Below are 57,487 nucleotides of genomic sequence, written 5' to 3' on the forward strand. Positions count from 1 at the left end.
ATGAGCCCGGTTTCCCTTCCCCTTTCTTTCAAGTCTCAACTACAGTATTTCGGTTATATCCCCTGATTCATAAACAAATAGTGCGGGCCTCAACACTTGAGGTCAACAAGGAACTATCGCTGGTGTACATCATGAAGGAGCATCTCAACCATCTCTGGCGGTTCGACGATCACATTGCCGCCCGTGCGTGGTGGCATCAGTGGTATCGCATGGCGCTCGAGAGCAACATCGATGCCTTGATTAAGTTCGCCAGAAACTTATCCATTCACATGGAGGGCTTGCTGGCACACACAAGATGCCGGCTGAATACCGGTGTTCTCGAAGGTATGAACAACAAGATCAAGGTGATCAAACGGGTCACCTATGGCTTCCGGGACGACGAATATTTCTTCCTTCGCATCCGTCACGCATTCCCCGGAATTCGACGATGAACCTTTTTGGACTTCCCGCTCCATACGGGCTTCGTTCAACTCCTTGCGAAGGCGCTGATTCTCAGCGGCAAGCTCAGCTACCGACGGATCGCCTGAGCGGGACCGCCCTTTCCCCGATTTCGCGGCGACTACCCAACTCGCGATGGTTCCCTTCGGTATCGATAACCGCAGCCCAACCTCGCTCTGAGAGAGCCCCTGTTCATTTACCATTTTGACGGCTTCACTCTTGAGCTCGTCACTATACGATCGTTTTTTCTCGTGCATTGATTCCTTGTTCCGCATCTGGATCGTTCAAGTATACGTGTCTACTGAAGTCAGTATAGGCCATCTCGTTTGCGTTTGTTTGCTGATCCGGAAGAGCGCTTGCACGTCCGCGTCTTGGAAGATGATCGCACATCAGATGGGCGAAACTGGTTAGAGTACGTGCAAGACTATATGCGTAGCTAAAGAGTTGCTTCTCGGACTTGAAGACGGGAGCCGTGATTGGGTATAGTTTTTCCGCTTGACTACCAGAAAGATTGTGGGAGTATAAGTGATGTGTTAGAGGTATTATCTATATCAATGATCAATGAAAAATCAAACAGTATTATGAACCGCAACTATCGCCTCCCCCAGCGCGTTCTATTGACCGGTAGGGTAGCTTTGCGTTTTCAGCGAGATGTATTACCATGGCTTCTGTTTTTCATGGGGTTCGTGGCGATGACTCCAATACTCCACGCGATCGGGTGGCGAGGGGTCTATTCGGTCGCCTTTGTGCTCGCTATCACCCTTGGGTTCATGTATATCGAGCGTTTAGAGCTTCACCCGTGGTTCATTTATCTTACTCTATCCATCGTGTGTTTATCGAGTATCTCCGCTGTGTATTGGCAAGATCCTCGGTATATTGCTTCGTCGGTTTTCTTGATCGTAGCTACGTTTTTGATTCAATTTGCTGATACAGCTTCAGTAGAACGAACAATCTCGATCGCAAGTAAATTTATGTTACTCGTTCTGATACTGAGTTGCTTTGGCTTTTTGCTATCGCTATTTGGCGTCCCGCCTTTGACTAGTTTCCCAAATCCTGATGGTCGCCCCAATTTTGTCTTCTATACGACCTTCTCTAACTCATATATCGGTGGTCTTGTTATTCGGCCCGCAGGAATCTATGACGAACCCGGCGCGTTGAGTCTTTACGTCTGTGCCATCGCTTGTTTGCGTCAGCTGCTAAACAGAGATAATCGTCTAACTTGGATCTTACTCGTTCTAGGGTTCGTTACTTTCAGTTTGGCCCACTTAATCTATGTCGTTGCTCATCTGTTCTCAGAACGTCTGGATCGTACCAACCGACGCCGGTTAATATTAGGAACTCTATTGATAGTTGTTGTTCTATTATCTACCAATCTGAGTGCCATTTTTGATCAAGCTCTGTTTATGCGCTTGCAGCTTTCAGAAACCGGTACCGTGGAAGGGGACAATCGATCATGGAGAATGATAAACGCGTATGAGTTGAGCAGGGATGAGCCGCACGTCGCGTTGTTCGGGGCAGATCCAGTGTGCCGTTTCGACTATGATGAATGTAAGAGAATCTTTCCACCGATGGGTGAAAACCCCTTGTCGCCGCTCGTCTTTAACGGGTTTCTTCTTTCGTGGCCTTACTATTTGAGCCTATTGTTCTTTTTATCTTCCCCAGTATTTGGCAAAAAGTACTTGGCTAGTTTTGGTTTTGGGCTCCTGCTACTTCAGCGACCCGGCATTGAGGGGATTACGAAGTCCGTGCTCGCTTCGATCGTTGTTTTTGCTGTCGTTTCGGAAATTTTTCGTTCGTCGTCCCATCGAATTATTCTGCGTTACTTGCTAAAAAATGTCTTTGTAGAACGGAAAGAATAAAGTGGACCCCGAAAACTGGACAACGCATGAAAATTGCGTCCTAACCACCCTGTAGTAGTTATACCTACGATCATCTGACCGGTTGAATGCGGGTTAAAGTAACCGACAAATGGACCCCACCTGCCACGGTGGGGTGACACAGCCAATAATCGGGCTCTCAAGGAGGCCCGAATAACCAGAACAGTTATTGCATTCTGTTGCGTGTTGAAGGCACGACCAAGGAGTAAAACATAAAACCTACGCTGAGCATTGTGACGATTTGTTTTGAGAACCCGAGTGAACTAAAGTCTACTTTGCAGAGTGTCTCTTCTATCTATAACGCATCCTTTATGGAACAGATTGTTATCGATGGTTCGAAGTCAGGCTCGTGTGATGCCGTCATAGACGAAAACCAGTGGATTGATATAGTTGTGCGTGAATTAGATGCTGGAAAATTCGATGCCATGAATAAAGGAGTGCGCGTTGCGACTGGGCGCTATATACTTTTCTTGAATAGTGGTGACACGCTGGTAGAATGTGCACGGGAACAGTTTCGAGGAATAATGGATCGCTTGGATGCTGAGACTAAGCCGGTGCTATTCTACGGGGGGGTCGTCTTCCAAGTGGGTACAAGGCTCTTTTTATCAGTTCCGCCAGACCCATATTTTCTTAAAAGAGGACGATCTCGTCACCTTCCCTCGCATCAGGCTACTTTTTATCCAAAAGAATTTCTTCTGGAATATCAGTACGAACCAACCTATACCAGCGCTGCAGACACCGCAGTGGCTATTGAGGCAATTCGCTTGCTGCCAGTTATATCGTTGTGTGTCCCAATTGCAATATTTAGGTTGGGAGGGATTTCTAATGTACAGCCACACTTTCATGATCTGTTTAAACATCAAGAAGAATGGTGCCGAGCTAGGAAAGTCCGCGGTATCCGTAGGATCCGGTACATAGGGAAGTCCGTGGCTAAGTTCTTCATAATGAAGGTTATTGGTTGGCAACGATATTACTATTTCTCCTTGAGAGTGAAGCCTTGGCGGTTCCGGCTTTTGCAGGAAGTTTTAAAGGTGAAAGATGATAGATGAAAAGAATCTAAAGTGTATAGAATCAAAATCAACCGTATACGAGTTATTCGGGATTCCTGGAAGTGGGAAAACTTTCCTCGCGAATCGGCTTATCAAAGCACTTGATCCACAGGTCAAATTTGGCGCGACTTCGATGAAAGTAGGGCTTGAGCCACGGGTGCTCCGAGTCTTCAAGAAAATACTATTAGTACTGCTTGGTGTGGTGACTAGACCAGCAATCGTAATTCAATTATACCACATCTTGCGCTTGTACCCTCAGACAGGGCCTTTTTCAATGGCTAAGGTCGCGTTCAACTGGCTCTATATAGCCGGTGCGATCGTTCGCGATGATCGGTCTTCTAGTATTGTGGTGCTTGATCAAGGTCTTGCGCAGGCATGCTGGGCAACGGCTTTCTCGGGAAAGCGATGGCCGAATCCCCGTTCCACAGCACGCGTGTTGCGGCGTTTGGTGCGTTGTCTTTCCTTAGACCACCTGTTTATTGTTTCCGTCGAAACCACAAATAGAATCCCCCCTTGGGCAGTTTGTCTCTATGGCAAAAGGGGCTCCACGAGCCCCTTGGACCGAAAACCAATTGGCAATCTATCGTTAGCCATTGAGACTACAAAGCATATCCGATCAGTTGTTGATATAGCAGCGAATCAAAGTGCTCATATCAGTGTGTTACCGATTCACAATATGGGCTCGGGATTAACAAGTCCATGTATAAAGGATCTAATATCCAGCTGTTCTCATTGAACAGGATAAAAGCGGCTTAGGCCGCAAGATTGGGGGAATTCCATTGTGCGTCAGATCACCGTAGCTTTTTTCATAGTGGCTAGGCCCCGGCTGACCGGGGCTCAGAGAGTAATCAGCAATCTCCTCCAGGAACTGGCAAATAGACCTGAGTTGCGAGTCATCCTAATATGTACGGATGGTAACACGCCCATAGCCGAACGCGCAAAACGAAGTGATATAGAGCACATTGAGATGCCTTATCCCAAACGGCTAGACACTTTTGGGGGAAGACTTCTGGCATTGCGGAACTCACTTATCGCTTTTCCTGATTTTGTCCGCTATCGGTCGCAGATGCGTGACGTGGTGAAATCGCTGAGGCCGGATCTTATCTTTGCTGGCAATACTCGTGCTCTTCTTCCACTCGTCTTGCAGCCAGCAGTTCGGTGCCCCTTAGTATGGAACATATTTCTGGGGCGGCGGTCACGAGGAGTATGGTGGTTGCTGAACGAAATTACGCTAAGAGCCGCAGACGCAATAGTTACGGAGTATACGAATCAGGCGAGTGATAACCTGACCCGGCGGCAATTTCAGCGGTTCCGACACAAAATTCACACAATAGTCACGGCGATAGAGCTTCCTGCTAATACTCAGTTGCCAAGTAATATTACGCCGAAGTCCGCTTCTTGGACGGTCGGGTTTGCTGGAACGCTTTGTCACCGAAAGGGGCTTGATCTATTTCTTAACGCGGCCGTCGAAATGGATAGACTAGATCGCAAGCATCCTGTCCGGTTTTTTATCGCAGGGGAAACTTCTACAACTGACCAGGGCCAGTATTTGGAAACCCAAAAGCGTCATATTTCGGTCTCTGGCGCTGAAGTTCATTTTCTCGGTTGGGTCGATCAAATGGAGTGGTTTTATTCGAATATCGATATTTTCGTCCTCTCCTCACGGGAGGAAGGTATGCCGGGCGTCGTTAGAGAGGCTATGGCGCGTGGGATTCCAGTAGTCGCCACAAATGTAGGAGGCGTTCGAGATGCATTAGGTGACGATAGCCAAGCTGCTGGTATTGTTGTGAAAAGTGAAGATTCAAACGAAATCGCCAATGCACTACTTTCCCTAATGAACGATCCCCAGACCTATCAGCAACTCGCACGACGAGGCCGCAACCGAGCGTCGAGTCTGTTTGCGATTCAGCGTTATGCGGACGACATTTGCGCCTTATTTCTTTCACTGGCGTCCCGCTGAGTGTTTTGTGCAACACTGCTCTTTCGGGGGGGGGGCCGTTTCCAACAGTTGACTCCTCATAGAGTCCGTTGTTCAGGAAGCCCTAACTGGTGCCGTCTCAACTATTCTCTTGTCAAGATAGGAGCTCTAAACGAAATGATTGTTCAAATCGGAAAATACTATTTACCTGAGATCGGAGGGATAGAGAACAACGTTCGACAGGTTGCTCATGCAGCGAGCCATTTTTGCGATAGTGCTGTGCTTTGTATGCGAAAGGGTCACGGTGAACGCATATCGTTTAACGATGTAAGTGTGCAAGTGATTAAATTGCGAAGCTTCGGCTGCTTTTGGCGTCAGGAGATAACCGAAAGCCCAATCCCGTTTCTTAATGGCCTGGAACCTGACATTCTGCAATTTCACTCGCCTAATCCTTTATTGGCATACCCGGTGTGGCTTTATTTGCGGAAAAACCCGCACGTGAGACTTGTGATCTCCCATCATGCTGATTTGCAAAGGCCTGGACCGGTTCGATCTGTCGCAAATCTTGCTTTCCTTCGGTTGTTGGAACGAGCTGATACCATAATTAGTTACACGCGCATTTTCGCGGAACAGTCGCGCGAAATCAGTAGATATGTTGATAAAGTCACGGTACTGCCGCATGGGGTGGCGTTCCCTTCAAAGGAAGACTACGTCCGCGATGAGATTGACATAAGTCGTGCAAAAGGGTTGCGCGTTGGGTTTCTTGGCAGGCTTGAGGCTTGGAAAGGTGTCCAGATTTTGTTCAAAGCGCTTAAGATGTGTCGACCGGAAACCCAGGTCATAGTGGCTGGCGATGGCACGTTTCACACAGCACTAAAAAAACTGGCGGAGCAATTACAGATTCTTGGCCAGGTCGAGTTTATGGGTCATGTTAGCGGTGCGGATAAGGAACAATTCTTCAGCAAAATTGATGTCTTGGCGCTTCCGAGTTTGAACTGCGGTGAATCGTACGGTCAAGCGCTTGTCGAAGCACAACTACGCCAGGTGCCAGTTATCGCGTCCGACCTGCCAACAGGCGTGCGCGAAATATGTGATTACGGTCGCACTGGTCTTTTGTTTCCGCCGGGTAACGCGGGGGCTTTGGCGGGCGCATTGAAGCAGCTCGAGAATACATCGACCTACCGTGATCTTGCTGGCTCTGCGTACCGGCGGGCCGTTTCAAATTATTCTGAGCAAGCAGTCAAGGATCGTCTCAAGGAGTTCTATTTAGAACTAATAGAGCCTCTTGCAAAAATCCCGGACTGACAGCCTATAATGAGCCCAAGAAATCAGACAGTCTGACGGGGCGGTTTATCGAATATCCTTACCACCCAAAGACAAAGGCGATAGGATACAGATATGCGCAAAAGCTACGATACAGCATTCAAAGTGAAGGTAGCGATCGAGGCAGCGAAAGAGCAGGAAACACTACAGGAGCTTTCTGCCCGATTCGAGGTCAGTCCCGGACAGATCTCGCAGTGGAAGCGGCAGCTCCTTGAGGGAGCTGGAGAACTGTTTGAAAGTCCCAACAAAAAGCACAAGCGAGAGCGGGACACAGAGGCCGACCGGGAGCGGTTACTCCAGACGGTAGGGAAGCTCACAGTAGAGAACGAATTCCTAAAAAAGTACAAGGAACTGTACGGGAGCGAGTTCTGATGATCGAGGCTGACCACAAAAAACTCTCGATAGCAGAGCAATGCCGCGTGCTGGACTTCAATCGCTCGGCGTACTATTACGAATGCTCAGACCGGCGTAGTGACGCCGATCTTGAGGATCTGAAGCTCATTCTGACAGTGCTTGGTGAGAAAGCATTCTACGGCTACCGCAAGATTGCCAGGGAGCTGAAGAGTACATATCGGCATATGACCAGCAAGCGGGTGCGGCGAATCATTCATCAGTTTGGACTGCGGGCAATCTACCCCAAGCTCAACCTGAGCAAGCCGCGTAAAGGCCATAACCCGTCTTCAAGTCCGCGAGGTGGAGCTTCTGGAGCGCAAGCTCTCCGAGGTGGAGCAGGAGATCGCCTTCTACGAGGAGGAGATCAAGGCCTTTCAGCGCCGCTATGGCACCATCAGCCCCGAGGCCTACGCCACCGAGCAGGTCCGTATCCTGGCCGAGATGCGCGCCCGCCTGATCAACAAGGAGATCGAGCTTCAGACCTACGGCGAGTTCACCCGCATAGACGATCCCGTGGCGGCCCGCCTGCGGGCCGAGCGGGATCAGCTCCGCCAGGCCATTAACGAGATGGAACGGCGCTACTTCGGCGGGGGCGCTCCCTCGTCGGCCCAGGGGGTCCTGGACGGCATAGACCCCCAGGATATCCCCGAGCTCTCGGTTCGCTTTGGCCGCCTGGAGCGGGAGCTCCGGGTTCAGGCCCGCATTTTTGAGGTCCTCACCCAGCAGTACGAGGTTGCCCGCCTCTCCGCCGACGGCGAGGCCCTGCGGATGCAGATTCTGGAGCTCTCCGAGCCGCCCCAGCTCAAGGCCGGTCCCAGCCGTGCCATCATGGTGATTGTGGCCACCTTCGCCGCAGGCTTTTTTGCGGTCTTTCTGGCCTTTTTCCTGGAGTTCATACAAAACCTCCGGAAAGACCCGGAAGTCACCGCCAAGTTCCGCACATCGGGAAAACCTGCCCGCTCCAACCGGTAACAGGTCGTCGGTGAAGAATAATTTTGGGCAGATGTGCTATACTATATCTATACTGGCACGAGGACTGACACGATGACTGACGCGAGGTTAGCTACATGAAGACATTTACTGCGATCATTGAGCGGGATCGTGATACTGGGTATTATGTTGGTTACGTACCGGAGTTTCCTGGGGCACACAGCCAGGGAGAGACCATCGAGGAGCTTCGGGATAACCTTGTGGAAGTGCTCACTATGCTCATGGAAGATGAGGACCTCCCAAACGAGGTTGAGTTCATCGGTACTCAGCAGATTGTGGTTGCATAACCTGTGGGAAACATACCCGTCCTGAAAGCAACAGAGGTCGTCCGGTTGCTGGAGAAACACGGTTTTCGCGAGGTTCGTCAGAGAGGCTCCCACAAGCAGTTTCGTCGCGATGATGGCAGATCCACAACAGTGCCGGTGCATAAAGGCCGGGATATCTCTCCCACGATACTTCGCAAGATCTGCGCCGACATAGATATGACCATTCACGCCTTCCTGGCGCCTCGATAGCGTGTAGGACAAACAAGCAATTGCCCCTGTACACGCGAGGGATCAGAGGGACTGATCGCGACAGGAAATGCGCTTTCAGTCTGGCGATGCAAAAAAGATCAGAATGAACATTTACACCCCCTAAAACAGGATACCCACAATGCTACGAGATAACACCACCCGCACCACCCGATCCACCATCCTGGCCGCGCTCATGTTCCTGCTCTGTGTTGGCCTCTGTGTATCCCAGGATGCATCGGGCGCCGCCCCCGGCGCAGACAGCCAGGATGCCTCCCAGTTGCGCCGGGTCACCCTGGCCACCACAGACCCCGCCTATCCGGCAACCCCCGGCGATATCTACCGGGTCCGCTTTATGCCCGGCAGCCAGACCGTCTCGCTGGACGTGGTGGTCCAGAGCGATCTCACCGTGGAGCTGGGCGTGGTGGGGAGCTTCTCAGCCCGGAACATGCTCTATAGCGAGCTGCGCGCCGAGATTCGCCGCCGCATCAACGCCGCCTATCCCGGAAGCCAGCCCACGGTGCAAATCCACGCCACGGGGCTCTTTCAGGTGCCCGTAACAGGCGAGGTCTCCGGAGCCTACCGCTACGAAGCCTGGGGCCTCTCCCGCCTGAGCCAGGTGATCTCGGGACGCACCACCGATCGGGCCAGCCTGCGTGCCGTGGAGGTGATCTCCTCCGACGGCAGCTCCAGCCGCTACGATCTCTTCCGGGCCCAACGCTTTGGCGAGCAGGACCAGGACCCCCTGATCCGCCCCGGCGATCAGGTGGTGCTCCACCGGGCCGAGCGGATTGTAACCCTGGGGGGCGAGGTGCAACGCAGCGGTCGCTACGAGCTCCTGGCCGGCGAAGATTTGGAGGAGCTGATCCACCGCTACGGCGACGGCCCCACCCCGGCAGCCGATCTGGAGCAGACTCGCATCATCCGCACCGATCCCCAGCCGGGAGAACCCTCGCGGACCCTCCAGGCCGATCTGAAAGACCTGGCCCGCCGGGACCAGCCCTTTCCGCTGGAAGACGGAGACCAGGTCACGCTCTTTGCCAAGGACGCCTTCCTGCCCGTGGCCTTCTTTGAAGGAGCAGTTCAGGGAACCCAGGAATCAGACCCGGGAACCCAGCCGGGCTACGCCCGGTATCCCCACCGGTTTCGGCCGGGGACGCTCCTCTCCCAGGCTGTGCGTGCCACGGCAGACCGCTTTCTGCCCTCGGCCGATCTCTCCCGGGCCTACGTGATGCGCACCATGGCCCAGGGAGGCGAGGTGATCACCGTGAACCTGGAGGAGCTTCTCTACCAGCGCACGCCCGCAGCCGATATGGAGCTCAAAACAGGAGACCGGATCGTCCTGCCCTTTCGGCAGAACTTTGTCATTGTCAGCGGGGCCGTCCACGCCCCCGGGCGCTATCCCTACGTGCCGGGCCGAACCTACGAGTATTACATGGCCCAGGCTGGCGGCACCGATCGCAACCGTCACATGGGAGATCGCCCCAAGATTCGCACCGTCGATGGCAGCCGCCGCAACAAGAGTGACGAGATCCAGCCCGAGGATACCATCCACTTTTCCACCAACAGCGTGTTTTTCTTTGTGGGGCCCATCGCCACCATTGTGAGCACCGCTACCAGCATTGTGCTGCTCTACCTGAACCTGAGTGATTGATTCTGCGGCAATCTGCAGAAGAACCGTTGCAACTGGTTGACAGGGGGGGAGCCATCTCGGATGATTAATATACACAAGGGGTGTCTGCATGGACTTGATATTTGCCGCTGCCGGAGCAACGCTGTTTTCGGCGGTTCTGGTTCGTTTTTTGATAGGCTTGGCGCGCAATCGCGCTTGGTACGATTGGACCGACGAGCGCAAGGCCCACGATGGAAACATCCCCTTTCTGGGTGGCATCGGCATCTCGGTGAGTTTTTTCACCGTTGGTCTGAGCGCGTTCTTTCTCTTTCATTATACCGCCCAGGGTCGGGCCTTCTCCTTCTGGTACATGGCCGCAATTCTGGCGGGGTTGCTCCTGATCCACGCCACGGGTGTCTTTGACGACTTCCGGAACATCCCCGCCCTCAAGAAGCTTTCTCTCCAGATCCTGGCGGCGGGCATTATCGTTGCCGGGGGGCCTGTTATCCGCACCATCCAGTTTTTTGGCCCTGCCACGCAGATCTCCTTGGGGATCTTCGCCGTGCCCTTTACCGTGGCCTGGATTGTGGGCATGGGCAACGCCGTGAACCTGATCGATGGCATGGACGGCCTTGCCGGCGGGGTTGTCTTTATCGCCTCCCTGGTGCTGGGGGTTCTGGCTGTTGCCGAGGGAAACGCCCTCACGGCGCTTTTGGCCTTCACCCTCTGCGGGGCCATAGCGGGGTTTCTGGTCTTTAACCTGCCTCCGGCAAAAATCTTCATGGGCGATGGCGGCGCGCTCTTTCTGGGCTACGCCGTGGCGGTGTTGCCCATCCTCTCCCGGGGGGGGGAGGTTCTCCCCGTGCCGGTGCTGGTGCCGATCTCGCTGCTTCTGGTTCCCATTGCCGATATCGTGGCCGCCGTGATCCGGCGCAAATCCCGTGGGTTGCCCTTCCACAGCGCCGATCGGGAGCACATTCATCACAAATTGCAGGATGCGGGCCTCTCCGTTCCCCAGGCCCTGGCCGTCATCTACGGCTTTTGCGGTCTCATGGCCTTCTCGGTCCTGGCCTTCAAGCTGCTTCACAACGGGTTCCGCCTGGCCATTCTCTCGGGAGCCTGGACCGCTGTCGCCCTGGCGGTGATCATGCTCTATCGGTATCAGGCCGCAGACTCCCGCCACCAGCCCGACGAGGTCGCCCGAACCTCCTGATGGATCTGCGAGGGAAAAGATGGAGCAAAACTGCTTGTTTATTTACCACATTTGTGGTAAATTGATGGTGAGGTAGCGCTTCAATGAGTACTGTTTCCGTTCGCATCGATGAGGAGCTTGTGCAGGCAGCCCGTGTTGCATCAAAGGCGGAGTTTCGCACGGTGCAGGCACAGGTTGAGTTCTGGGCCAAGGTGGGCCGCTCCGCCTTGGACAACCCGGATCTGCCGGCTTCGTTTATTGCAGAGAGTCTCATGAGTATGGCCGAGCCCAAAGACGATAGCACGGTCTTTGTTCCCCGCGCTGAATAATCTGGCGGACCAATGAACTGGGAAGTGCGGCAGACACGTCGTTTTGTTCGAGTGTACAAAAAGCTTCACAAGTCTCTTTGTGCCGATGTAAATCAGGCAATTTCCGATATTTCGGCAAACCCTGATATAGGTGTTCAGAAAAAAGGAGACCTCTCGGACCTGTGGGTCCACAGATTCCGGAGTTCAGGCCAGGTTTATTTGCTTGCCTATACCCGTGAAGATTGCCTGCGATTGATTTACCTTGAGGCACTCGGGCCCCACGAGAACTTCTACCGCGATATGAAACGATAAAGCTTCACACCAAAACACACTATGCCACGAATAATATACCAAACAACGGGCCCCTCGCCTTCGAGGGTGGCCTGTGAGTAACCTCCAGAGCGCAAGTAGCGCTTGAGGAGATCTCCCCCACCTTGGAGTATAACAATGGACCGATTTCTCTCTTGCCCGGGACGGCCCTTCGGGGTCGTGGCTGTTTTCTGCATCCTGCTCGCGGGCAATCTGGGTGCCACGGAACCTCTGACAACCCTGGGGCACCCCCGGGACGACCAGCCCGAGGGATTTTCCCTTTCCGTGGCCGCACATCTTGCCGGAGGAACAGGCCGCACGCCCTTCTGGGTGCAATCCCGGCAGTGGGGGCTCTACACCGATTCTGCTCTGCAGGCCTCCCAGAGTCTGGAGGGGATCTATCGCCACCAATTCGGGGAGCACGGCGAACTCACGGCGCTTCTTGATCTTGATCTCTTTACCGATGACGACGGCCTGGAACCGCGGTTGCGCTTTGGTTACGCTGCGCTGCAATGGCGCGAGCTCATCCTCAAAGCCGGTGTGTTCCCGGAGCTTCTGGGGATAACACCCCACCCGGATCTCTCGTCGGGGTCCATGGCTGTGAGTGGGAACGCCCGGCCCTTGCCGAAAGTTCAGATATCAACCGACGGCTTTGTCAGTGTGCCCGGCACGCAGGAGGCGCTTCAGGTAAAACTGGGGCTGAACCACGGCTGGTACACGGGGGAGCGCTACCAGGGTCGGGAGCTGCTCCACGAGAAGTGGGCCTACGCGCGGCTGGGGTTGCCCCAGGAGTTCGGCTTCTACGCCGGGCTCATCCACCACGGCACCTGGGGCGGCGATGCAACCAGCGTTGATCTGGACAGCTATCTGCGGATTCTCCGCGCCTCCGGCGGCGGCAGCGACGATCTTGCGACCTTTCAGAAAGGAAACTTCGGGAACAACCGGGGAATCTGGGATATTGGCGTCCAGGCTCCCTTCGAGGACTTTCGGGTCGATCTGTATCATCACAACTTTTTTGAGCAAAACCGGGATTACAAGTTCCGGAACGGCCGCGACGGTCTCTGGGGTGTGGCGCTTCGGCTGGATCGCCCGGGATGGTGGCCCACCACCTTTGTGGTGGAACACGTCCGGACAAGTTACCAGAGTGGTTCCTATCATACCTTCCGGGAGCTGTACAGGGATAACGAAGAGCACTTTAAAGGCGATGGTATTGATGATGTTACCGATGATCCCGGAGCAATTGATGTGCACCGTGGAAGAAGCAGCTACTACTCCCACGGCATCTACCGAAACGGCTGGTCCCATCAGGATCGGATAATCGGCAATCCCTTCATAATGGGAACGGGGTCGGGGGAGGATTTCAGAATAGCCAGTAACCGTGTCAGAGCGGGCCACTACGGTCTGGGGGGCGCGATAGACCGGCACGTTCAGTACCACCTGCTTTTTTCCTATGTGGAGCACCTCTCTACCGAAGTGAGCGGATCGCCCCGCTACGCACCCCGCACCATCGTGCCCGAAGGGGAAACCTGGGTGCAGACCCACAGCTATCTTGGTCTCACTATGGCCCGGGCCTTCGGGAAGGATTCCCTGACCGTCTCGGCCGGTCTGGGTCTTGATGTGGGAGACGTATACGACGATGCCCTGGGAATGAGCCTCTCCCTGCGGTGGTTCTTTCGCTAGTTTTTCTGGCGAATCACGCACAGCCCTCTGCCGACAGAGATAAAAATACCGGGAAAATTGGAATGAACATGACCTCATCAGATACACAGGACACCCCCGATCTGCGCGAGCTCGATCTGCTTGCGCACATTCACCAGGGATCTCGCCTGGAGCAGGGCCACAGCCAGCGCAGTCTGGCCGCTGCCCTGGGCCTCTCCCTGGGCATGACCAACGTTATTTTGAAACGTATGGTCACCCGGGGCTTTGTGCTGGTGCGCCGCACCGAGGGGCACCGCTCCCAGTACCTGCTCACACCTCGGGGGATGGAACAGCTGGGCAAGCGAAGCTACCGCTATCTGCGGCGTACCGTGGGCCACGTGGTGCGCTACAAGGAGCTGATCCGCCAGGAACTGCGGAATCACCGCAAGGAGGGCGGCCGCAGGGTGGTGCTGGTTGGCACAAGCGATCTTGAGTTTATCCTGGAATGGTGCGCTTGCAAGGAAGGCCTCCTTCTGGAACGGTGCCCCACCGCGAGCGAGCCCGAAGAGCCAGGCCCGTCAGAGAGTGATACGCTCCTGCTCTGGTCCGAGAAAGCCCCGAACCCCCGGGGAAAAACCCTGACAGACCTGCTTGAACCGCCTGCGTTACCGCGCTCGGCCAACGGGCAGAATGAAACAATATAACCCGACAGGAGTCTTTATGAACGTATTGGTAACCGGCGCGGCCGGATTTATCGGCTATCACCTGACACAGCGCCTCCTGAGCGAGGACCACCAGGTGGTGGGCCTGGATAATGTCAACGACTATTACGATGTAACCCTCAAGGAAGGGCGCCTGCGGCAGCTGGGGATATCCCTCTGTGACGGAGCCGGCCCTCTGGCAGGACAGGAAAACTTCACCTTCCACCGGATGGACCTGGAAGACAGCGCGGCGGTTCGGGACCTCTTTTTGGCCGAGCGCTTCGACGTGGTTGTGAATCTGGCCGCCCAGGCGGGGGTTCGCTACTCCCTGACCAACCCCGGGGCGTATATTTCCAGCAACATCCAGGGGTTTTTGAGCATTCTGGAAGCCGCCCGGGCCCAGGCCGATGCAGGAACCCCCGTGAAACACCTGGTCTATGCCTCGTCCAGCTCGGTCTACGGAATAGATCCCCACAAACCCTTTGCGGAGCAAACCGCCGCAGACCACCCCGCCAGCCTCTACGCCGCCAGCAAACGTTCCAACGAGCTTATGGCTCACACCTATTCGCACCTCTATGGCCTGCCCGCCACGGGGTTGCGCTTCTTTACCGTCTATGGCCCCTGGGGCCGCCCCGATATGGCGCTCTTCCTCTTTACCAAGGCAATTCTGGAGGGAAAGGCGATCGATGTCTTTAACCACGGCAAGATGGAGCGGGATTTTACCTACGTTGATGATATAGTAGAGGGAATCCGCCGGGTGATGGATCGTGTTCCTGCGGGAGACCCCGCCTGGGACGGCCACCAAAGCGGGGTGAGCCCGGCACCCTGCCGGGTCTACAACATAGGCCGGGGAGCACCGGTGCGACTCATGGATTTTATCGAGGCCCTGGAGGAAGAGCTTGGCCAAAAGGCCCGCAAGAACATGATGCCCCTCCAGGCCGGCGACGTGACCGCCACCTTTGCCGATTGCACCGCCCTGGAGCAGGACACGGGCTACCGCCCCGTTACGGAAGTGCGCCAGGGGATCGCCGCCTTTGTGGCCTGGTACCGTGAGTTTTATGGGATATCACGGCCCCGTCTTCAAGTCTGAGAATCGCCCCCATACCAACCTCTCTGCGGAAGTGAGTGGCGATTCGAGTTATGCACCGTGTACGGTCGTTCCGGAGGGAAATCCGTGGGTTCCGCCGCATGCCTTGGTTGGTGCAACCTTCACTCAGGCATTCGGCCGGGATGAACCTCAGTCTGCAGTGGAGCTTCATGTGAAACACGAAACGGTAGCGGTTTCAGTCGTTATTCCCGTTTTCAACGATGCAGAGGCCCTCGAACGGTGCCTCCGGCAATTACAGATGCAAACGCACGACCACCGTCGTTTTGAGGTGATTGTCGTGGACAACGGGTCAACGGATCATACTCGGGAGGTGGCTACGTCGTTCCCCGGGGTGAAGCTCTTGGTTGAGTCGACGTATCGAAATAGTCCGTACTCCGCACGAAACCGTGCGATCGAGATCGCACGGGGCGCCGTGATTGCGCTCATCGACGCTAATTGTTATCCGGATCCGGAATGGCTCTCGGAGGCCGTATCCGCGATGGAGGGGGAGTCGGCGGACCTGGTGGCCGGGAATGTTCTCTTCGATATCACTGAACCGTTCCGGGCGGCACACATCGTCGATGGAATGACAAATATCCGCATGCGCGAGTCCGTCGAGAAGAAAAGTGTTGCCAAGACGGCGAATCTGATCGTGAAGAAGGACGTGTTTAACCAGCTGGGTTTGTTTCCGGAAGGCTTGCGGTCCGGCGGAGACGTCCGGTGGACGGGAGAGGCGGTCTCCATCGGGTTGAAACTGGTATTCGCGGAGAACGCGGTTGTAAGAAAGGCGCCTCGGGATTGGGCGGAACTGCTCAAGAAACAGTGGCGGGTCGCGCGGGGACAACCGGCTATCTGGAAAGAACCAGAGAAGCATCTGCGTGTTTCCGAATTGCTCGGCAAGATGTTGATACCGCCGAGAATACGAACCACAAAGAGAAAGGCGGAGAACGTTCTCCTCGAGACGGTGGGGCGTACCGGTTTGCTCACCATTCCGCTCCTCCTGAAAATCTGGTTCTTACGTTTGGCGGTACAGATTGTGATGGGTTTCGCGCATATCGTGTTCGTTCTGAAGCAGCGGTAATCGACATTTCTTCCCACTCCCCTGCATTGGCTGGTTTCGGGTGGCGCGGTCCAGTCTCTTCCGGAACAGCCGGTTGCGTCGAAGCAGATCGACCAGAGACTCCAGGCTCTCCGGGTGGGACACCGTCGATGACGGGGAGCCAATCCCGATTCGTTACACGAATCTTTTCGACCAGTGCGATCCCGTCTGTGCTATGAACCCGATTCCCGCACCACCTGATCATCCCGATCTGCAGAATATCCTTGCAGGGAAGCCTGCACCCATGTAGAAAGAATAGATTATGACTCAAATCTACACATCCGTCGGAGGATCCTACAAGACAGGATCGTCGGCGGTGGTTGCGCTCCTGCGCGAATACCGGAACACACAGACCTTTCCCGGTGAGTTCAAGCTCCTGGAAGGGCAGACCCGACAGATCCTGATCCGCTTGGCCCAGGGAAGCGTTGACGGCGACGCCTTGGGGCTACTGGAGCGGGAGCTCCTGGGCTATGCCAGAAGATCTTCCGACCTGGCGCGCCTTCGGGCTCAAGGTCTCCGAAGGCTTCAGGGCAAGCTGCCCGAGAACAGCAAGTTCTCAAAAATGCTTGCTCCCCACCTCAGAACCGCATCGTTTCCGGTGAAGCGTGTTTTTCCCGATTATCCCGACGCTGTTCGATCCCTTGTGGCCGACCTTCGCGCTGCACATCGGGAGAATCGCCTCTCTCCCGGGTCTGCAAGCTTGGCCCTGGAGAGCTTTCTCCTCCGGCTCTTTGCAATCTCCCCCTCTTCTCCACAGATCCCTGTGCTTGACCAGTTTCTCAAGCCGGGGAACCTGCCCCTGGCTCCTCTCTTTCCTTCGGGCCGGTTTATTCTGGTTACCCGGGATCCCCGCGATCAGTTCTGTGATATCCTCTCTCGAAAAACTCCCAAACCCAAATATCTCCGTCCGGAAAGGGCTGCCACCTTTGCCTGGGACTACGCCCGTCGCTACCGGCACGAAGACGAACTCCTGGCGAATGCCCCAGATAACGTTTTGGCCGTGGCCTTTGAGGATCTGGTCTATCGCTACACCGAAACAAAAAGTCGTGTTGAAGCGTTCCTTGGCCTCGATCCAGCTATGTGGCAAGGCCCCCGGTTCTTTCTTCCTGATCAGGCGCGGGCAAACACAAGACTCTATCCCGCTCATCCCCGACAGGAGGAGATCGATCTGATTGAATCGCAGGTGGCCTTTCGCCTGTACCCCTTCGATGAGGTGTGTCCATGAACTCCCAAAAGATCTCTCTGAAGAAAAACGATCTCCTGCTGCAAGTAGCCGAGCGGTATTTTGCCGACCGTGATCTGTCCCGTCTTGCCCTGGAGGGGCTGCCCCCGGGCCACAATGGACCCTACCGGCACCCCGAGACGCCCCTGCGTGTTGTCTCTCACTGGGCTCTGGTAACGGCCTTTTTGTACCGTCTCTCGGGAGAAACCCGCTGGCATCAGGTCTGCTGTGCCCTGCGGGATTACATCCTCTCCGATGCCGCTCGCCCCCAGGGGGGGAACGTCTACCATCGGGAGATCGAGGGAAAAGACCGCTGTAACGGTCTGATTGGCCCCGCCTGGACCATGGAGGCGCTCACGGCATTGGGAGATGCGCTCCAGGATCAGGCCTGCCACGATCTGGCCCGGAAACTCGCAGATCTGCACCCCTTTGACGAATCCTGGGGGCTATGGCGTGTGGTTGATCTTGATGGAACAGTCCTGGGGTTTGATAACACCTTTAATCATCAGCTCTGGTTTGCCTCGGCGGCGGCTTTTGTTGCGGATGATAATGATAGCTCCTCGCCGGTTCTTCGTCAGGTGAGACGGTTTCTGGATGCCACAGAACAGAACCTGCATATTTACCCCGATGGTCTGATATACCATTTTACCGCCCGCCGTCTGCCCAAGGCGGGACCGGGGGATCCCTTGCCCGAACGTTTTCGCCAGGCCCTCAAGAATATCCTCAAGCCTGATCCAGGGCCTCCCCGGGAAGTCACGGCCCCGCAGCGCATGAAATGGACAGGGTATCATCAGTTCAATCTCTATGCCTTTGCGCGTCTGCACGAGCGGTTTCCTGGCCATCCCCTCTGGACACGCGGTGATTTCCGCCGGGCCGTGGCGCTTCTTTTGGCACCTTCGTACCGGGAAGAGCTGGCGGAGCCGGAGAATATCTACAGCTTCGGCTACAATCCCCCGGGTTTTGAGATCCCCTACGCTCTGGAACGTCTGGGAGACCTCACTCCGGAAGAGCTGGAAGAGGAACGGTCCTTCTGGCTGGAGCAGCAAATTTCAGCTACCTTTGATCCCCGGACGGGGCAATTTAGCAGGGGAACCGCCGATCCGGCTACTCTCACGGCGAGAATCTGCGAGCTGACCCGCTGGTCAGAACGGTAAGGATTGGGGCCATTTTTCTGTTTCGCGGAGACAGGACCGCCAGGGATTCCAGAAGGCCCGTCAGAAGCAGCGCGGTTACCTGCAGGGGCCGGTCCCTTCTCAGGCCACGGAGTCCTGGTGTCGCCAGTTCGGCATAATCCACGGAGGTGCCGGTGGCCACTTTTTCCCAGTATTCTGCGGCCTGAGGGCGCTGGTCCTTCTCGTGGCAGTAATGAAGCGTCTGACGCTCCAGTTCCACCAGAAGGGCTCCTTCGGTGTGGCGGTAGGCGGATGCCCAGTCGATTACGGTAATCTTCGGTGGTGTATTGTTTCGGGAGCGGGCTCTGAGCAGGTTATGTCGAGCCAGGTCGTGGTGGACAAGGGTGGTGGTGGTCATCCGGGAGAGCTCACCGGTGATCGCGGTGTCGTGTGTTATCCGGTGAAGGGCTTCAAGAAGTTCCGGAGACCATCCCCTGGCGATGGCCCTTCTGTGACATCGGGCCAGGTGTTCCGATATTCCTTCGTCAAGGGGGGCCTGGAGGTTCCGGGCGATATCGAACACAACGGGGATTACCCGGGTTGTTGTAAAGTCGGACCATTCCTTTCGGGGACAGGGAGATCCCGGAGCAAGGGTTTGCGTAATGAATCCCAGAGTTCCGTCCAGGCCCGTGCCTGCCCTCAAGAGCAGGGGAACTCCGTCCTGCCTCTTGTCTGCCAGGGCCTGAAGGTTCTCGCTCTCCCGCCGAAACTCAGCGCTCTTTTGGGGAAGAGGCAGAATTTTTGTGATTTCCCGACGTTCCCGGTCCAGAAGAACACAGACGTTGGATGAGCCCTGGGTATACACGAAGGGTGCCGCTCCCGGGGGTGCGGCGATATGCCCGGCGCAGTAGACAATCTTCCGGGGAATCTCTCCCCGCCCCAAGCTTTGGCAGGCGATCTTCAGTATTTTGGGCAGGGATCCTGGCCCCCGCAACCTCAGGAGATACCGGAGAAGCCCCCGGCGAGATCCGATTCTGAAAAGCTTGGGTGAGAAGGCCGACCCCCACAGAGGCGTCTTTTGCCCCTCGGGATAGAGAGTTTCCAGCGCCGCGAGAAGCGCGGAATTATTCGCAGATGTAGCCCGGTGCGATGATGCCATGGCCACGAGACTATCACAATTTTCCGGAATCCGGTACTCTCTGTGGTACTAACTCTTTGAGACACCAAGCGAGCAACAATTATTCATGGTCGATACAGTACTTCTTCCAGTTCCGATACCCTCGGTTACCGTCATCTGCCCCTTTTACAATCTGACCCCCTACCTGGACCGGCTCCTGCCATCCCTGGCGTCCCAGGATTATCCCGGGCCATCCCGGATACTTCTGGTGGATAACCGCTCCACCGATGGCTCTCCCCAGGTCTGTCGGGATGCGGGTTTCACCGTTCTCTCCTGCGATCACCTGGCTTCGTCCTATGCTGCCAGAAACGTGGGGATTCGCAACGCCTCGGGGGATATCCTTGCCTTCATAGATGCCGATTGCGCGGCGGCTCCCGACTGGCTTTCCCGGGGGGTCTCGGCGCTGGAGCAAAGCGGTGCGGATTTTCTCGCGGGCAATGTCCTCTTCGAGTTCAGGAATCCTCACTCGCCCTGGGAACAGTTGGAGGCCGCACTCCACATGGATAATGAGGCGCTGGCAGCCATGGGTCGCGCCGTGACTGCCAATGTCTTTGTCCGGAGATCGCTCTTTGGCCGGGTGGGATTATACCGGGAGCACCAAGTCTCGGGAGAAGACGTAGCCTGGTCCCTGAGGGCTGTCGCTGCCGGAGCTCGCCTGGCCTACTGCCCCCGCACGGTGGTCTACCATCCCACCCGTGACGGGAGGGAATCTCTGAAGAAGGCCTTCCGGGTGGGTCGGGGCATGCGGGCGCATCGTGCCGGTGCACACGGATTAGGGGTTCTGAAGCGAGTTATACGCAGTTTTCTCCCCCCCTCCCTTGGACCGGCCTTGCGGGCCCTTCGGGGAAAGGGATATCCCGCCCGTTCAATCCGGATTATTGGTCCCCTTTGGGCGCTTTCTCTGTGCAAGGCTGCCGGGCTCGTGCGGGAATCGGCGGTCCGGGCCTTTGTTTCGTCACAGCCATCAGGGAGCGATCCATGAGAACCCTTGTGCCTCCCCGCACCACCCTGGGAGCAATAGCCCGGGGATCCGTGATCCCCGGTGTCGGCACGGTGGAAAGCGTGCACCCCTTGATTTCGCGGGTTGATCGGTTGCGGGGCAGGTTTCACCGCAATAGTGCTGCCTACCTCCTGGTGACCACCGGGGGGCATTCTTTCAAGTGCGCCGTTTTTCGTCAGGCAACAACTGCGGTTGCGGCCACAGCGGAGCTGGTCCGGCGGTTTGAGGCCGGGGGACACAGCGATGCTGTTCCCGCTGTCCGGTATGCCGATGAGTTGTGCCTGATAGCTGAATACCTTCCCGGGCGGGTTTTGTCGCCGGTCTCGCTCACCGGGGAACGGGCCTCTGAGCTGGGACACTTTATCGCCACACGGCAACTTTCGGCAGATCCTCAGAAAGATATTCCCTATCGCAGATTGCTGGAGCATACCTTGGCCAGCCCCGGGATCGACCCGAATCTCCAGAAGCAGCTTGGGCAGGCTCTTTCCCGGGCCGGCGGGTTGGACGACACGCCCTGGGGAGTGTGTTTCTTTGACAGCGCTCTGAAAAACTACGTTGAGTCTCCCCAAGGTGATTTTTCCTATATTGATCTCTTTGGAATTGCCCTGCGTCCTTTGGGAACTTCCCTGGTGCGACAGGCTCTGGCGGTTCCTTCGGGGCACCGGGAGGCGTTTCTTGACGGGTGGTTTTCCGCAACCGGGCAAGGATCTCGCATTCGCGACGGGCTCCCCGGCTACTGTTTGCATCACCTGATATATCGTTTGTGCCATCAAGCGGATCACCCGGAAAAGAGCGTGCATCGCACTGGTATGAGGCGGCGCAAACGCCGTCAGGCCTTTCTGGTTGCTGCAACGGAGCTTCAGCGGTGCCTTGATCTGCCCCACGACCCCGAAAGCTTCTACCGCTGGATCTTATCGGTCCGGTAGAACCCCCGAGAGAATGTGCCGGACCCGTGCTTCGCGGGTGAATCGCTCCAGGAAGAGTTTCCGGGCTGTTCGGGAGAGCTCATCCTGTTGCCGGGGGTCTTCAAGGAGGGTGCGCAAGGTCTGTTCCCACTCCTCTGGTCGGGAAGGATTGCAGAGGCGTGCGCTCCCGCTTCCGACAATTTCCCGGATGATTGGCAAATCCGAGGCGATAAAGCAGCACCCATGGGCCATATACTCAAAGACTTTTAGGGGCGAGCCCCAGATCGTGTCGTCCCGCAGGGGGTTCTTACAGGCCGATTCCTGGTAGGGGGCCAGAAAAATGGGCCAGGTCCGATAATATTTGCCCAGTTCTTGCTGCGAAACCTGGCCGTGAAAGACCACGTTTTTTGGGGCCTGGGCGCTCCACTTCTGTATGTCTTCCGGGGATCCTCCCACAATATGGAAGGGTATCCCGGGCATGCGTCGGGCTACAGACAGGATCAGCCCCGGGCCTTTATGGGCGTGAAGTTGCCCGGCGTAGCCCACAGCGGGCTTTCGGATCGACGATTCTCCCGTGACCTCTATGGAGTGGGGAAGGTCCGCTCCGTTAGGTGCCACCAGAATCTCTTTGTGTGCCAGTTCAGGGAAGTTTTCCCGGTAATAGTCGGCCAGAGCACGGGATACCGTGATCAGGCGGAAGAAGGATTTCCGGGAAAAGAGACGCCGGTGAAGGTGTCTCTTTGTGGCGTTTGCCGGGGGCATATGCGCTTCATAGATCTGGGGTTGAGAGGTGTTGCCCAAAGCAAGAAGCGCGTAGATATCCCTGCCGTAGATGAGGTCTGTCTGATCAAGGAGGGTTCGGGCCTGATTTGCGGTCCTTCGCCCGAAGAGGCTTCGCGAAACCAGGGGAACCCGGCCCAGGGGGTGACGGAAGAGTTCCGGCGGGGTCTCGACGCCGTAGTAATCGGTTATCGGTTCCGATCCTCCCGTAGCCCCAAAAAGAGTGACCTGGTGCCCCTGCTGGACCATGGCGGCGCAGTTTTTCACAACCTGCACACTATTGGCCGCCCGGGAAGGAATGGGTGAGAGCGAGAGATAAAGTATCCTCATTGTGCCTCCAGTTATAGGAGAGTCTGGGGATAAGGTAAAGGCTTGCAGCATATTCTCTTGAATATTGTTTGCTGGGTTTTTCTGCACAAATGATTTTCTCGCATACCCGCAAAGGAAGATGAGGGAAAAAGTTGCTCATGGCTATGATAACTTTTTGATCTATGCGATAAACGAAGAGTAATGGACATGAATGTAATAGATCTTGTTCTTCATATCGGTTTGCGAAAGACCGGAACGACCACCTTTCAAAGGAAGGTCTTTCCCGCTCTTCTTCCTCAAGGATATCTTGGAAAAGGGGCAGGAAGGGGAAGGCATTTCTCATATCTCATGGGCGAAATAATCAAAGGCCAGGATCCGGTAAAGACCATAGATATACTTCTGGATGATATTGCTCAGATCGCAGAGGGTCAATTACGAAATGATACCGGACGTTCCTCCTTTGTGATAAGTAGTGAAGGTATGTCCTCCGGGCCTGGCCCGGGGGTTATGGCCGCTCCCAGAATCGAAGACATCCAGCCGACGATTCCTGAAAATTATCCAGTTTTCTCTGTCCTGCCAGTGCTTTGCGAGAAGTGGAGTTCGCGTTTCAGCGGCCAGGTAAAAATCATTCTGTCCATTCGTGATCAGCGGAAGATGCTCGCTTCGGAGTATTCCCAGCGAAGCGCCTACAGGATTGCCCCCTCACAACAGGATTTTGAAGATCGGGCACGAGCGTACTTACAGTCGGGAGACCATCATCTGAACTACTACCTTTGGGCCGATGCCATAGAGAAGGCTGTTGGCAGGGATAATATGCTCATTTTTGACATCGCTGCAGTCAGCAACAGAGAAGCTCTCGAGCGGCTTGCAGGTTTTTTATGTGGGGCAGATCGAACCGATTTGAATGAACTTGATGCCGAGAACCCTGCGAATGTTTCCCGCGTTTCCGGCACGTCCTGGAAGATCCGGAATTTCCGGTTAAGCAAGATCATGAAACGCTACTCATCCAGACGATTTCGTAGAACGCTGATATACCGCAAGATTCGGAAATTCGTGAAGATCTTTGACGTTCCGGTGGGAAATCTGGTACGAAGAATTTTTGCCAGGGAATGTCCCGACGTCATAACCTTGAATGAAGACATCTTGCAAAAGATATTCGAGCAAACCGATGTTTCCAACGAGAAGCTTGGCAGGGAGTATTCTGACCGTTTGGTTCAATGACACAACCGCGCTTATTCATCCTGTATCATCCGGTCTGGTCTATATTAGGACCAGACCTTCGCTAACGAGTGATCAGGGATGAATCAGGAATCGGTATCCAAGGGTTCTCTGTGCTCTGTGCCGTGGTCGTCCCCGTAGACCTGCCAGGTAAACCAGTCCGTGAGCGCCACAATGCGCCGCCGGAAGGACCCCGGCAGGTGCACCATCCTCCGCAGAAAGCCCCCCGCCTCGAGCCCCACCGCCCCGTAGAGCAGGAGATGATCCTCCAGGGGCAGGGCCACCATCTGGAACCGCACCCGTTCTGCCCGCACCACGGGCACAAAAAAGGTGAGGCTCCGCAGGTTGGTCATGCCCATGCTCACCGCATCGTCCCCGCCGTAGAAACTTGCCTCAAAAAAACTCCTCCCGAAGTTGGAATCCTCAAGATGGAGCACAAAGGAGCTCTCCCGGGGGACAGCTGTCACCAGCGGGTCCGGCAGGGGGTCCCTGGAGCGCACCGATTCGATCGCGTAGACGTTGTCAAAGAGCACCCGCATGCCCCCGGTTCGGCCTGATTCGTACTCCACCCCCGAGAGCTTGCTCACGGCCCGGAAGGTGTTGTAGAGATCCAGCAGGAGTTCTTCGTCGCTGGTGTAGGGGATTCCCCGGGAGTTTGTCTCGGGCCGGGGCAGAAGAAAAAGCACCTCGTTCACCACGTTGGGTTCAAAATGGCCAAAGCCCCCCCGAACCTGGTCGCTGATGCTGCTCCGGGGCAGGTAGCGGAAGGTCAGGGGCTCGTCCTCGCTGTGGAAGATCAGCGAGCCTTCCTCCAGGAGTTCTGCAAGCTCCGCCCGGGAGATGCCCGGTACCAGGTCTGCTATGGTTGCCTCCAGGGCCGCCGAGCCTGAGGGATCGCTGGCCGGAGTGCCGACCGATGATTGAGACGCCACGGGGACCACCACGTTGACGAGAGCGGCAAAGGCCGCCACAATGAAGATATTCTGTTTCACCCGGGAACGGTACCATGTTTTGGGGCGTTCATCAAAGTGTTTAGGTTGTTGTAAAGAGGCGCGTACCATGAATCAACGAAGGCGGTCCTTTCTTCGCTATACCCTGATGATCATCGATGCTGCGGTGATCGTTCTCTCCTACCTGTTTACCTATTACCTCCGAGACAAGCTTTTCACCTTCGGTCTCGATGATCTGGCGCCCTTTCCGGTGTACTTCAACCTTATGGGGACGGTCCTCATCGTCTGGATGATCCTCCTGCGGCTCTTCCGGAACTACGATTTCCTCCGGGGGCACCGCCTTGTTTCGGCCTGGCGGATCTGCCGCAACCTGATCCCCGTGGAGTTGGTGGGGCTGGGTGCCCTGGCCATGGGGCTCTTCTTTATCCGGGATACCGTGATCAGCCGGACCTTCCTCATGACCTTCGCCGGCATCAATTATGTGCTTATGGTGGCGGCCAAGCTGCTTTTCCGGGTCTATTTTTACCGTCTGCAAAAGAAGGATCGCTATCACCGGAAGGTTCTGCTTCTGGGGAACAAGCGGGCCGTGGAGCAGTTTCAGGCCACGGCCAGGACTACGCCGGAGCTCTTGCTGAACGCCACGGTGGAGCCCCGCTTTGCCCTCCCCGTCGAGGAGCATCTGAGCGATGAGGAGCGGCAGCGCTTTTTTGACGATGTCCTGGATTACGTGACAAAGAACGTGGTGGACGAGGTGGTTCTGGCCTACAGCGATCTCAGGCTCCAGGAGCTGGCGCCCCTGATCTCCGATTGCCACCGCATGGGGCTCATGGTGAACATCGTCCTGGATTTTTCCGGGATCGAGTATACCCGCTCCGAGGTGGATACCGTGGGGCCTTTCAACATTGTTTCCTTTCAGTCCTACGATTTCAGCCCCCTTCAGCGGTTTGTGAAGCACACCATCGATTACGCCATCGGTCTGGTGGGGTTTCTTGCCTTTCTGGTGATCTTTCTGGTGGTGGCGCCGGCGATCAAGCTCGATTCGCCGGGGCCGATTTTCTTTGTCCAGCCCCGCAAGGGAAAGAACGGCCGCGATTTCAACCTGGTCAAGTTCCGTACCATGGCGGTCGATGCCGAGGCTCGCAAGGCGGAGCTGATGGAGCAGAACGAGATGCAGGGCCACATGTTCAAGATTGCCCGGGATCCCCGCATTACCCGGGTTGGAAAGATCCTGCGGAAGACCAGCCTGGACGAGTTCCCCCAGTTTCTGAATGTCCTGAAGGGCGATATGAGTATTGTGGGTACCCGGCCGCCCACGGCCGAGGAGTTCCTTCAGTACGAGAAGCACCACCGCCGCAGGTTGAGCGTGGCCCCGGGGATCACCGGCATGTGGCAGGTGAGCGGGCGCAACCGGATCGATGATTTCGAGGAGATCGTCAAGCTCGATACCTGGTATATCGATCACTGGTCGGTGTGGCTCGATCTGAGAATTATCTTCAAGACCTTGTTTGTCCTGCTTTCGGGGAGGTGAGGGTGAGGGTTTGTCATCTCACAACCCGCCTGGTGAAGGGCGGGGCGGATTTTAATATTTTCTACAATATGCTTCGGGGGGCTCCCGATCTTGTCCAGACCCTGGTGGTGGGGGCCGAGTACCATGAGGGCATGGTGGAGGAGCTGCGTCAGGCCGGGGTAGAGGTGGTGGTTGTTCCCCATATTTGCCGCGAGATCTCGCCCGGGGCCGAGGTCCGGGCGTTCCGGTGGTTGTGGCGGTTTTTCCGGAAGAACTCCTTTGATATTGTCTATACCCATAACGCCAAGACGGGGATTCTGGGGCGTTTTGCCGTGCCCCGCCGTGCCGGGGGGGCGGTGGTGCTCCATGGGGTTCATGGGATGAGTTTTACCGATTCCATGGCGCGGCCTGTTTTTTTGTTGTTTCGCTGGCTTGAGCGGCGGGCTGCGGGCCGGACCGATCTCTTTGTCTCCGTGGGCTATACCCTGCGGGATCTTATGGTGGAGGCCGGGGTGGGCCGGCCCGGGCAATACCGGATTATCCGAAGCGGCATGGAGATCGAGCGCTTTCGTCTGGCCCGGCGGGATGAGGCCCTGCGGCAGGAGGTGGGGTGCTCGGGGCCCGACGATGTGCTTTGCGCCGTGGTGGCCCGCCTGGAGCAGCGCAAGGGGCAGCACTGGTTTCTGGAGGCCTTTGCCCGGGCGGTGGAGGAGCTGGAGCGTTCCGGCCAGGGGCTCTCCCTGCGGGCGGTGCTTCTGGGCGACGGCCCCCGGCGGGAGGCTCTGGAAGAGCAGGCCCGGCGTCTGGGGGTTTCTTCCCGGGTGGTTTTTCCCGGGTTTCGCGACAACCCCCAGGATTATTTTGCTGCTGCCGATCTGGTCTGTCTTACTTCGGAGTGGGAGGGGGTTCCCCAGTCCCTGGTCCAGGCTGCCGCTGCAGGTCGTGCCGCTGTTGCCTTCGATGTTCCCGGGATTCGCGAGACCGTGGAGGAGGGGGTGACCGGTCTGGTGGTGCCCTTTCGGGATATTTCGGCTCTCACGGAGGCGCTGGTTCACCTGGCCCGGGACAGGGAGCTGCGCGAGCGCTTTGGCAGGGCTGCGGCAGCGCGGCCCCTGGAGGAGTGGAGCTTGCCCGTGATGGTGGAGCGCACCGACGCTCTCTATCGTCAGGTTCTGGCGCCAGGTTCTGGCGCCAGGTTCCGGCGTGGGGTTCCGGAACAGATTGGCCCGCAAAAAACTGGATAGCTGACACATTTCATAGTAAGGTAAATTCTGGAGGTTCCTCGCATGTCACAGGTGATTCTGGAAACGCAACATATCGTGAAGCAGTTCCCCAAGGTCCTTGCCAACGATGATATAAGCATCTGCCTGAAGGAGGGGGAGATCCTCTGTCTTCTGGGTGAGAACGGGGCGGGCAAGAGCACGCTCATGAATATTCTCTACGGCTTGTACAAACCCACCTCGGGGCGCATCCTGATAAAGGGGCGGGAGGTGGAGTTCTCGTCTCCCCGGGAGGCGATAAAAAACGGCCTGGGGATGGTTCACCAGCATTTCATGCTTCTTGATCCGCTCACCGTTACGGAGAACATCATTCTGGGTTCCGAGCCGGGCCGGGGGCCCGTGATCGATTACCGCACCGCCCGCCGGGAGGTGCAGGAGCTCAGCGATCGCTATGGTCTCAAGATTGATCCCGATGCCAAAGTGGAGAACCTCTCCGTGGGGTTGCAGCAGCGCGTGGAGATCCTCAAAGCCCTCTACCGCCGGGCCGAGATCCTTATCCTGGACGAGCCCACGGCGGTGCTCACGCCCCAGGAGGTGGAGGAGTTTTTTGCCGTGATCCGCACCCTCCGCGAGAGCGGGGTGAGTATCATTATCATCACCCACAAGCTGGAAGAGGTTCGGGCCATCTCGGACCGGGTGTATATTCTGCGGCGCGGCCGTATTGAGGGCGAGCGCCCCACGGCGGGGGCTACCACGGCAGAGCTGGCAAACCTTATGGTGGGGCGTTCCGTGGTGCTCACCGTGGAGCGAACCCCCCACGAGGTACAGCCCGATCCGGTTTTCGAGGTCCAGGGGCTGGGTGTTTCCGACGACCGGGGCGTTCCTTCTATTCAGGATCTTTCCCTGACGGTTCGTCCCGGGGAGATTGTGGGGATCGCCGGGGTGGATGGCAACGGTCAGACCGAGCTTGCCGAGGCGGTGATGGGGTTGCGTCCGATCACCCAAGGCGTGATGCGCCACCTGGGCACAGAGGTCCAGGGGATGACCACCCGGGAGCGGATCAACCGCAGCATGGGCTATGTTCCGGCCGACCGCCACCGCTACGGCCTGGTCTTGCCCTTTTCCGTGGCCGAGAACATCGCCCTGGGCTATCACGATCGGTCCCCCAACGCCTACCGGGGTGTTCTGGATTATCCCGGCATGAACGATCATGCCGGGGAGCTGATCGAGCGCTTCGATATCCGGACCTCCGGCCCCGGAGCAACGGCGTCGCAGCTTTCGGGAGGAAACCAGCAGAAGGTGATTCTGGCCCGGGAGTTTTCCCGGAAGCCCACCTTCCTTCTGGTGAGCCAGCCCACGCGGGGCCTCGATGTGGGGGCTATCGAATACATCCACTCCGAGGTTCTGGCCATGCGGGACAAGGATGTGGGGATTCTTCTGATTTCCCTGGAGCTGGAAGAGATCTTTGCCCTGGCGGATCGGATTCTGGTGCTCTTTGAGGGGCGTGTTGTGCGGGAACTGATTACGGATAAAACCAGCGAAGAAGAGGTTGGCCTCTACATGACCGGCGGAAAGGAAGCGAGCGCATGATATCTCAGGCACTTCTGGCCACCTTGCTCATGGCCGCTGTTGTCCTCTTGGGTGCGGCGGGAACGGTGTTGTATCTGGCGAGTTATTTCCAGGGCGGTTTGCTGATCCTGGCGGCCCTGGGGGTCTATCTCTGGCGGGTGCGTCTGGTTCAGGGGCCGTCGGTGCTGCGGGAGCTCCTGCGGCGCTGGGTAAAGCGTATGGTGGTTCCCCTCTTCGGGATCACTGCGGCGATCCTCCTGGGCGGAGTTGTGATGGCTGTCTCGGGGTATAACCCCCTGGTGGCGTACCAGGCTCTCTTTTACGGAGGGCTGGCGCGAAACTGGCACATCTCGGTCCTCAACGCAGCTCCCCTGATCTTTACGGCCCTCTCCGTGGCCTTTGCCTTCAAGGCGGGGCTTTTTAATATCGGTGCCGAGGGGCAGTACTATCTGGGGGCCATGGCGGCGGCCGGGCTGAGTCTCTATATGCCGTTGCCCGGGGTGATCGCCCTTCCCCTGATTTTTCTTGTGGCGGGCCTCTTTGGTGCGCTCTGGAACGTTGTTCCGGCCTACCTGAAGATGAAAACCGGCGCTCACGAGGTGATCACCACGATGATGCTGGCCCACGTGGCGCGCTATCTCTCGCCTGTTTTTATCCGGGCCTTTGGGGGTGATCCCTCCACGAGCCGACACCCCTATGTGACAACCCGGATTCCCGACAACACCATGCTCCTGCGGTTTCGGGCCTTTCTGCCCGAGGCAAACCCCCGGCTTCATACGGGGATACTCCTGGCTATCCTGGTGGCTCTGGTGGTGTATTACCTGCTCTACAAAACCAGTATGGGTTTCGAGATTCGTGCTGTGGGAGAGAACAAAGATGCTGCCCGGGCCCAGGGGATTTCCGTGGGCAAGAATATTTTTCGGGCTCTCTTGATTGCGGGGTTTCTGGCGGCCCTGGCGGGGTTCAACCAGGTGAACGGTCTGGATCACCGCCTCTACGAGAATCTTCAGGCCGGCTATGGCTGGAACGGTATTTCCGTGGCCTTGCTTGCCGGGGGACACCCCATAGCGGTGGTTTTTACGGGGCTTCTCTGGGGGGCTCTTGATGCGGGAGGGCAGTATATGTCCCGTACCACCCAGACGCCCGGAGCGATCGTGGAGATCGTCAAGGGGATCATCCTCTTTCTGATTGTGGCCAGATATATCTATACCGCCTGGGGCAACCGTCGCCGACGCCGGGAGGTCCGCCGGGCCGCCCAGGCTGCAACGGCCGCCGCCGGAGAGGAGGGCTGAAACGATGTTTACCCTTGAGTTTCTTACCAATTTGCTTTCGGCCACGGTGCGCCTCTCCACGCCCATTACCCTGGCGGCCATTGGGGCCACCATCTGCGAGCGTTCGGGGATCGTCAATATCGCCATGGAGGGGATCATGGTGGTGGGGGCCTTTTTTGCGGCTATTGTGGCTTATACCACGGGAAGCCCCTGGCTGGGGCTCCTGGCGGGTGTTCTCTTTGGAGGGGTCTATAGCCTGCTCCATGCCTTTGCCACGGTGACGCTTCACATGGATCATGTGGTGAGCGGGGCGGTGATGAACGTTCTGGCCTTCGGGATAACCCGGTTTCTTATGGTGCTGATCGTGGGACACCCCGGAACAACCCCCTCCATTCCCCGGGGGCTCGGGCGCTACCGCCTGGCGGTGCCGGTTCTTTCGGAGATTCCCCTGATAGGCCGGGCTTTCTTTGCCCAGACGCCCATTGTGTATATGGGGTTCGTTCTGGTGGCGCTTCTTACGTGGTTTCTCTTCAAGACCAAGACGGGGCTCCATATCCGTGCTGCCGGGGAACACCCGCTGGCGCTGGAGACGATCGGGGTCTCGGTCTACAAGATGCGCTATCTGGGGGTCTTTATCAGCGGTCTTGCCAGCGGGTTGGCCGGGGCGTACCTCTCTATCGAGGCCAACGTGAGCTTCACCGAGGGGATGAGCGCCGGTCGGGGATTTATTGCCCTGGCCGCGATGATCTCCGGGGGCTGGCACCCCGTGGGGGCTTTCCTGGCGGCGCTTTTCTTCGGCTTTGCCGACGCCTTGCAGATGCGCTTTCAGGTATTGCGGGTGGTGAATCTCCCGGGAGAGCTTTTTATCATCTTCCCCTATCTGGTAACGGTGATCGCCGTGGCCGGGCTGGTTCGGCGCAGCCGGCCGCCCCGGGCTGTGGGAAAGGATTTCATGATCGAGCGGAGCGAAGATTAACATTACCTTCCGTGATTGTGGCGCTCCTGCGGGAGGGTGTATAATCGCGAAGGTTAGAGATATTATTGTTCGAAGTTCTATAAGGAGGACGAGAATGAAGAAAACGATGCTGATGCTGACGCTCCTGGTTGTAGCCGGGGCGCTTGTTTTTGCCGGAGGACGGCCCGAGGCCGATCCTGATCGAAGAATAGCCGCCATGGCCACCGATGTGGGCGGCTTGGGAGACCAGAGTTTCAACGATGGCGCCTATCAGGGGTTGCTTCTGGGAGCTCCCTACGGGTTCGAGGCGCGGGTTGTCGAGAGCAACCAGCAGACCGACTATATTCCCAACCTGAGCGGTCTGGCCGAGGACGGAGCCGAGATCGTCTTTGCCGTGGGATTTCTCATGGAGGATGCCGTAAAAGAGGCTGCCCGGATGCACCCCGATACCCTCTTTGGAGGGATTGATATCGGCGGCGACGACGATCTGCCCAACTTCCAGGGAATTCTCTACCGGGAAGAGCAGAGCGGATACCTGGCCGGTGTTCTGGCAGGGCTCATGACCAAAGACCATGCCGATGCGATCCCCCGGTTGCGCCCGGACCACAACGTGGTTGGTGCGGTTCTGGGAATGCTGGTTCCCCCGGTTGAACGATTTGAGGTTGGCTTTATCCAGGGCGTAAAATCCGTGAACCCCGATGCAACGGTTCTGTCTGTTACGGCTGGTTCCTTTGTTGACCAGGCCGGTGGCCGCGAGGCTGCCCTGGCCATGATCGAGCAGGGGGCTGACATCGTCTTCCAGGCTGCGGGGCTCACCGGTCTGGGTGTGATTCAGGCCGCCGACGAGGAGGGCGTGCTCGCCATCGGTGTTGATATCGATCAAAACCACGTGGCTCCCGATGCGGTCCTCACCAGCGCCATCAAGAAGATCCCCGAGTCTGTCGAGGTTGTCCTGCGCAGTATTGCCGAGGGAACCTTCCAGGGCGGAACCGTGAGTTACGGTCTTGCCGAGGACGCCACGGGGCTGGCACCCTTTCACGGGTTTGATTCCATGATTCCCCAGGAAGTAAAAGACGCCCTCGAGGCTGCCCGCCAGGGAATCCTGGACGGCTCCATCGAGATTGCAACGTCCCGCTCCCAGATCCAGCACCTGATGGATTAAGGGGAAGGGGTTTTGAGCCGCTGGCAACGCGCTGGCGGCTTTTTTTTTGCCATTTTTCTGCCTTTTTTCTGCCCCGGGCAGAGACTGGTGTATCGCCGCAGACAATCATTATGTGGAGGACCTCTCATGAATACCGAACGATCCCCGGGTACCAGACGATCCATGCCCGACGATATCCTGCGTAATCCGGCCCTTGCTGCCGAAGGGCATCGAAAAATTGAATGGGTTCGGCGCAATATGCCCGTTCTCCGGAGCCTGGAAGAGCGCTTTTCCCGGGAGCAGCCCTTTGCGGGCATCCGCGCCGCCGTAAGTGTGCATCTGGAGGCAAAAACGGCGTATCTTGCCCTGGTGATGGCCGCCGGCGGAGCCCAGGTATCGGTTACGGGGAGCAACCCTCTCTCTACCAAGGACGATGTGGTGGCGGCGCTTCAGGAGCTGGGGCTCCATGTCTATGCCTGGCACGGGGCCACACCGCAGGAGTTCGAGGAGCATCAGCTTACGGCCCTGAGGATCGCTCCGCATGTGGTGATCGACGACGGCGGGGATCTGGTTCACCATCTTCACGAGGGTGCCCGGGAGTTCTCCCGTGATACCCTGGGGGGGTGCGAGGAGACCACCGCCGGGGTGTTGCGAAACCGGGCCCGTTCTGTGGCGGGGAAGCTGCGGTTTCCCGTGATCGCCGTGAACAACGCCCAGATGAAGCATCTCTTTGACAACCGCTACGGCACGGGCCACAGCACAATGGACGCCCTGATGCGGACCACCAACCGGGTCCTCACCGGTGCAACCCTGGTGGTGGCCGGCTATGGCTGGTGTGGTCGGGGGATCGCCTCCTGCGCAGCCGGGTTGGGTGCCCGGGTTATTGTCTGCGAGGTGGACGAGGTGAAGGCTCTGGAAGCGGTAATGGACGGCTACCGGGTGATGCCTCTGGGGCCGCTTGAGGAGGGGGGCGCCTGCGCGGCCCGGGAGGGTGATTTCTTTGTGACCGCCACGGGTGTCTGCGATGTGATTACTCCCCGGGAGGTGGCCTGCATGAAGGATGGAGCGGTTCTTGCCAACGCCGGGCACTTCTACGACGAGATCGATCTTGAGGGGCTTGCTGCCATGGCCGGAGAGGTTCAGGAGGTGCGGGAGAACCTCACGGGCTATCGCCTGGAGGACGGGCGGTGGATCAACCTGATCGCCCAGGGCAAGATTGTGAACATCGCCGCCGCCGATGGCCATCCGGCAGAGATCATGGACACCAGTTTTGCCGTGCAGGCTCTGAGCGCCGAGTATGTGGTGCTCTCTGCGAGGGGAGGAACTCCCTTGCCGCCGGAGGTGATTCCCGTGCCTGCCGCGATAGATCAGGGTGTTGCCCGGCTTCTTCTGGCTGCCCGGGGAATCCGCCACGATACGCTCACGGCGGCGCAGCAGGCCTACCTGGACGATTTCAACAAGTGAGTCCGAACCCCGCCGGCCGATGGCCTGTCGCTGACAGGTGGGCCGGCCGCCGGCCGATGGCCTGCCGCTGACAGATGGGCCGGCCGCCGGCAGAGATTACAAAAATGTAATGATTTCGCAAGGCGAGGGTAATATTTTCTTACTATGTACAAGGTACGATGATACGCTTCGAAACGGTTGAGAAGGATTACGGTGATGTAAAGGCCCTGCGGGGGGTCTCCTTCGAGGTCCCTTGCGGGGGCATTGTAGGTTTGCTGGGGCCGAATGGTGCGGGCAAGACCACGGCCCTGCGCATTATGACAGGTTTTCTGGAACCCACGGCAGGGCAGGTTTTCCTGGACGATCAGCCCTTTACTCCCGATTCCGTGGAGGCTCGACGCAGGATCGGTTATCTTCCCGAGTCGGCTCCGCTCTACGGGGATATGTTCGCCTGGGATTATCTGGTCTACGAAGCCCGGCTCCACGGGCTTGATCCCTCGGAACGGGTCCCGCAGGTGGTTCGTCAGGTGGGTCTTGCCAGCCACGTCCACAAGCCGATCCGGGAGCTCTCCAAGGGGTATCGGCAGCGGGTCGGGCTGGCCCACGCCTTGTTGCACGATCCCGAGATTCTGGTTCTGGACGAGCCGACCAGCGGCCTCGATCCAAACCAGATTCTGGAGGTTCGCGCCCTGATTCGGCGGATCGCCGAGACCAAGACGGTAATTCTTTCTACCCATATCATGCAGGAAGTGGCGGCCCTCTGCCGCCGGGTGGTGGTGATTCACCAGGGACAGGTGCGCTTCCAGGGGCTGCTGGAAGATTTCTCTCTGGGCGGTGGCGTCACCGGGGGAATGCCCGTCAGGATGGTTCTGGCCGGGATCGATCCGGTGGTGCTGCTAAAGCGCCTTGAGGCGATTCCCGGGGTTGAGCGGGTTGAGTTGCTGGAACCGGGCAGGGACGGAATTGGGGTCTATCCCGATCCCTCAGCGGTGATTGTGCGGGTTTTTCCCCGGGCGGGGTTGGAGGTTCGGCCCGAGCTGGCCCGGGAGGCGCTTTCCAGCGAGCTCTACGAGATAGTGCAGGAACAATCGTCTCTGGAGGATGTCTTCCATGCCCTGACCAGGGAGGTTCATCATGGATAAACGGGTGCGGGCGCTTCTTCGGCGCGAACTGGCCGGGTATTTTCAGTCTCCCGTGGCCTATGTGGTGGCAGTGGTCTTTCTGGGTGCCTCGGCGGCGCTCTTTTTTTCCACCTTCTTTCTGGTGCAGCGGCTGGAGATGCGCCAGTTCTTTTCGCTCTTGCCCCTGCTTCTGGCGTTGCTGATGCCGGCTCTGGCCATGCGGCTTGTGGCCGAGGAGCGGCGGCGCGGGACCTGGGAGGTCTTGGCCACGTTGCCCGTGGGGATGGTCCGGATTGTGGCGGCCAAGTTCTGTGCGCTCTGGATCACCGGTGCGGCTCTCCTGGTGCCTACCCTGGTCTTTGTTTTTTCGGTGCAGCTTCTGGGCCGCCTCGATCCGGGGCCGGTGATCGGAGGCTATCTGGGGGCGGTGCTTCTGGCCGGTGTCTACGGGGCCGTGGGGCTCTGGGCGTCGGCGATATCGCGAACCGAGACGGTGGCGCTGGTGACGGGCTCGGTGGTGACGCTGGTGCTTGCTTTGGCCGAGTTTTTCCTGGTGCTTCTTCCCGGGGGGGTGGTGCCGGTGGTTCAGTATGCGGGAACAACCTACCATTTCTCGGGGTTCACCCGGGGTGTGGTTGATTCCCGGTCGCTGGTCTATTTTTTCAGCCTGATCCTCTTTTTCCTGGTTCTGGCTCATCATCGATTGGTGCGGGAGCGATAGGTCCTATGGGAAACTCAACAAGATACCGAGCAACGATACACCTCGTGCTGATTACGGCAATTCTGGTGGTGCTCAATCTGGTGAGCTCCAATGCTTTTTTTCGCCTGGATCTCACCTCGAGCGGTGCCTACAGTCTCTCGCCGCTGACGCGGGAGACCCTGGCCCGGGCCGAGGATCCCCTGCGGGTGCGGATCTTTTACACCGATCGGGTGCCGCCACCCTATAACGGGGTGCGCCAGTATCTCCTGGACCTCCTGCGGGAGTATGAGACCCTGGGAGGGCGCTCCTTCAGTTACGAGGTGGTGGATGTCTCCTCTCCCGAGGGGCGCGCTGCTGCCCGGGAGTACGGTCTGGAGCAGGTGGAGATCCAGGAGGTTCGCTCCGACGAGTTTCAGTCCCGGGCGGTTTTTCTGGGAGCGGTGGTGCTCTACGGAAGCGCTCTGGAGAAGGTCGATCATATTTCCCGGAGTGATGGTCTTGAGTATCTCCTCACCTCGGCCATGGAGCGGGCGATCTCCCGGGTTGATGCCTTGGCGGGGCTCACGGAGCCGGTGAAGATGAGGGCTCTTCTCTCGGCCGATCTGGAACGGTACCGGATTCAGGGGCTTGAGGATCTTCCCCGTCAGCTGGAGGATATCTTCCATCGGATCAACCGCGATTCCTACGATCGTCTGACCTACGAGCTGTCCCGGCCCCGGGACGACCAGGGGCGTCTTGAGGTGCAGTTTATCCAGGGGGATCGCCTTCAGACCGTTCCCCTCCAGGTCTATGCGGAGCTTTTTGGAGGCTACTCGCTGGATGATCCCCAGGATATAGAGGAATCCCTGCGCTGGGGGTTGCGGTCGCTGGTGGCGGCCAACCCCCGGGTGGGGTATTCCGTGGGGTTTGGCGAGCGGGATCTTCAGGATCACCGTCAGGGAGCGGGGGCGCTGACGCTCCTCCTCGAGAACCGCTACGATCTGGTTCCGCTGGATCTCTCGGAGGGGGAGATTCCCCCCGATATCGATACCCTGGTGGTGAACGGTCCCCGTGAGGAGTTTTCCCGGCAGGCCCTGTACCGTCTGGATCAGTTTGTGATGCGCGGCGGCCGGCTTATGGTTTTTCTGGATCGTCACTATCAGCAGATGCCGTCCCAGCAGGAGATGCTCTTTGGGGCGCAGCCCCAGTGGGTTGAGATCGAGACGGGGCTGGAGAAGGTCCTGGCCCATTACGGACTGGAGCTGACCTCGGGGTTTGTTCTGGATGAGGAGAGTTTTGTCGCTTCGGCCCAGGGGGGGCGACAGAAGATCTATCAGGCCCCGGTGCTCCGGGGGGATTCCCTGAACAGGGATTCCGTGATCACCCGGGCTCTGGAGGACGTGATTGTCCTGAACGCTCAGGAGATCGGGGTTCCCCGGGCAGACGATGCCCTGGCGGGGCGCCGGGTGACTCCCTTGCTGCAGTCGTCTCCCCGGAGTTGGACCGTGGATGATCCCTCGCTGGCCGGGCCGGGGATCCAGGGGGTTCCTCCGGGCGAGACGCCGGACCGGCGTGTTCTGGCTGCGCTTCTGGAAGGGGAGATCCCCTCTTTTTTCCAGGCTCCTCCGGAAGATCTGGTATCCGGGGAAGATCTGGTATCCGGAGAAGACTTGGTATCCGGGGAAGATCAGGAACCCGGTGCCGGGGCCTTTCCGGAACGGTTTCGCGGGAGCTCCGGTTCCGGGGGGGCGGTTTTGCTGGTGAGTTCCTCGGAGCTTACCACGGCGCAGCTTCTGGATCCGCAGAACCGCACGCCCAACGGAACCTTTGTGCTGAACGCCCTGGATTATCTGAAGGATCAACCGGGCCGGGCAGAGTTGCGCAGCAAGGGTCTGACCGTTCCCCGGTTGCATATCGCCTCGCCGGTTCTTCCCGGAATGATTCGCTGGTTCAATCTGCTGGTGGTGCCGGCTCTGGTGGTTCTTCTGGGATTGGTGGTGCGCTCACGCCGGCGTGCCCGAAGCAGAGCCCTGGAGGCGTTCTTTTCTGATGAGGAGGTCTCGTCATGACACACGATAGCACGCGCGATACTCCACAGGGCGATACCCCACAGGGCGATCCTCCGGCCGATCCCCCGAGAACCGTCCTGGCGGCTCTGAAGGCGCGGTTTCGGGCGGTTCCCCGGTCTACCCGGATTTACACGGCCCTTCTTGTGGTATTGCTGATCGTCTTTGCCATGCAACAGCTGGAGCGGGAGGCTGCCAACACGCTGGAGGCACCGGGCCTCGCTTCGGAGGTTGTCCGGATTGACCTGGAGGTGCGGGGCCGAGCCCTCACCCTGGAGCGGGATGCCGGGGCCGATCTCTGGCGGGTGGGGCCCCAGGGGTTTCGGGGCGATTCTTCGGCGGTGGAGGCCCTTCTTCAGGCGGTGCGCGATCTCTCGCGGCTGGAGGTGGTCTCTGCCAGGGGGCGTTTTGAGGCCTACGGTCTCACCGGTGATGCCCGGCGGAGCGTCGCCTTGTATGACAGCCAGGGCAGGGAGTTTCTTCTGGAGCTGGGCTATTCCGCCCAGGCTGGCGGGTCTGTCTACGGGCGAGTAAACTCCGGCCGGGAGGTGGTGCGCCTGCCCCGGGCCTTGCACAACCGGGTGAGCGCCGACGCCGATGATTTTCGCGATTCTCTGGTGGCCCGTGTTCCCGAGGGGACGGTGCGGTCCGTGGAACTCCGTGCCCCGGGGATGGAGCCGGTGCGGGTGACTCCCCGCGATGATCAGGGTGCTCAGGAGGGGGATCGTGCCTGGCAGGCTTCCCGGGAGGTCGATCCGGGCCGTGTGCGGGATCTTTTTCAGGAGCTGCGTCTGCTGAGCGCCCTTTCCTTTGTCCCCGAGGAGGAACTCCGGGAACTGGAGGCGGGTGAGCCCTTTGCCGAGGTGGTGGTTGCCGTGACCGGGGGCGAGGAGATTGTGCTGGAGCTTTTCCCCCCTCGGGGGGATTCCCGTGATGGCCGTCTTGTTCCGGCCCGTGTGACCGGTGAGGAGTATCCCTTCTTTTTGCCCGAGTGGCGGGTGCGACGTCTCCTTTTGGGGATTGAGGAGTACCTGCGTCCCTTCACGGTTCAGGATACCTCGGGGATCTCCTAGGGGATCTCCTAGGGGGCGGCTCGTTTCACGAGTTCCCGGGTGCAGCGGCGGGCCTCCCTCAGGACTTCTTCTTCGCCGGGAACCTGGCGGTTTTCCATGAGGACCCGGCCGTTGCAGATTACGCTGTCGACGACGGATCCGTTGGCGCTGTAGACAAGGTTGCTCTGAAGGTTGTGGACCGGCACCATCTGGGGATGGTCCAGATCGATCAGGGCGATATCGGCGGGGGCTCCTTCGGTGAGGGCTCCGCCCACGCCCCAGGGTTCAAAGACGGTGCTCCGTGCTCCCGTTGCTATGGCCAGGATCTCTTCGGCGGGAAGGCGGGTGGAGTCCTGGAAGTGGTGCTTCTGCAGAAGTGCTGCCAGTTTCATCTCGTCGAACATGTCCAGGTTGTTGTTGCTGGCCGTGCCGTCTGTGGCAAGCATCAGCGGGGCCTTTCGCCGGGCGTAGTCCTGCCAGGGGAAGCACCCCGAGGCGAGCTTCATGTTGCTTGCCGGGTTGTGCACGGCGGTGATGCCCCATCGGGCGGCGATATCCAGCTCCGGGGGGTCCAGCCAGACCATGTGGGCTGCCACAACCCTGTCTCCCATGGTTTCCAGCACTCCCAGGTTCTGGAGATGCTCCATCGGGGGAACACCCCGGGCGGCCAGGCATTCATCGACCTCCCGGCGGGTTTCGTTCATGTGGATGTGGTAGAGCAGGTGGTTCTCGCTGGCCTGGCGGGCGCACCACTGCAGGAGTTCGCCGCTGCAGGTGTAGATGCTGTGGGGGGCTATCACGGGGAAGACCTGTTCGGGCTCCTCCGGGGGGGATTTCCTGCGGTTGGGCCAGATCGTTTCCAGGTTGTCCTGGAGCCGATCCTGGACCTGGGCTCGCCGGTGGGGGTCGTCAAAATCGAAGAGGGCGAGCCCCAGGGCTGCCCGAATTCCGGCGTCGGTGAAGGCCTGGGCCGCTTGGGCCGGATGAAAGTACATGTCGTTGGCGAAGGTTGTGCCGCTTTTGATCATTTCCAGCGCGGCCAGGCGTGTCCCCCAGTAGATATCTTCCGGGGTCATGTGGGCTTCGGCGGGCCAGATTCGCTCCTGGAGCCAGGCCTGGAGGGGCATGTCGTCGCCGTATCCGCGCAGAAGGGTCATGGCGGCGTGGGTGTGGGCGTTTTTGAATCCCGGGATTGCTGCTTTTCCCCGGCAGTCCACGCTGCGGGGCGTGGGTGTGCCCGGGGGCGGGGGGGAGCCCTGGGGGAGGATCGCGGTGATGGCTCCCCGGGATATCCAGAGGTCCTGGCCGGTGATGGGGCCTTGGGGAGTGAGAAGGTAGTCGGGATTGCGTAGTACCAGATCAGTGGCGTGGTCCATGGAAAAAGTGTAGCACATCGACTGGTCAGGATGCATTAGGGTAGAATGGTTTCCATGGACAGAGCTCCTCTTCTTTCTCTGGTTATTCCTTCCCTGAACGGGAGTGTTCGTCTGGCCCGGCTTGTGCCCCGGGTGCGGTCTGTTTTGGCCGAGGCTGGCGGGGGCGAGGTGATTATCGTTGACGACGGGAGTGATCCTGTTCACCGGGAGGCTCTGGCCGGGATGGCCGGGCCCGGGGTTCGGCTGGTTTTGATGCCCCGACGGACAGGGCAGATCGGGGCTACTCTGGCGGGGGTGGCCGCGGCGCGGGGGGAGCTGGTGGTTACGCTGGACGATGATGGGGCCCACCCTCCCGAGGTGATTCCGCTCCTGCGCCGCCGTCTGGAGGAGGTGCCGGGCTGTTCTCTGGTCTACGGTGTTCCGCGCCGAAAGGCCCGGGGGGTGCGGGGGCTGGGAACGCGGCTGAACTCTCTTTTGTTTCATCTTTTTTTGGGGTTGCCCTGGAGCATTCCCGTGGGCAGTTTTCGCATGTTTCGGCGGGAGTTGCTGGTGAGGGCGCTGGAGCGGCCCGTGGCGTTTCCTTATCTTTCGGCGATGCTCTTGCAGTTCAGGCCTGTTACGGCGGCGGTGCGCTACGGCGAGTGGCCTCGTGGCGAGGAAAGCGGCCGCACTGCCCCGGGTGGCAACCACGAGGGCGGCCGCACTGCCCCGGGTGGCAACCACGAGGAAGGCGGCCGCGCTGCCCCGGCCGGTGGTGCTGCCCCGGGTGGCAACCACGAGGGCGGCCGCGCTGCCCCGGCCAGGGGCGCTGCCCCGGCCAGCCGCGCTGCCCCGAGTGGCAACCACGAGGAAGGCGGCCGCACTGCCCCGGCCGGGGGTGCTGCCTCGGGTGGCAACCACGAGGGCGGCCGCACTGCCCCGGGTGGCAACCACGAGGGAGGCGGCCGCGCTGCCCCGGCCGGCCGCACTGCCCCGGGTGGCAACCACGAGGGCGGCCGCACTGCCCCGGGTGGCAACCACGAGGGCGGCCGCACTGCCCCGGGTGGCAACCACGAGGGCGGCCGCGCTGCCCCGGGTGGCAACCACGAGGAAGGCGGCCATGCTGCCCCGGGTGGCAACCACGAGGGCGGCCGCACTGCCCCGGGTGGCAACCACGAGGGCGGCCGCACTGCCCCGAGTGGCAACCACGAGGAAGGCGGCCGCGCTGCCCCGGCCGGTGGTGCTGCCCCGGGTGGCAACCACGAGGAAGGCGGCCGCGCTGCCCCGGGTGGCAACCACGAGGGAGGCCGCGCTGCCCCGGCCAGGGGTGCTGCCCCGGGTGGCAACCACGAGGGCGGCCGCACTGCCCCGGGTGGCAACCACGAGGGAGGCGGCCATGCTGCCCCGGGTGGCAACCACGAGGAAGGCGGCCGCACTGCCCCGGGTGGCAACCACGAGGGCGGCCGCACTGCCCCGGGTGGCAACCACGAGGCCGGCCGCACTGCCCCGAGTGGCAACCACGAGGGCGGCCGCACTGCCCCGAGTGGCAACCACGAGGAAGGCGGCCGCGCTGCCCCGAGTGGCAACCACGAGGGCGGCGGCCGCGCTGCCCCGGCCAGGGGCGCTGCCCCGGGTGGCAGCAGCTATACCCTGGCGCGGCTCCTGAAGGTATACGGGTTGCTCCTGTTCTATTGGGGGCCGCTGCGGGCCCTGGGGCGGGTTGCGCGCCGTCCCCGGCGCGCGCTCCCCCGGCCCCGGCTTATGGTTCTGGGGGGTGGTAGCAGCCAGTTGGGGATTTTGGAGCGGGCCCGCCGGGAGGGGTTTTTGGTGGTCCTGGCCGATCAGGCTGAAAACCCGCCGGGGAGGGTCCTGGCTGATCGCTATGTGCAGGCCTCTACCTTCGATCATCGAGCGGTCTCCCGGGCGGCACGGGAGCTGGGAGTCGATGCAATTGTGGCGGCCGGGTCCGACCAGCCCGTGTATACCGCAGCCCGGGCTTCGCAGGATCGGGGGCTCCCCTATCCGCTTTCTCCCCGGGAGGCTCTGCTTGTTACCAACAAGGCTCACATGAAAGAGCGGTTTCGCCATGCCGGTATTCCCACCGTTCCCTGGGCGGTTCTGGGTGATGACCCCTCGCGGTGGGATCAGGAGGGGCTGGCGCAGCTGCGCCTTCCCTGGGTAGTAAAACCCCTGGACAGCCAGGGCCAGCGGGGCATTGCGATTGTCCACAATCGTCGGGAGCTTCTGGACCATCGGCCCCGGGCTCTCTCCTTTTCCCGGGAGACGAGCCTCCTGGTGGAAGAATACTACCCCTCCCGGGAGGTGACCCTCAGCGGGTGGGCGTCCCGGAAGGGGGCACAACCCGAGATCTGGGCCGTGACGGACCGGATAACCTTCCCTCCCGACCTCTCGGGCGGTCAGGGCTTGGGCGTGTGCCTGGCACACCGCTACCCCTCGTGCTTTGCCCGGGGCCGGACCGGGGAGATCCGGGACATCACGGAGAGCATCACCCGGGCCTTCGGCCTTGGGGGGGTACCCCTCTATTTTCAGTTTCTCCTGGGAGCCGAAGGGGTGCGGGTGAACGAAATAGCCTGCCGTCTGGGCGGTGCCTACGAGGATATTTCCTTGCCCCCCGTAACAGGGGTAGATGTTCTGGGGCGGCAACTCGGGTGGTTTCAGACCGCTCTGGGCCTCCCCCGCCGGGAGGAGTCTCTGCCCCGGCAGGGTTCCTTCTGTGCGGTGCCCCTGATCTTTGCCCGCCCCGGCAGGGTCGCGGCCTGTTGCGGCAGGGAAGAGCTCCTGGAACTCCCCGGTGTGGAGGCTTGCCAGTTTCTTTTGCCCCCGGGAACGGTGATCGCTCCCCGGAGCAACTCCACCCAGCGGATCGCCTTCGCCGTTCTCCGGGGCTCCTCGCGGCAGGAGGTAAACAACCTGGTGGACCGGCTCTTTGACACCCTGCGTGCAGAAAACGCCCGGGGAGAGAACCTTCTGATCGATACCCGGGGTGATATAAAGGTGCGCTCCGGGCTATGATCCAGGAATGAAGAAATCGCATGTGCTTCTGCCGGTTTTGTTGATTTTGCTGGTTCTGCTTGCGGGATGCACCCCGGGAAACGGACAAGGTGACCAGGGGGCTGCACCCGGGGCGGTGCGTATCGCCGAGCAACACGGTCTGGCCTATCTTCCTCTGGTGATCATGCAGGTGGAGGGACTCCTGGAAGAGGAACTCCGCCGCGAATTTGCCCCCGACCCTGCTCCCGCCGTGGAGTGGCGGCGCACAGGCAATGCCTCGGCCATTCGCGAGGCCATGTTGGCAGGGCACCTGGATATTGGCTTTATGGGGATACCACCCTATCTGATCGGGGTGGATCGAGGTACAGGCTGGCGGGTCTTTACGGGGCTTTCCGAGGCGCCTCTGGGGCTGGTAACGATCAGGGAGGGCCTGCGGTCCCTGGACGATCTGCAGCCCCGGGATCGAATTGCCCTGCCCCAGCCCGGAAGCATCCAGCACATTCTCCTGGCCATGGCATCGGAGGACCGCTACGGCGATCCCCGCCGCTTCGATGACCAACTGGTGAGCATGGGCCACCCCGAAGGGCTCACGGCGCTTCTGGCGGGGCGCGATGTGGCGGCGCAGTTCACGGCTCCCCCCTTCCTCTTCTCGGCGCTGGATCATCCCGGGGGGCAGCTTCTGCTGGAAGGGCGCCAGGCCTTCGGAGGTTCCTTTACCTTCATCATCGGTGTGGCCGCCCCCGGTTGGGGAGAGAAGCCAGGGGAGGCGCGGCTGGAGCAGGCCTTCCTGCGTGCCCTGGACCAGGCTATCGATCTTGCCCGGGAGGTTCAGGCCGGGGAGCAGCAAACCCTGTTCAGGGCACTCTCCCGGGTCTACGGCGTTGAGGAACCGGTGCTTCGAAGGCAACTCGATTATCCCGGTCAGCGCTATGGCCGGGAGGTGCGGGGCTTTGACCGCTTTATCGGCAGTATGGACCGCTACGGCTATCTTCAGGGGGAGAGGGTCCGGGATTTCCTCGCCGGTGCCGCCCCCCAGGTTCTTCAGACGAGCCATGACTCCTGAGAGCTCCCCCTGGCCGCCCCGGGTGATCGCCTGGGCGATCGTTCTGGCCCTGCTCCCCCTCTGGGAGGTCCTGCGCCGGCTGGGGGGCGTCTCGCCGCTTCTGATGCCTCCCCTGGGAGAGATCGCCACAGCGCTTCTGGAGGCGCTGCGGGGGGGCTCCCTGGTGGCCCAGGTCCTTACTTCCCTGGGATTTATCCTCACCGGGGCGGCGATCGCCCTCGTCCTCGCCCTGACGGCGGTGCTCCTTTCGGCATCCCTGAGGAGCGTGGCCGCCCTGATGCGGCTCCTGGGGGCGCTCCTCCACCCCCTGCCGGGAATTGTCTTGCTGCCGGTGATCGTCCTCTGGGCAGGTATTGGCCCCGCAGCGGTGCTGGTGGTGATTGTCCACAGCGTGTTTTGGCCCGTTCTTACCAATCTCCAGGCTGGATACAGCGCGATCCCCCTTACCTGGCGAATGGTGGCGCGAAACTACCAGCTGGGGGGGCTGCAGTATTTGCTGCGGATTGCCCTGCCTGCCACAGCACCCTATCTGCTGGCAGGGCTCCGTATCGCCTGGGCCAGGGCCTGGCGTGCGCTGATCAGCGCCGAGATGCTCTTTGGCTCCGTCTCCGGGTCAGGCGGGTTGGGGTGGTTTATCCACTCCCGGCGGGTCTTCATGGATACGGCGGGGCTCTTTGCAGGAATCGTCACGGTGATGGCCGTGGGAAGCCTGGTGGAAACCGTGGTCTTCCGGGTGGTGGAGGAACGGACCATTCGCCGCTGGGGGATGACAGCATGAGCAACACCCTGGCTGGCGCTCCCCGGGGAGCATCGCCCCTCTTGCATCTGGAGAAGATCACCCTGGCCTACGACGGCGCCCCCATTCTTCACAACTGTTCGCTCACGCTCGAAGAGGGAGAGCTGGTATGTCTTCTGGGCCCCTCGGGGTGCGGAAAAACGACGCTCCTGAAGGTGGCCGGCTCATTTCTGCTTCCCCGGTCCGGAGAGGTCCTTCTCCAGGGACGGCCCGTGACGGCCCCCGACCCCCAGCGGATCATGGTCTTTCAGGATCAGGATCAACTCTTTCCCTGGAAACGGGTAGAGGACAACGTGATCCTTGGAATAACCCGTGGGCGCCCAACCCCGGCCGAGAGGGAGGCCGCCCGGGCCATCCTGACCGAGGTGGGGCTTGGCGAGGCCCTCCGCCGCTATCCTCACCAGCTTTCGGGGGGAATGCGGCAGCGGGCTGCCCTGGCCCGAGCCTTCGCAGGACGCCCCCGGCTCTTTCTGATGGATGAGCCCTTTGCCTCGGTGGACGCGCCCCAGCGAAGAGAACTGCAGGGCCTCCTTCAACGCCTGCTCCGGGACCACCGGGGAACAGCCCTTTTTGTCACCCACGATGTGGAAGAAGCCCTTCTTCTGGGCTCCCGGGTTCTTGTCATGAACCGCCGGGGGGAACTCCTTCCCGAGGACCCCCGCCGGGACCGGGACCGTCTGAACCAGGCCCTTCAGGAGGGATAAGGTTCCGGTCGGGAAGGCTCTCTTCGGGAGGAACAAGGCGGTAGATCACCACCCGGGGGTCTATCCGCGAGGCCAGGGGAATCAGGCGTGCCCCGTACCAGGGAGCCAGAAACGAATCCTGTACCTGGCCTCGCCGTTCCAGAAGCTCCTCCAGTTCCCGATAAAACCGGTGAGGGTTGCCGTAGACCTGGTTCCAGAGGGGCCGTTCCCGGTAGACCAGAGCCAGCTCCTCCCGGGGGATCACCACCCATTCCACCCGTTGCTCAAGCAAAAACCGCTCCAGAGACCCCTCCAGAGGATCCAGTGATTCCAGATCGCGAAAGACGCGCAGCTGTCCCGGCTCAAAGGCAAAGGCGCTGTTGAGGCTCGCCAGAACGGGAGCTCCCGGGGGAACACTGGAGTTAATCCTCGCCAGATACTCTGTGTAGGTGTAGGTGTAGGTGTAGGTGTAGGTGCAGGTGCTGTCAGAATCGAGCCCCCGGACATCGGCCCCCCGGCCATGATCCTCCGGAACGACCCTGGCGGGGAACATCTCGATAAGTTCTGTCGTCACGAGGGTCCCGGTTATTCCCGCCAGCCCCAGGCCAAGCCCGGTCAGGAGAAGTCTCACCCCCCGCCGGGGCCAGCCTTTGGCCACCGCCCCCGCCAGCGCCCCCAGGGTGTAGTACAGGCCGGGAAGCAGAAAAACCGTGGAGGGCGGACTGTACTTGCCGATGATCACCAGCGCCGCCGCCGTGAAAAGGCTCGAGAAGGCGCACGTACGCAGCAGGCGCCGGCTCTTTCCGGGTATCCCCCGCCAGGCCGAAAGTGCCAGAGCCAGAGGGGTGGCAATCCCCAGAGCGGCAAGCTGGATCAAGGAGGGGGGCAGATAATAGGTTCCGGCGATCCGCTGGCTCATCTTGATGATGAAGTTTACCGCCTCCCGGAGCCGCACCAGGGGGTGGGCTGTGACACCCACGGAACGCCCAAAGGCCAGATAATTGCTGAAAAATTGAGGGTCCCAGAAGAGACTCAAAGCCAGAGCCAGCGTCCCCGCCAGGGCCAGCATTCCCAGATAGATCGCCAGATCCCGCACCATCCGGCCGGGCCTGCTCCGATACACCACCCAGGGAAGAACAGCGGCAGCAGCGACAAACGAGTTGGGGTGAATAAAAACAGCCAGCCCCAGAATGATTCCGGCAACCAGAGCAGACCCTGCGGCGATTCCCCCCGCAAGAGCCGCCAGAAGGAGCGCCTCCTGCCGGGCCAGATGGCTCGCGGCGAAAAGAAGCGGGTCCAGGGCAAAAGCCAGGGTGAGCGCCACAGCCACGGGCGGGAAAATCTTCTCACGGCGCAGGACCAGCCCCAGGAGAGCCACCGTGATCAGCCCTCCTGCCAGGGAGGGTGCCCTGGCAGCGCCGATAGTCCACCATCGCGACACCAGCGGGCCCTGAATAAGGTGATACAAGGTCTTGATCGCGTGGGGGTGACGCGGCGTAAGGAGGAAAAACTCCTCCGTGGCGGCGAGGTTTTTTTCAAGCCAGATGGTACGGCTCAGCGAAGCAAGCCAGGCCTCGTCGGAGTGAACAAAGGGAAACCACGGGAGACTCCAGAGATGAAGTCCCAGATAGGCCACCCCCAGGAGAGTCGCCGCCACGGCCGCCACCAGTGCCAGGGAATCCACGGCACCCGGGGTGTTCATGGCGGGAGTGAGAGCGATCCTGGAGAAAAAAAAGCCCCCTGCCCGGGGAGGCCTGGGGCCTTCGGGCAGGGAGCCTTCGGTACCGGAAGGGTTCCGGTCAGTTTGCTGTGACAACGGGATACCCGTTGTTCACCCAGCCCCGGGGAGCCGTGCGGGGTGTACCCATACCGTAGATAAGCGATACCGCATCGTAGCCCAGAAGCCGAAGCAGCCCCACCACCTGGTTTGATTGCTGGCCGCTGTAGCAGTAGACCACCAGCTTCTTGTCGGCGGGAAGCATGGAGATCATCTCGGCCATGGAGGGGTTGAAGGGAACGTTGATCGCCGTCTCGATGTGGCCTGCGGCGTAATCGTCGGCCCGGCGAACCGAGAGGAACTGAGCCGATTCATCGCCTGCGTCCAGAATCGCCTTGGCGTTCTCCTCGGAGATGAAGAAATTTGCAAAGGGCGTTCCCACCTGCTGGGCCATCTCCTGGTAGTGGTTCTGGATCATCTCCATCACCTGGGGATGCACGTCATGTCGAGCGGTGCCCAGGGAATTTTCTGTAGTCTCCAGGATATCCTCATAGCCCTCAACCCGGGCGATCCCCAGGTTCCACCCGGAGTTCACCGATACCGCCTGTATCCCGGCCAGCCGCATCATCACGATCGCCTGTCCGGCCGTTTGCCCGCTATAGCAGTGGACGTAAACGGTCCGGTCCTGCGGCAGGTAGGGAATCGATTCCCACATGGCGCTGGTTCCCCAGGGAACGTTCACCGCACCCCGGGCGTGGCCCTTGGCGTAGTCGTCGGCGCGGCGGATATCCACGATATACATATCCTTGCCGGAACGGACATCATTCACAAAGTCATCCATGGACACGATATAACTGCGGTTCTCGGGCAGCCCCGCCAGATAACCCGCGGCAAAATCCTGGAGGGAAACCGTTGCCGGAGCCTCTGCGGCAGGAGCGGTCGTGGCAGCTTCCTCTTTTCCTCCACAGCTTGCCAGCAGAAGTGTTCCTGCCAGAAGCATCAACAGAACCATGTTCTTTTTCATACGCCTTTTCTCCTTTTTTGGGGCAAGCCCCGTCTCGGGCAAGCCCCGTCTAAGCCAGCCCCGTCTAAGCCAGCCCCGTCCGGGGCCAGCCTGTGTGAGCCAGCTCGTGTGAGCCGGCCTGTACGTCAGGATCAGGACTGATCCGGCGCCCGAAGGCGCAGAGTCTCCGGATCAGGTCGATATACCGGGTTCATGGGATTTGCTGTCCACTCAACCCAGGCACCATCGTAGAGACGGAGCGAGCGATAGCCCGCGTTATAGAGGGCCAGGAACGTAGGAGTTCCCCGGATCGAGGTATGGCAGTAGAGGATCACATCCTTTGTGTAATCTATCCCCTGCTTCAGGTAGTCGATCCTGATGTGGTTCACGGGCTTGAAGGTCCCATCGCGGAAGTTGTTCTGCCGGTAATCGATGTGGAGCGCCCCGGGGATGTGCCCTTCCAGGAACTCTTCATCGGAACGGGTATCGATGAGGACAACCGAAGGATCGGGCTCGTTCAGGTGAGCACGAACTTCGGCGGCGGAGATCATCATGGTCTTGTCAGCCTGTTGTGCCGTGAAGACTGCCGGTGTGATCGCCGGAGCCTCCGTGGTGAGGCTGTAGCCCTCCCGCTTCAGTGCCTCCAGCCCTCCGCTCACCACCTTTACCTGATGATGGCCGTAGACCTTCAAGGTCCACCAGAGACGGGCCGCGTCCATATTGTTGTTGTCGTCGTAGACCACCACCAGAGAATCGTTGCTGATCCCCCGGGAGCCCAGGGCGCGTTCAATCTGTTCCGGCGGGGCAAGCAGGGCCGGGAAGGGGGTCATCACCACGATATCGGCCCGGGAGACGTTCACCGCTCCGGGGATGTGCCCCTGCCGATAGTCAGGAGCGCTCCTGGCGTCTACCAGTATTGCCCCGGGCTGCTCCAGCAGAGCTGCCACGGCCGAGGCCTCGACAATTTCCGTTCCCGTCTCTCCCGTGGGCCTGGGAGCGCAACCTGCCAGAATTACCAGTCCCAGAATCACCACCCCCGTACACGCGATCTTCAGGAGATTTCCCGAGGCTGCTGCAGAAGACCGTTTTCTTCGGTTCATAGCGCCACCTCAACGGGCGTCTCCACCAGCTTGTTCAAGGCCTCGGCGACGCTCTTTTTGTCGCACCGGGTGGAGGTCTCCACCACCTCCCCAGCCTTGGTGTAGAAGACTGTCATGGGTTCTACATCACACCCCAGGCGTTCACAGAGGCTCTTGCCCTTGTACTGGTCAATCACGTTCAGCTTTACCTGGCCGTTGAAAGCGGTCTCGATCTCCTGCATCATGGGCAACAGTTCCCGGCTGGGAGCATCGATTGCGCTATAGACGTAGATGAGCCCCACCTTTTCTTTCTGCATCAGCTGGTTCTCGAACATCTCTGTCTCGGCGATGTATTTTTCTGCCCCCACACCGGCTATGGCGCCGTCACCCACGGCGGTGGCCACCTGCTTCAGCTCCTTCTCCCGCACATCGCCGCAGGCAAAGACCCCGGGGATTCCCGTTTCCATGTGCTCGTTGGTGATGATGTACTGTCGCTGGGACATGGAGACCTTGTCCACAAAGATCTCCGTGTTGGGCTCGTAGCCGATAAACTCGAAACAGTTGTCGACATCCACGGGGATGATCTCGCCGGTTTTGAGATTCTTCAGGTTTACCCGGCTCAAGTGGCCGTCGCCTTCAAAACTCTCGACCACGGTGTTCCAGATGAAGGTCATCTTGGGGTTTGCCAGGGCCGCGTCGCGGGCGATCTCGTTGCAGTCCATCTTGCCCTCGTCGTGGATCACGCTGACGATCACCTCTTTGGCAAACTTGGAGAGAAAGGTCCCCTCCTCAATGGCTGCATCGCCGGAGCCGATCACCATCACCGTCTTGTCGGTGTTGGCGGCGGCGTCGCAGGTGGCGCAGAAGGATATCCCCTTGTCAAAGAGGTATTTTTCCTCGTTTTTTGCCTTGGTCACCCGGGGGCGCCCCCCCGAGGCGATGATCACCGTCTTGGCCTCGTAGGTGGTGCGGAAGGTTTCAACCTCTTTTGTCTCGCCCTCGAGGGCCACCGATTTCACGTCGGTGAGCTTGAACCGTACGCCGAACTTTTTGGCCTGCTTGTGAAAGAGCTCCATCAGCCCCAGACCGGTGGTTCCCTCGGGAAAGCCCGGGTAGTTCTCGATCTCGTTCGTGTAGGTTGCAAGACCTCCGATAAGCGATTTTTCTATGAGTAGTGTGGACAGGTGTGCCCTGCCGCAGTAGATTGCAGCGGTGAGGCCAGCGGGCCCCCCGCCGATAACCACCACATCGTATTGTTCCCGTTTTTTTTCGCGCATGATCTGTTCCTTGGGAATCTGTTCCCCGGGATTACATGAAGAACTTCACCAGCATTTTGCTGCCGATGACCGCTCCCAGAAAGAGGAAGGCTCCAAAGACCCAGCCCGAGAGGGAGAGCATGGAAATTCCCGAAAAGAGAGCTCCGATATTGCAGCCGAAGGCGATCCGTGCCCCGTAGCCCATCAGGAGGCCTCCCAGAACAGCCGCCACGACCTGCTTTTTTGTCTTGATCTGTTTGACTTTGAACCCCGAAGCGATAAGGACCGAGAAAAGTGCCCCCGCGATGATACCCAGATTGCGGATAGAGGCGGGATCCCGGAGAAATCCCCGTTCCAGGACTGCCTGGGCGCCGTCGGAGGAGAAGTAGTACCACTTTCCAACGGAGCCGCCCAGGGCTTCGTAGATCCAGGCGCCCCAGTTTGCGAAGGCTGCCGATACGCCCCAGGGATTACCGGTGACAGCCAGAGAGACGATCTGGAATACCGAGAGCAGAATCGCGCCGGTGAGATACGGCCACGCATCTTTAAGCCACAGTTTGTAGTAGTCGTTGGCAGCGATAGTATCAGACAGTTTCTTCAACATAGAGCGCTCCGTCCTTACTTTGCTTTCTCGATGACCACGTCCCACTCGCCGTCGTCGACCTCTTCGATCTCGACGTTGTGTCCCGCCTCACGGGCCCACTCGGGAACGTTTTTCATGGCGCAGGAGTGATCGATCTGAACGATCAGCACGTCGCCTACATCAAGCTTTTCCAGAGCCTTCTGGGCCTTCACCAGCGGAACCGGACAAGCCTCGCCCAAACAATCCAGTGTTTCTTCTTTCATGACACGCTCCTTCAGGATTTCCTGTTGAAATAATTAGTGCGTTCCCGCACGTTGTTTTGCCTTGGCGTACTTGTCAGCCGCGATCCACAGAAATGCAATGATCAGCAACTGCACTGCAATGGCCCCGAACCACCCGAAAACGTCGGGCAGAAAGACCCGGGGCGAAGTGGCGATAAAGTTGAGCTCCCACCAGCCAAAAGATGCAGCTCCCAGAAGAGATCCCACCACAAAGAAAACCAGCGAGAGGGTCTGCATGAGGAAGCCTTCGCCCACGCGCATGAGCGTTCCCGAGGCACATCCTCCGGCGATAACCATGCCGATCCCGAACATGGTAGCTCCCACAGCGGTGGAGACCCCGATGGGTGCTACAAATCCCTGGGCGGGGAGGGGCAATCCTGCCTGGTGGGCTCCGTAGAGGATCGCCCAGAATCCAAGGCTGGTAACGGCGAAGGCTGTCAGAACCGCCTTGGTAAGGCTGGTCCCCCCCGTGAGGAAGGGATCACGCAGGGACGCGGTGAAACAGAACCGGGCCTTCTGGAGGATGAACCCGAAGGCGATCCCCGTGAACCAGAAGAACGCCAGGGTTCCCGACTCTCTCATGATGCCCAACCCGATCGCGATGATCGCAATTCCTGCAAGTAATCCCAGTGGAATCTGGCTTTTTTTCTTTTTCCTGGACCGGGAGCTCCCGCTCCGGCGGATACTCGAAGAGGACGCAGCCGTTCCAGCAGGCTCAGTTGATTCGCCCATAGCTATGCTCCTTCGCAGACGTGTGCATTTGGTAAAGGTTGTGTTCTGCTGTCTGTATCAGCAGTGAAATAAGTATAGGGGTATCTATATAGATAGTCAACCATTCTCTTCTTCTTGCCTATAGGTTATTTTATATATGATTTATCTCTATATGTTGTTATAATGATCCTGTTATTGTCAGTCTTATTCTGTTTTGTTCCAGGGAGGTGTTACGTGAACGGAGAGGCCCTATTCAATCCCGACAGCTACAAGGACGATCAGGTCGATGAAGAAGCTCTGGGCGAGGCCTTTGGCCAGAAGCTGGAAAATCTGGGTGCCACCAAGGCCCGGGGAATATTTTCCCGAATACAAGAGACTTTTTCCGGGGCCGAGATGGCCGAAGTCTGCGGACGGGTTCTTGGTACCATCAACGCCGAGTGCGGGGCCGATGAGTTTCATCGGTGGAACTATGATCATCTGGAGTTCATTATCGAGCTTGCCCGGGAGTTTGATCTTGTAATTCCCCGGAACCTCCTGAACGGACTGCCGGAGCAGCTGATTCTCCTGGTGGAGGCCAAGCGGCTGGGTGATCCCGGTTGCGATGACCAGGACCGGTAGGTCCTGCCAGGTCCGGGCCACAGCCCTGGCTCGGGGCGTCTCGTGCTGACCCTTTTTTTTCCGTCTCCGGCGCTCCGGGCTTGACCTCGGGGCGCTCTCTGCGTACCTTCTGCGCCATGAAAACCGAATCCCTGAAACCGTTGCCCTTTGACGCGGCCTTTCTTGAGGAGGTGGCAAAAACCCACCCCACACCGTTTCACCTGTACGACGAGGCGGCGATTCGCGACCACGCCCGCCGGTTTCTGGAGGCCTTTTCCTGGGTTCCGGGCGGGTTTTACAACTACTATGCCGTGAAGGCCCTGCCAAACCCGGCGGTCCTGGAAATCCTGCGGGATCAGGGCATGGGGTTCGACTGTAGCAGCGCAACCGAGCTTGCCCTGATGGAAAAGATGGGCATTCGGGGTGAAGAGATTATTTTTACCTCCAACAATACGCCTGCCGAGGAGTTTCGCCAGGCCCGGGATCTGGGGGCGATCATCAACCTGGATGATCTGACGCATGTGGATTTTCTGGCCCGCGAGGCGGGAATGCCCGAACTGATCTGCCTGCGGTATAACCCGGGTCCTCTGAAAGAGGGCAACGCCATCATCGGGAACCCCCAGGAAGCAAAATACGGCTTTACCCGGGAGCAGCTCTTTCAGGGGTACCGCAGGGCGCGGGACCTGGGAGCTCGCCGTTTCGGACTTCACACCATGGTGGCATCCAACGAGTTGAACCCCGAGTATTTTGTCGAGACGGCCCGCATCCTCTTTGAGCTGGTGGTGGAGCTCAAGACCGAACTGGGGATACAGATCGAGTTTGTGAACCTCGGCGGCGGGATCGGGATTCCCTACCGGCCCGATCAGCAGGCTGTAGATTACCAGGTGCTCTCCCGGGGCATTCAAGGAGCGTACCAGGAGATCATTGTGGAGGCCGGTCTTGATCCGGTGCGGGTTGTAACGGAAAACGGAAGGGTCGTAACTGGTCCCTACGGATGGCTGATCACTCGCGTCCGGCACCGGAAAGAAACCTACAAGCGCTACCTGGGGGTTGATGCCACCATGGCAGATCTGATGCGGCCTGGCATGTACGGGGCCTACCATCATATCACCGTTCTTGGCCACGAGGGCGAGCCCCCCGGTGAAACCTGCGATGTGACAGGCAGCCTCTGCGAAAACAACGACAAGTTTGCCCTGGACCGGGATCTGCCCCGGGCCGAGGTGGGAGATCTTCTTGCGATTCACGATACGGGAGCTCACGGTCATGCCATGGGGTTCAATTACAACGGAAAACCTCGTTGTGCCGAGTTGCTGCTCCGGCAGGATCGGTCGGTACAACTGATTCGCCGGGCCGAGACAATTGACGATGTCCTGCAGACGATTCAGTGGAAGAGCGACCCGGTTTAGGAGAGAGCAGTTTCGTTGAGGAGCAACTTAGAGTTCAACTTAGTTGAGAGGCAGTTTTAGTCAGGAGCAGTTCAGGAGTGTGAGCGCAGGAGTGCGCCCTGAAAGGCGCTACAGACCTTCTGCTCCACCTCTTCCTGGCAGAGGCAGGCCAAAAGCTCCTGGCGGAACAGTTCGTTTCGGGCCAGCGTTGCAAGGCACGAAAGTATGCGCAGGTAGTCAATCTGGCGATCGGGGTGGCTTGCCACAACGAAGAGCAGATGTACCGGCATGCCGTCGAAGGCCTGAAAATCTATCCCTTCCCGGGACACGCCCAGAGCGATCTCGCTGGTTGGCACCTGATAGGTTCTGCCGTGGGCTATGGCGATTCCGTGACCAAACCCCGTTGATTGTTCCTGTTCCCGTTTGATGACAGCCTGGGTGAAGGTCTCAAGATCAAGCCCGGGGATGGCCCGGAAGGTGCTGGTCTGGAAGATCGTCTCGCGGATTGCATCAAACTTGTTTGTTTGGGTCAGGTCCCAGAGAACGCTGCCCGGTGGAAAAAAGCCAGTGTACATGACAACTACATCCCCCAGTATAGATACCGGGTGGCACCGATTGTGTCAAGGGCTTTTCAAGCGCAACTGCCACCCCTTATATCTGAATATCGGAACGGGATGGTATGAAGTAAAGCCCCAAGGAAACGAAAGACTCCCGGTACAGAAAACCTTCAGGTACAGAAAGCCCCCAGACACAGAAAACCTGCGGACACACCGCCCTCAGGCGATGCAGTGGAGTCGGCAGGCGCAGCGTGTGTCTGTTGTCGGGGCCTGGTCTGTTGCCGATCCCCGGGAGGACGCTTCGTCCCGGACGTGGATCTCGGCAATGGGTGCTTCCTCCGTGCCGCCAGTGATAACGGCGTATTCCTGGCCGACCTTTGTCTCGGCGGTAAAGCTCAGGGCGTGAAGCCCTGCAGGGGAGGAGAACATTCGGGGTGCCTCGTCGAGGAACCACTGAGCGTAGCGGGCGTTGTTCACGTGGGCGTTTCGGTCGGTATCGCTGGGGCGAACGCGGTGCCATCGGGCTGCTTCCAGCAGAGGAAGCGCCTCCTCCGGGGGGATCGTCGGCATCCGGCCCAGGGGCATCTCCAGCTGGTAAGCCCCGGTGAGCTTTTCGGGCGGAAAATAGCGTTCGGGCCGTACGGGCTTGCTTTCCCGGGCCGTGAGGATGATCCACGACGACGTGGCCTCGGCCAGGAGCTCTCCCCCGGTGGTGTGGAGGGTAAACTCCCGCAGCGCCAGGAGACGTTCCATGCGGCTGGGCCAGGTGGTGATCACCACATCTTCGCCCCAGGCGGGACGGCGGGTACACCGAACCCCCAGGCGGTGGAGCACCCAGAAGAGAGAAGGTTCATCCTCGGTGAAGGCGATCCCCAGTTTCTCGGCGTGCCGCCAGGCCCCCTCCTGAAAGAGGCTGGCCATGCCGTCAAGTCCAAGGCGATCATCGGGAGCGCAGAGAAAACTGGGAATGGTCATGGAATATTCAAAAGTCATTTGGTTCCTTTCGGTTTTTCTGATCGGGCGTTCCGTTTTGGCCCGCTCCCGGGCTGCTTGTCCGGTGCCGACTGCTTGTCCGGTGCCGACTGTGCCGGCTGTGCCGGCTGTGCCTCGGATGCTGTCTCGGCTTCGGACGCTGCCTCGAGCTCCTCCTCGGGCTCCGGCTGGAGCGCCTCCAGAAGGCGGTCAACCCGGTAGCGGCTTGCCTTTTCTGCCCGGCGCCATTCCCGGTAGACCCGGGCCATGCCGGTGGTCTCTTTCAGGACCCGTTTCCAGCTGACCCGTGTTCCTGCGGCCACGGCCGCCGTGAGCTCGTGCCAGGCCCCGATAACCAGAAGCCAGTCAATCAGCAGGTCAAAAGCTTCCTGGTTGAACCAGGTGATCCCGTTATGGCTGTGGATACGGAGAAAGGTCTCCACGTTGGGATCTGCCAGGAGCGATTCCACAATCGTCAGGGCCGTTGTTTCCTGCGGTTCCCCTATGCCGTAGCGCCACCAGTTATGGTGTGCCAGGGTGATTTGTACCAGTTGTGACCAGTAATCGGGCAGGGAGCCGTCGGGCTGGATCTGCATCAGGATAGGGCGCAGCGTCTCGATCAGTTGCCACTCGCCGGCCTGATCCAGGGCGTGATAGCCCACAAGCTGGGGGCTGATCCGGTCCTGGCCGGAAATAAAGACATCCAGAGGCAGAAGCAGCGTCAGAGCCAGGAAGATCGATGCGTCTTCCCGTTCGGCCTCCATGTGAGAGGCTACCAGGGCACCCACCTCGTCGGGGGCGCGTTTTACCAGCTGCGAGAGCCGATCCAGGGCCTCACCGTTGTGCTGGAAGAGCGCCACGGCGTCTTCCAGGCGGGTGGTATGCTCGCAGAACTGACCGGCTATTCCCAGGAATGTCCGGTACTGGGTGGCAAGCTCCTCCCAGTCCACGGGTGCGGCGGTCCCCACGAGCGCTTCCATGAGGGTTCGCATGATGCCGGTGTTTGCCAGGGCACCGAAGGCATCGTGGAGGGGCTGCAGCAGAAGCCGCTTCATGGCCCGGGAGATATCGGGGGTTCCCGCTCCCCCCAGAGAGTCGGCCAGGCGGGCGTAATGGGAGTAGCGGTTGTCCTCAACCTCGTACATATTGAGGCAGACCTGACTCTCGTAGCCCTTGAGCTGCAGATAGAGTCCCCGCTCCAGAATTTCGCCGCAGTTCCTGATGAACCAGAGGCCGCTGCGCTGTTCCTGAAAGATCACAAAGTGCTTCCACGAGGGGGTGAGATTCAGGGCCG

At 59.3% G+C, this 57,487-nt stretch carries 53 protein-coding genes and 2 pseudogenes (1 of these 55 cut by a window edge); 40 read left to right on the top strand and 15 right to left on the bottom strand.

Annotated features, from left to right (window positions below):
* A partial coding sequence (locus tag BW950_RS15300; RefSeq protein WP_143559147.1) for a transposase occupies window positions 1-431 on the top strand: 431 nt, incomplete at its 5' end.
* A 45-nt stretch (window positions 432-476) separates the two neighbouring features.
* Here the strand turns inward: BW950_RS15300 and BW950_RS15545 are convergent.
* Window positions 477-713, bottom strand: a pseudogene (locus BW950_RS15545) (transposase); the annotation flags it as partial.
* A 279-nt stretch (window positions 714-992) separates the two neighbouring features.
* Between BW950_RS15545 and BW950_RS06255 the strand changes: the two are divergent.
* The 19 genes and pseudogenes from BW950_RS06255 (at window position 993) to BW950_RS06345 (ending at window position 18,822) form a co-directional block, all read left to right on the top strand.
* Window positions 993-2,297, top strand: coding sequence for a hypothetical protein (locus BW950_RS06255; protein ID WP_143559148.1), 1,305 nt, complete (start codon window positions 993-995; stop codon window positions 2,295-2,297).
* Window positions 2,298-2,548: 251 nt separating this feature from the next.
* Entirely contained in the window at window positions 2,549-3,364 is an 816-nt protein-coding gene (locus BW950_RS06260) for a glycosyltransferase (protein WP_076488441.1), read from the top strand.
* Window positions 3,365-4,577: 1,213 nt separating this feature from the next.
* Window positions 4,578-5,324, top strand: coding sequence for a glycosyltransferase family 4 protein (locus tag BW950_RS15305; protein WP_234969038.1), 747 nt, complete (start codon window positions 4,578-4,580; stop codon window positions 5,322-5,324).
* A 135-nt stretch (window positions 5,325-5,459) separates the two neighbouring features.
* On the top strand, window positions 5,460-6,587 hold the full coding sequence (locus BW950_RS06270; RefSeq protein ID WP_076488443.1) for a glycosyltransferase: 1,128 nt from the start codon (window positions 5,460-5,462) through the stop codon (window positions 6,585-6,587).
* Between the two features lie 93 nt (window positions 6,588-6,680).
* Window positions 6,681-6,977 carry a transposase gene (locus BW950_RS06275; RefSeq protein ID WP_076488444.1) on the top strand — a complete coding sequence of 99 codons (297 nt, stop codon included), beginning with the start codon at window positions 6,681-6,683 and terminating at the stop codon, window positions 6,975-6,977.
* Window positions 6,977-7,234: pseudogene (locus BW950_RS15550) on the top strand (IS3 family transposase); the annotation flags it as partial. The gene BW950_RS06275 and the pseudogene BW950_RS15550, both read left to right, overlap by 1 nt.
* Window positions 7,235-7,298: 64 nt before the next feature.
* On the top strand, window positions 7,299-7,970 hold the full coding sequence (locus BW950_RS15310) for a hypothetical protein (protein ID WP_234969039.1): 672 nt from the start codon (window positions 7,299-7,301) through the stop codon (window positions 7,968-7,970).
* 95 nt (window positions 7,971-8,065) lie between these two features.
* Complete coding sequence (locus BW950_RS06290; RefSeq protein WP_076488447.1) at window positions 8,066-8,275, top strand: type II toxin-antitoxin system HicB family antitoxin; 210 nt, start codon at window positions 8,066-8,068, stop codon at window positions 8,273-8,275.
* A 3-nt stretch (window positions 8,276-8,278) separates the two neighbouring features.
* A complete protein-coding gene (locus tag BW950_RS06295; RefSeq protein WP_076488448.1) occupies window positions 8,279-8,503 on the top strand; it encodes a type II toxin-antitoxin system HicA family toxin in 225 nt (74 codons plus the stop codon).
* Window positions 8,504-8,642: 139 nt separating this feature from the next.
* A complete protein-coding gene (locus tag BW950_RS06300) occupies window positions 8,643-10,154 on the top strand; it encodes an SLBB domain-containing protein (protein ID WP_076488449.1) in 1,512 nt (503 codons plus the stop codon).
* An 88-nt stretch (window positions 10,155-10,242) separates the two neighbouring features.
* Window positions 10,243-11,325 carry an MraY family glycosyltransferase gene (locus BW950_RS06305; protein ID WP_076488450.1) on the top strand — a complete coding sequence of 361 codons (1,083 nt, stop codon included), beginning with the start codon at window positions 10,243-10,245 and terminating at the stop codon, window positions 11,323-11,325.
* Between the two features lie 83 nt (window positions 11,326-11,408).
* Window positions 11,409-11,633 (top strand): ParD-like family protein, encoded by a 225-nt coding sequence (locus BW950_RS06310; RefSeq protein ID WP_076488451.1) that lies wholly within the window; start codon window positions 11,409-11,411, stop codon window positions 11,631-11,633.
* Window positions 11,634-11,645: 12 nt separating this feature from the next.
* Window positions 11,646-11,924, top strand: a complete 279-nt coding sequence (locus BW950_RS15555; RefSeq protein ID WP_076488452.1) for a type II toxin-antitoxin system RelE/ParE family toxin — start codon at window positions 11,646-11,648, stop codon at window positions 11,922-11,924.
* Between the two features lie 135 nt (window positions 11,925-12,059).
* Window positions 12,060-13,601, top strand: a complete 1,542-nt coding sequence (locus BW950_RS06320) for a capsule assembly Wzi family protein (protein WP_076488453.1) — start codon at window positions 12,060-12,062, stop codon at window positions 13,599-13,601.
* Between the two features lie 68 nt (window positions 13,602-13,669).
* On the top strand, window positions 13,670-14,263 hold the full coding sequence (locus tag BW950_RS06325; RefSeq protein ID WP_159438744.1) for a helix-turn-helix domain-containing protein: 594 nt from the start codon (window positions 13,670-13,672) through the stop codon (window positions 14,261-14,263).
* 16 nt (window positions 14,264-14,279) lie between these two features.
* Window positions 14,280-15,350, top strand: a complete 1,071-nt coding sequence (locus BW950_RS06330) for an NAD-dependent epimerase (RefSeq protein WP_076488455.1) — start codon at window positions 14,280-14,282, stop codon at window positions 15,348-15,350.
* A gap of 169 nt (window positions 15,351-15,519) precedes the next feature.
* A complete protein-coding gene (locus BW950_RS06335) occupies window positions 15,520-16,428 on the top strand; it encodes a glycosyltransferase family 2 protein (RefSeq protein WP_159438745.1) in 909 nt (302 codons plus the stop codon).
* 280 nt (window positions 16,429-16,708) lie between these two features.
* Window positions 16,709-17,671 carry a sulfotransferase gene (locus BW950_RS06340; protein WP_076488457.1) on the top strand — a complete coding sequence of 321 codons (963 nt, stop codon included), beginning with the start codon at window positions 16,709-16,711 and terminating at the stop codon, window positions 17,669-17,671.
* On the top strand, window positions 17,668-18,822 hold the full coding sequence (locus BW950_RS06345; RefSeq protein ID WP_076488458.1) for a hypothetical protein: 1,155 nt from the start codon (window positions 17,668-17,670) through the stop codon (window positions 18,820-18,822). The genes BW950_RS06340 and BW950_RS06345 overlap by 4 nt, the downstream gene beginning before the upstream one ends.
* Here BW950_RS06345 and BW950_RS06350 read toward each other — a convergent pair.
* Entirely contained in the window at window positions 18,779-19,939 is a 1,161-nt protein-coding gene (locus BW950_RS06350) for a phosphotransferase family protein (RefSeq protein WP_076488459.1), read from the bottom strand. The two genes, BW950_RS06345 and BW950_RS06350, sit on opposite strands and share 44 nt — an antisense overlap.
* 85 nt (window positions 19,940-20,024) lie before the next feature.
* On the opposite strand from BW950_RS06350, the gene BW950_RS06355 reads away from it, so the two are divergent.
* Together BW950_RS06355 and BW950_RS06360 are read left to right on the top strand one after the other, a co-directional pair.
* On the top strand, window positions 20,025-20,939 hold the full coding sequence (locus BW950_RS06355) for a glycosyltransferase family 2 protein (RefSeq protein WP_076488460.1): 915 nt from the start codon (window positions 20,025-20,027) through the stop codon (window positions 20,937-20,939).
* Entirely contained in the window at window positions 20,936-21,883 is a 948-nt protein-coding gene (locus BW950_RS06360; RefSeq protein WP_076488461.1) for a hypothetical protein, read from the top strand. The genes BW950_RS06355 and BW950_RS06360 overlap by 4 nt, the downstream gene beginning before the upstream one ends.
* Here the strand turns inward: BW950_RS06360 and BW950_RS06365 are convergent.
* A complete protein-coding gene (locus tag BW950_RS06365; protein ID WP_076488462.1) occupies window positions 21,869-22,972 on the bottom strand; it encodes a glycosyltransferase family 4 protein in 1,104 nt (367 codons plus the stop codon). The two genes, BW950_RS06360 and BW950_RS06365, sit on opposite strands and share 15 nt — an antisense overlap.
* A 186-nt stretch (window positions 22,973-23,158) precedes the next feature.
* Here BW950_RS06365 and BW950_RS06370 point away from each other — a divergent pair, with 186 nt between their 5' ends.
* Entirely contained in the window at window positions 23,159-24,172 is a 1,014-nt protein-coding gene (locus tag BW950_RS06370) for a hypothetical protein (RefSeq protein WP_143559151.1), read from the top strand.
* 83 nt (window positions 24,173-24,255) lie between these two features.
* Here BW950_RS06370 and BW950_RS06375 read toward each other — a convergent pair whose 3' ends face one another.
* Window positions 24,256-25,161: a DUF6675 family protein gene (locus BW950_RS06375; protein WP_076488464.1), complete on the bottom strand. Its 906-nt coding sequence runs from the start codon at window positions 25,159-25,161 to the stop codon at window positions 24,256-24,258.
* Between the two features lie 67 nt (window positions 25,162-25,228).
* Between BW950_RS06375 and BW950_RS06380 the strand changes: the two genes are divergently transcribed.
* The 11 genes from BW950_RS06380 to BW950_RS06430 all read left to right on the top strand — a co-directional run bounded on the left by BW950_RS06380 (window position 25,229) and on the right by BW950_RS06430 (window position 39,164).
* The gene (locus BW950_RS06380) at window positions 25,229-26,647 is read left to right on the top strand and encodes a sugar transferase (protein ID WP_076488465.1); all 1,419 of its coding nucleotides are present in this window, start codon (window positions 25,229-25,231) and stop codon (window positions 26,645-26,647) included.
* A 2-nt stretch (window positions 26,648-26,649) separates the two neighbouring features.
* Window positions 26,650-27,870, top strand: a complete 1,221-nt coding sequence (locus tag BW950_RS15450) for a glycosyltransferase (RefSeq protein ID WP_159438746.1) — start codon at window positions 26,650-26,652, stop codon at window positions 27,868-27,870.
* Between the two features lie 42 nt (window positions 27,871-27,912).
* Window positions 27,913-29,436, top strand: coding sequence for an ABC transporter ATP-binding protein (locus BW950_RS06390; protein ID WP_076488467.1), 1,524 nt, complete (start codon window positions 27,913-27,915; stop codon window positions 29,434-29,436).
* Window positions 29,433-30,707 carry an ABC transporter permease gene (locus tag BW950_RS06395; RefSeq protein ID WP_083943794.1) on the top strand — a complete coding sequence of 425 codons (1,275 nt, stop codon included), beginning with the start codon at window positions 29,433-29,435 and terminating at the stop codon, window positions 30,705-30,707. The genes BW950_RS06390 and BW950_RS06395 overlap by 4 nt, the downstream gene beginning before the upstream one ends.
* Window positions 30,708-30,711: 4 nt before the next feature.
* Window positions 30,712-31,662, top strand: a complete 951-nt coding sequence (locus BW950_RS06400) for an ABC transporter permease (protein WP_076488468.1) — start codon at window positions 30,712-30,714, stop codon at window positions 31,660-31,662.
* Window positions 31,663-31,756: 94 nt separating this feature from the next.
* Entirely contained in the window at window positions 31,757-32,803 is a 1,047-nt protein-coding gene (locus BW950_RS06405) for a BMP family lipoprotein (RefSeq protein WP_076488469.1), read from the top strand.
* A gap of 126 nt (window positions 32,804-32,929) precedes the next feature.
* On the top strand, window positions 32,930-34,246 hold the full coding sequence (locus BW950_RS06410; protein WP_234969040.1) for an adenosylhomocysteinase: 1,317 nt from the start codon (window positions 32,930-32,932) through the stop codon (window positions 34,244-34,246).
* Between the two features lie 158 nt (window positions 34,247-34,404).
* Window positions 34,405-35,367 carry an ABC transporter ATP-binding protein gene (locus BW950_RS06415; RefSeq protein ID WP_076488471.1) on the top strand — a complete coding sequence of 321 codons (963 nt, stop codon included), beginning with the start codon at window positions 34,405-34,407 and terminating at the stop codon, window positions 35,365-35,367.
* A complete protein-coding gene (locus BW950_RS06420; RefSeq protein ID WP_076488472.1) occupies window positions 35,360-36,067 on the top strand; it encodes an ABC transporter permease in 708 nt (235 codons plus the stop codon). Before BW950_RS06415 ends, BW950_RS06420 begins: the two co-directional genes overlap by 8 nt.
* Window positions 36,068-36,072: 5 nt before the next feature.
* Window positions 36,073-38,094, top strand: coding sequence for a Gldg family protein (locus BW950_RS06425; protein ID WP_076488473.1), 2,022 nt, complete (start codon window positions 36,073-36,075; stop codon window positions 38,092-38,094).
* Window positions 38,091-39,164: a DUF4340 domain-containing protein gene (locus tag BW950_RS06430; RefSeq protein WP_076488474.1), complete on the top strand. Its 1,074-nt coding sequence runs from the start codon at window positions 38,091-38,093 to the stop codon at window positions 39,162-39,164. The genes BW950_RS06425 and BW950_RS06430 overlap by 4 nt, the downstream gene beginning before the upstream one ends.
* A gap of 8 nt (window positions 39,165-39,172) precedes the next feature.
* On the opposite strand, the gene BW950_RS06435 is transcribed toward BW950_RS06430, so the two are convergent.
* A complete protein-coding gene (locus BW950_RS06435; protein ID WP_083943795.1) occupies window positions 39,173-40,555 on the bottom strand; it encodes an amidohydrolase in 1,383 nt (460 codons plus the stop codon).
* Window positions 40,556-40,573: 18 nt separating this feature from the next.
* Between BW950_RS06435 and BW950_RS06440 the strand changes: the two genes are divergently transcribed.
* The 4 genes from BW950_RS06440 to BW950_RS06455 are packed head-to-tail and all read left to right on the top strand — an operon-like array spanning window position 40,574 to window position 46,073.
* Window positions 40,574-43,531, top strand: a complete 2,958-nt coding sequence (locus BW950_RS06440; protein WP_159438747.1) for a glycosyltransferase — start codon at window positions 40,574-40,576, stop codon at window positions 43,529-43,531.
* 7 nt (window positions 43,532-43,538) lie between these two features.
* The gene (locus BW950_RS06445; protein ID WP_076488477.1) at window positions 43,539-44,573 is read left to right on the top strand and encodes an ABC transporter substrate-binding protein; all 1,035 of its coding nucleotides are present in this window, start codon (window positions 43,539-43,541) and stop codon (window positions 44,571-44,573) included.
* Window positions 44,563-45,351, top strand: a complete 789-nt coding sequence (locus tag BW950_RS15095; protein ID WP_076488478.1) for an ABC transporter permease — start codon at window positions 44,563-44,565, stop codon at window positions 45,349-45,351. Before BW950_RS06445 ends, BW950_RS15095 begins: the two co-directional genes overlap by 11 nt.
* Window positions 45,348-46,073: an ABC transporter ATP-binding protein gene (locus BW950_RS06455; RefSeq protein ID WP_076488479.1), complete on the top strand. Its 726-nt coding sequence runs from the start codon at window positions 45,348-45,350 to the stop codon at window positions 46,071-46,073. The genes BW950_RS15095 and BW950_RS06455 overlap by 4 nt, the downstream gene beginning before the upstream one ends.
* Here the strand turns inward: BW950_RS06455 and BW950_RS06460 are convergent.
* The 7 genes from BW950_RS06460 to BW950_RS06490 all read right to left on the bottom strand — a co-directional run bounded on the left by BW950_RS06460 (window position 45,991) and on the right by BW950_RS06490 (window position 52,703).
* Window positions 45,991-47,868 carry a hypothetical protein gene (locus BW950_RS06460; protein WP_143559153.1) on the bottom strand — a complete coding sequence of 626 codons (1,878 nt, stop codon included), beginning with the start codon at window positions 47,866-47,868 and terminating at the stop codon, window positions 45,991-45,993. The genes BW950_RS06455 and BW950_RS06460 overlap by 83 nt on opposite strands.
* Window positions 47,852-48,793 (bottom strand): rhodanese-like domain-containing protein, encoded by a 942-nt coding sequence (locus BW950_RS06465; RefSeq protein ID WP_076488481.1) that lies wholly within the window; start codon window positions 48,791-48,793, stop codon window positions 47,852-47,854. Before BW950_RS06465 ends, BW950_RS06460 begins: the two co-directional genes overlap by 17 nt.
* 131 nt (window positions 48,794-48,924) lie before the next feature.
* A complete protein-coding gene (locus BW950_RS06470) occupies window positions 48,925-49,872 on the bottom strand; it encodes a sulfurtransferase (RefSeq protein WP_076488482.1) in 948 nt (315 codons plus the stop codon).
* Window positions 49,869-51,128, bottom strand: coding sequence for an NAD(P)/FAD-dependent oxidoreductase (locus tag BW950_RS06475; protein ID WP_076488483.1), 1,260 nt, complete (start codon window positions 51,126-51,128; stop codon window positions 49,869-49,871). Before BW950_RS06475 ends, BW950_RS06470 begins: the two co-directional genes overlap by 4 nt.
* A 31-nt stretch (window positions 51,129-51,159) precedes the next feature.
* Entirely contained in the window at window positions 51,160-51,711 is a 552-nt protein-coding gene (locus BW950_RS06480) for a YeeE/YedE thiosulfate transporter family protein (RefSeq protein WP_076488484.1), read from the bottom strand.
* Window positions 51,712-51,725: 14 nt separating this feature from the next.
* Entirely contained in the window at window positions 51,726-51,953 is a 228-nt protein-coding gene (locus BW950_RS06485) for a sulfurtransferase TusA family protein (RefSeq protein ID WP_076488485.1), read from the bottom strand.
* Between the two features lie 33 nt (window positions 51,954-51,986).
* The gene (locus tag BW950_RS06490) at window positions 51,987-52,703 is read right to left on the bottom strand and encodes a YeeE/YedE thiosulfate transporter family protein (protein WP_076488486.1); all 717 of its coding nucleotides are present in this window, start codon (window positions 52,701-52,703) and stop codon (window positions 51,987-51,989) included.
* A gap of 213 nt (window positions 52,704-52,916) precedes the next feature.
* Between BW950_RS06490 and BW950_RS06495 the strand changes: the two genes are divergently transcribed.
* Window positions 52,917-53,300, top strand: a complete 384-nt coding sequence (locus BW950_RS06495; protein WP_076488487.1) for a hypothetical protein — start codon at window positions 52,917-52,919, stop codon at window positions 53,298-53,300.
* Window positions 53,301-53,416: 116 nt separating this feature from the next.
* Window positions 53,417-54,685 (top strand): diaminopimelate decarboxylase, encoded by a 1,269-nt coding sequence (gene lysA, locus BW950_RS06500; RefSeq protein ID WP_076488569.1) that lies wholly within the window; start codon window positions 53,417-53,419, stop codon window positions 54,683-54,685.
* 71 nt (window positions 54,686-54,756) lie between these two features.
* Here the strand turns inward: lysA and BW950_RS06505 are convergent, their stop codons facing one another.
* From BW950_RS06505 to BW950_RS06515, 3 genes are all read right to left on the bottom strand, one after another.
* A complete protein-coding gene (locus tag BW950_RS06505) occupies window positions 54,757-55,239 on the bottom strand; it encodes a PTS sugar transporter subunit IIA (RefSeq protein WP_076488488.1) in 483 nt (160 codons plus the stop codon).
* A 201-nt stretch (window positions 55,240-55,440) separates the two neighbouring features.
* Window positions 55,441-56,214: an acyl-[acyl-carrier-protein] thioesterase gene (locus tag BW950_RS06510; protein ID WP_076488489.1), complete on the bottom strand. Its 774-nt coding sequence runs from the start codon at window positions 56,212-56,214 to the stop codon at window positions 55,441-55,443.
* Window positions 56,211-57,487: the end of an alpha-amylase family glycosyl hydrolase gene (locus BW950_RS06515; protein ID WP_076488570.1), read on the bottom strand. 2,446 nt of this gene lie beyond the right edge of the window; only the last 1,277 of its 3,723 coding nucleotides appear in the window; the start codon falls outside the window, past its right edge; the stop codon is at window positions 56,211-56,213. The genes BW950_RS06510 and BW950_RS06515 overlap by 4 nt, the downstream gene beginning before the upstream one ends.

Origin of the sequence: Alkalispirochaeta americana, from assembly GCF_900156105.1 — a bacterium.
GTDB lineage: Bacteria > Spirochaetota > Spirochaetia > DSM-27196 > Alkalispirochaetaceae > Alkalispirochaeta > Alkalispirochaeta americana.

Bases quoted from the DNA above. Each gene is read 5' to 3' on its own strand.
- BW950_RS06405 (WP_076488469.1), top strand. From the start codon at position 31,757: ATGAAGAAAACGATGCTGATGCTGACGCTCCTGGTTGTAGCCGGGGCG.
- BW950_RS06465 (WP_076488481.1), bottom strand. From the start codon at position 48,793: ATGAAAAAGAACATGGTTCTGTTGATGCTTCTGGCAGGAACACTTCTG.
- BW950_RS06310 (WP_076488451.1), top strand. From the start codon at position 11,409: ATGAGTACTGTTTCCGTTCGCATCGATGAGGAGCTTGTGCAGGCAGCC.
- BW950_RS06470 (WP_076488482.1), bottom strand. From the start codon at position 49,872: ATGAACCGAAGAAAACGGTCTTCTGCAGCAGCCTCGGGAAATCTCCTG.
- BW950_RS06370 (WP_143559151.1), top strand. From the start codon at position 23,159: ATGAATGTAATAGATCTTGTTCTTCATATCGGTTTGCGAAAGACCGGA.
- BW950_RS06325 (WP_159438744.1), top strand. From the start codon at position 13,670: ATGACCTCATCAGATACACAGGACACCCCCGATCTGCGCGAGCTCGAT.
- BW950_RS06340 (WP_076488457.1), top strand. From the start codon at position 16,709: ATGACTCAAATCTACACATCCGTCGGAGGATCCTACAAGACAGGATCG.
- BW950_RS06380 (WP_076488465.1), top strand. From the start codon at position 25,229: ATGAATCAACGAAGGCGGTCCTTTCTTCGCTATACCCTGATGATCATC.
- BW950_RS06455 (WP_076488479.1), top strand. From the start codon at position 45,348: ATGAGCAACACCCTGGCTGGCGCTCCCCGGGGAGCATCGCCCCTCTTG.
- BW950_RS06330 (WP_076488455.1), top strand. From the start codon at position 14,280: ATGAACGTATTGGTAACCGGCGCGGCCGGATTTATCGGCTATCACCTG.
- BW950_RS06300 (WP_076488449.1), top strand. From the start codon at position 8,643: ATGCTACGAGATAACACCACCCGCACCACCCGATCCACCATCCTGGCC.
- BW950_RS06415 (WP_076488471.1), top strand. From the start codon at position 34,405: ATGATACGCTTCGAAACGGTTGAGAAGGATTACGGTGATGTAAAGGCC.
- BW950_RS06435 (WP_083943795.1), bottom strand. From the start codon at position 40,555: ATGCATCCTGACCAGTCGATGTGCTACACTTTTTCCATGGACCACGCC.
- BW950_RS06410 (WP_234969040.1), top strand. From the start codon at position 32,930: ATGAATACCGAACGATCCCCGGGTACCAGACGATCCATGCCCGACGAT.
- BW950_RS06490 (WP_076488486.1), bottom strand. From the start codon at position 52,703: ATGGGCGAATCAACTGAGCCTGCTGGAACGGCTGCGTCCTCTTCGAGT.
- BW950_RS06255 (WP_143559148.1), top strand. From the start codon at position 993: ATGATCAATGAAAAATCAAACAGTATTATGAACCGCAACTATCGCCTC.
- BW950_RS06505 (WP_076488488.1), bottom strand. From the start codon at position 55,239: ATGTACACTGGCTTTTTTCCACCGGGCAGCGTTCTCTGGGACCTGACC.
- BW950_RS06305 (WP_076488450.1), top strand. From the start codon at position 10,243: ATGGACTTGATATTTGCCGCTGCCGGAGCAACGCTGTTTTCGGCGGTT.
- BW950_RS06430 (WP_076488474.1), top strand. From the start codon at position 38,091: ATGACACACGATAGCACGCGCGATACTCCACAGGGCGATACCCCACAG.
- BW950_RS06355 (WP_076488460.1), top strand. From the start codon at position 20,025: ATGGTCGATACAGTACTTCTTCCAGTTCCGATACCCTCGGTTACCGTC.
- BW950_RS06350 (WP_076488459.1), bottom strand. From the start codon at position 19,939: ATGGCATCATCGCACCGGGCTACATCTGCGAATAATTCCGCGCTTCTC.
- BW950_RS15555 (WP_076488452.1), top strand. From the start codon at position 11,646: ATGAACTGGGAAGTGCGGCAGACACGTCGTTTTGTTCGAGTGTACAAA.
- BW950_RS06485 (WP_076488485.1), bottom strand. From the start codon at position 51,953: ATGAAAGAAGAAACACTGGATTGTTTGGGCGAGGCTTGTCCGGTTCCG.
- BW950_RS06395 (WP_083943794.1), top strand. From the start codon at position 29,433: ATGATATCTCAGGCACTTCTGGCCACCTTGCTCATGGCCGCTGTTGTC.
- BW950_RS06345 (WP_076488458.1), top strand. From the start codon at position 17,668: ATGAACTCCCAAAAGATCTCTCTGAAGAAAAACGATCTCCTGCTGCAA.
- BW950_RS06360 (WP_076488461.1), top strand. From the start codon at position 20,936: ATGAGAACCCTTGTGCCTCCCCGCACCACCCTGGGAGCAATAGCCCGG.
- BW950_RS06475 (WP_076488483.1), bottom strand. From the start codon at position 51,128: ATGCGCGAAAAAAAACGGGAACAATACGATGTGGTGGTTATCGGCGGG.
- BW950_RS06510 (WP_076488489.1), bottom strand. From the start codon at position 56,214: ATGACTTTTGAATATTCCATGACCATTCCCAGTTTTCTCTGCGCTCCC.
- BW950_RS06390 (WP_076488467.1), top strand. From the start codon at position 27,913: ATGTCACAGGTGATTCTGGAAACGCAACATATCGTGAAGCAGTTCCCC.
- BW950_RS06275 (WP_076488444.1), top strand. From the start codon at position 6,681: ATGCGCAAAAGCTACGATACAGCATTCAAAGTGAAGGTAGCGATCGAG.
- BW950_RS06290 (WP_076488447.1), top strand. From the start codon at position 8,066: ATGAAGACATTTACTGCGATCATTGAGCGGGATCGTGATACTGGGTAT.
- BW950_RS06440 (WP_159438747.1), top strand. From the start codon at position 40,574: ATGGACAGAGCTCCTCTTCTTTCTCTGGTTATTCCTTCCCTGAACGGG.
- lysA (WP_076488569.1), top strand. From the start codon at position 53,417: ATGAAAACCGAATCCCTGAAACCGTTGCCCTTTGACGCGGCCTTTCTT.
- BW950_RS15095 (WP_076488478.1), top strand. From the start codon at position 44,563: ATGACTCCTGAGAGCTCCCCCTGGCCGCCCCGGGTGATCGCCTGGGCG.
- BW950_RS06365 (WP_076488462.1), bottom strand. From the start codon at position 22,972: ATGAGGATACTTTATCTCTCGCTCTCACCCATTCCTTCCCGGGCGGCC.
- BW950_RS06420 (WP_076488472.1), top strand. From the start codon at position 35,360: ATGGATAAACGGGTGCGGGCGCTTCTTCGGCGCGAACTGGCCGGGTAT.
- BW950_RS06400 (WP_076488468.1), top strand. From the start codon at position 30,712: ATGTTTACCCTTGAGTTTCTTACCAATTTGCTTTCGGCCACGGTGCGC.
- BW950_RS06320 (WP_076488453.1), top strand. From the start codon at position 12,060: ATGGACCGATTTCTCTCTTGCCCGGGACGGCCCTTCGGGGTCGTGGCT.
- BW950_RS06270 (WP_076488443.1), top strand. From the start codon at position 5,460: ATGATTGTTCAAATCGGAAAATACTATTTACCTGAGATCGGAGGGATA.
- BW950_RS06425 (WP_076488473.1), top strand. From the start codon at position 36,073: ATGGGAAACTCAACAAGATACCGAGCAACGATACACCTCGTGCTGATT.
- BW950_RS06445 (WP_076488477.1), top strand. From the start codon at position 43,539: ATGAAGAAATCGCATGTGCTTCTGCCGGTTTTGTTGATTTTGCTGGTT.
- BW950_RS06480 (WP_076488484.1), bottom strand. From the start codon at position 51,711: ATGTTGAAGAAACTGTCTGATACTATCGCTGCCAACGACTACTACAAA.